Here is a 55,691-nt window from a genome sequence, read left to right on the forward strand (position 1 = left end):
AACGCGCTGATCTTCGCCCTCGTCGGCCAAGTCGCAGCCGAAGCCGGCGTGCTGCTGATCATCATGTCTGCGGGGCCGGGCTGAGCGCCGTCCCGAAAAATCGACTTCGGCAGCGGGCTGTTAAGGGTGCGGGCCAGACGCTCAAGCAGGGCACGCTCATCAAGTCGATCCGCCTGACCGGCGACCCGCAGGAGATCGACTGCAAGTTCCCGGGGATCAAGGGGCTGGTGCTGCGCGCCGAGTTCGTGCGCAAGCGCTAACCCGAACAGGGCACGGCCGCGGTGCGGAACGCTCCCGCGCCTGCATCGTTAAGACTGCGGGAGGGATAACCGGAGCAGTCCTGTGCCACAGACCCGAACCGTTATCGCCGTTGCCCTTGCCGGGACGATCGCCCTCGGAACACTGGCCGGGGCCACGATCCCCACCCGGATGACATCGAAGGATGCGGAGGCGGAGATCGCTCTTTCCGCTCCGCCGTCACTCGATGGGCGCGACTACTACGTCGAACCCACACCGCAGGACCTCTCGCCTCCTCAGGACATGTCGACGCCGCCGGGTGGCTATGCCTGGGACGTCTACCGCCCCGGCGCCGCTGCCTACGATGTGCAGATGTCCTCGCCGGTCGATCCCTATACTTATGCCTATGCCGACGAGAGCGCCGCGCTGGACGGCGAAGTAAGCGCCGCGAGCTACGAGCCCTCAGCCCAGACCCACGCGCCCGCGCAGGGCGCCAGTTCCGCCGAGGCCCAGGCCGCGCAGGCTGCCGAAGTAGCCGAGGAAGTGCGCGAGGCCGAGCAGGCGCCCTCCTCTTCCACGCTTTGATGGCGCGTGCGTTCTAGCGGGCCGTGCGCGGCTGCCGTTCGGTCCAGGCGCAACCCTTGCGCGTCTCCGATCCGATCTGCATCGTGGCGATGAACGGGTACCGGGCATCAGACATGCCGTCGGTGCATGCGCCGGGGCTCACCGCCAGCGTGAAGTCGCCCGCGGCAAGCCTGCCGCTGAACGACATGCCCCCGCGCCCCGCAAAGCGGCTCGCAGTTACCGTCTCTCCCGTCGCGTTCTCCGGCGTCGTGTAGGTTAGGCTGTCCGCCTGGACGTGACCGCCCCAGAACGGCTCCGTTCCAAGGAAGTGGACGGTCTCGTCAGCCGCGATGCCATCGAACGGGCGGCGGTTCGCAGCATCGCCCGGCACCTGCTCACTGGCGGAATGGCATGCTGCAACCGCGAGCACCGTCAAGGGAAGGGTCAGTCGAAGCAGGGTGGAGCGGTCCATGGCCTTGTCTAGCGCGGTTGCGCGCAATCGAACAAGCGAAGACGCACGCGAGCATCGCCGTTCTTCCCGACCGACTCGCGCAAAACACCGGCCGCGCGCCGGCATTTTACTCGGCACGTCGATTTTGTCGGAAATGGTCATCTCGGTATCTGCTCAAAAAAGCAGCAGAAATTTGCGGAGTTGCGAATTATGCAACAGCAGGTTCCCCAATTGGAATTGCGTTACTGTCGCTCGCACGCTTTTGCTGCGTCGCAACAAGACAGGGCGCTCAAGGCGAACTTCCTGTCGAACCAGACTAAGGGATTTTGCCATGTTCAAGACCGTTCTCGCCACTGCCGCTGTCGCTCTCCTTGCCGTTCCCGCCGTCGCTTCGGCCGACGAAGCGCGCGAATTCTCGCACGAGGGCGTGAACTACGCCTACACCACCGAGCAGAAGGGCAAGGTCACCGTGATCAACGGCGCGACTTCGGCCGGCGTGCCTTTCCGCCTCTACGTCAAGGGCGACCGCGTTTCGGGCACCTACAACAGCCGCAACGTCTCGTTCTCGACCGCCGAAGCTGCCAAGCTGAACCTCGGCCAGTAATCGGCAGACCAAACGCGCAGCTGCGCGTCCGGGCACTCTCCTCTCTCCCAACGCCCGGGCGAAGCAGCGCGGACAGGGCGCCGTCCCCCTCGAGCGGGACGGCGCCCTTCTTGCGTCCGCGCCGCACGGCGTTAAGCGAGGCGTCAGGCACTGGTCGCTAGCTGCGGTGGCAGGGGACGGTCACACACACTTCGGAGGTATCCATGGCTGCGGGCAAGCTCGTCCTGCTGCTGGTCGCAGGCGCTGTCGCCGGTGCGGCGTTCGCGGGCATGACGACAGGGACGATGCGCAGCTATGGCGGCAGCTCCCGTGACGGAGAGCACGCCGCCCGGGCGGAAGCGCCTCGCGCGGACGAGGGTGCCTCGTCTTACGCCGCTGCTCCGCCCGCGCGGCAAGGCTGGCTGGAGGAGGGCGTGTCCATGCTCGATTCGCCCGCGTGGCCCTTCGGGCATGGTTACGAGGAGAGCTACGAAGAGGCAGGGCCTCCCGCCTATGCCGCGCCACAAGGCTACGAGGCCTATCCGCCGCCCGGTTACGGCCCGCGCCCGCACTATGAGGACGAACCCGGCGACGTGGACCGGTACGCAGAGGATGGCCACAGCGCGCCTGCTGTCGCTCCAAGGATGCCGCCTGCCTATGGCACAGGGCGGCGGATGCAGGAACCGCTTGAGCAGCCCCCCGCCGCCCGGCGCGGCGATGCGGCATCCGCTGCGGCAGCTCGCGCTGCTGATGCGGCACAGGACGTGATGGTGGCAGAAGACGGCCTGTAAGCCGCTCCTGCACAACCGACGGGCAAGGCCCCTACCCGCCCGGAGATCAGCGCTCGTTGGCGGAGAGACGGTCGAAGTTGGCCTGCACCGCGCGGCGGTAATGCTTCAGCGTGCGGCTGAACACAGTGCTCGGATCATGGCCCAGCTGTCCCCAGGCGAGCGCGAAGCCAAGCTCCCAGCCGGCCCAGACCTTTTCCGCCACCATCCGCACCATTTCGTCGCCGGCGCCCGGATCGCCCTGTCCGATGCGGGCCGCGCGCAATGCGATCACCGAACCGGCTTCCACCCAGAGCGCGCCAGCCGCGTCGAGCAGCGCCGCAGGACCGGCGAAGATGGCGGCGTCCGCTGCGGCTGTGGCGGCGGCTGTTGCACTGTCAGTAATGGCGGCAGCTTCGGATTTCATCGATGCAAGGCTCCTCGCACCCGGCCCCTGCGCGGGGATCGCGCAAGGTGCTGCGGGCACCGACCGTCCGGGTCATCCTCTTGAAATGCTTCTCACGGCGCTGGCCGCGCCGGGTAGCGCGCGGCCCATAGCCCATCGCGCCGCAGTCCCCAAGCACTTACGTCTGCATCGCCATCATGCCAGCGTGGCGAATATCTCCGCCTCGATCACCCACTCCCCGCCCAGCTGCCGCCACTTTGCGACGTAAGTGCCCGAAGCGGAAGGACCGGCGGAAGTGCCCTGCCAGCGCCCGTGCTCCATCGCGATCGGCTCGACCGGGGAGACGGTCACGCTTTCCGGTGTGCGCACGTAGACCATGCGGTCGGCTTGCGCGAACTCGCGCCGCCACACCTTCACTTGCGCCATGCGACCCGAGATGACGGCCGAATCGCTGCCAGTCACCATGACGCAGTCGCGTGCGAGGATCGGGGCGATCGCCTCGGCATCTCCGGCGGCGATGGCGCGGTTGAAGGCCGCCCGCCGGGTGCGGACCGCAAGTTCCTGCGCCGCGCTCATGCCGGCACCGGAGAAGCCGCAGCCTCCCCGACCACGGTATTCCAGCGACGCACCGTCCAGCGCTCGACAAGGCCCTCGCGAACATAGGGGTCAGCGAGGGCGAAAGCCTCGGCAGCAGCCGGCCCATCGCCGGCGAACAACAGCATGGCGGTGTCGACGGGATCGTCCAGAGCGCCCCCAAGCAGGAGCTCGCCGCTGTCGACCGCCCGCCAGGCGAGCGCGAGATGCTCGGCTCGCCAGGCAGGCCGCCGCTCCAGATAGTCGGACGAGAGGTGATAGGTCAGGATGTAGTGGTTCATGCCCCTATCCTGCCCCGCACGCCCGCCTGGCGGAAGCCCTCAGGAACAGTTCTCGACATAGGCGAGCACCGGCATCTCGCCGACGTGGATCAGACCCACCTTGCCGTTGCCGTCGATCTCGAAGCGCAGCGCCGATTCGCCCGGCCGGGCATTCGGCGCCGTCAGGTACTTGGCCGGAGCAGCCTGATACTTGTGCCCTTCCTCGCGGAAGCCCGGGAACGCCTTCTTCACGTCGGCCTCGGAAGCGCCCACGCCGATTCCTTCCGCAAGCTTCACGTTCGAGCGCTGACCGATGGTGATGCGGCGCACCTTGCCGCCTTCGACGATGGCATGGACGCCGGGATGGTCGGGCGAGCTGACGACGCGACAGCTGTCGCTCTCCTGCGCACCGCGCTCTGCAAAGGAACTGCCGCGCGGCACCGGCTGCCCGATCTTCAATTCGCCCAGCCCTTCGAGACCGAGGACCGCCGGAGAGGCAGCGCCGCTTTCGCTGACGCCCGCGAGCGGAGCCTCGGTGACGGAGCCTGCGGAGGCAGGCCCCGCGTCGATTTCCGGCCCGATCGTCTCGGAAGCAGTAGGGGAAGGCTGCTCGCCCTGCGACGAACAGGCGGCAAGCGAGAGGAAGGCGATGGCGCCCAGCGATGCGATCTGTCTCATGCGCGTAAAAACACGCGGGCCGCCACGAAGGTTGCATTGCGGCATCGGTCGCCAGGGCGCACAGCCCCTACGCTTTCAGCCTCTCGATCGACGCCATGGCCGCTGCGGGCGCGCGTTCCTTGGCTCCGTTGATGAAGAAGGCGAAGACCTCCCGCCCATCCGCGGCCCAGCCTTCGAGGCGCCGGGCCCAGTCGTCCAGCTCCGCGTCGGGGTAGCCCTGCTCCAGTTCGGCGCGGGCATTCTGCAGGCGCGCATAGATGAAGGGAGCGCTCTCCACCGCATCGAGGACGGGGTACTTGGGGCTGTCGGCCAGCACCACCGCCACTTTCGCCTCGGCGCAAAGGGCGTAGAAGGCGGGGTCGTCGAAACTCGCGTGGCGCGCTTCGATGGCGTGGCGGATGGCCACACCTTCATGGGTGCCGGGCAGCAGGGCAAGGAAGGCGGCGATCTCGTCGGCGTCGAATTTCTTGGTGGCGGCGAGCTGCCAGTTGATGGGGCCCAGCCTGTCCCCCAGTTCCACCAGCCCCTGCGCCAGGAAGTTTTCCACCCCTTCCCCCGCCTCGGCAAGGTTCCTGCGGTTGGTGCAGTAGCGGCTGCCCTTGAGCGCGAAGACGAAGCCGTCCGGCACCGCTTCGCGCCACTTCGCGAAGCTGGCCGGGCTCTGGCGGCGGTAGAAGGTGGCGTTGATCTCGGTCGCGGTGAGGTGCTCGCCCACATAGGCAAGCTCACGCGCATGAGGCAGGCCCTTGGGATAGAAGGTCTCGCGCCAGGGCTCGTAAGTCCAGCCGCCGATCCCGATGCGGACCTTGCCTGTCACTTCGTCTTCTTCCGGGCGAGGCGACGCCGGTTGGCCGTGACCTTGCGCCGATAGTGGGAGACCGCCGCCTGCGGCGAGACCATGCCGCCCATCGCCATCTGCATGCCGAGGTCAGCCGCGGCCTTCACTTTCTCGGAGACCATCAGCGCATTCTCCCGCTCGCTGCCGCGCCCGGTCATCATGTCGGATGTACGCATGCCGATTACCATCATCGATTCGGCCCAGAGCCAGTAACTGTCGTGCGTAAGCTTGAGCCAGTCGGCAGCGTGGTTCTTCATGAGGTCTCCTCGCGATCGGGGCACGCTACCACCGTTCGTCGCCTCCGCGAAGGCGAAGCCCCATCCGGTGGCATGACGATAATGCGCCAGACCATCGGAAGGGTCCCGCACCTCGCGCAGGTGCGAGGCGAAAGCGGTCAGTCGTGCTCGCGGCCCCCCGCGCCCATGTAGAGTTCGCTGCCGGTGTCTTTGAACACGCGGCTCATTTCCCGCATTCCGGCCTCCGCTTCCTCGGCGGCGAGGAACCGGCTGCTCGGCTGGTTCTGCGTGGCGGCGAAGTCGCGCACTTCCTGGCTGATCTTCATCGAGCAGAACTTGGGGCCGCACATCGAGCAGAAGTGCGCCGACTTCGCGCCTTCGGCCGGAAGCGTCTGGTCGTGGTACTGCTCGGCCGTGTCGGGATCGAGGCTGAGGTTGAACTGGTCGCGCCAGCGGAACTCGAAGCGGGCCTTGCTCAGGGCATCGTCGCGGACCTGTGCGGCGGGGTGGCCCTTGGCGAGGTCGGCGGCGTGAGCGGCAAGCTTGTAGGTGACCACGCCCACCTTCACGTCGTCGCGGTCGGGCAGGCCGAGGTGCTCCTTGGGCGTCACGTAGCAGAGCATCGCGGTGCCGTACCAACCGATCTGGGCGGCGCCGATGCCGCTGGTGATGTGGTCGTAGCCGGGCGCGATGTCGGTGGTGAGCGGGCCCAAGGTATAGAACGGCGCTTCGCCGCATGCCTCGAGCTGCTTTTCCATGTTTTCCCTGATCTTGTGCATCGGCACGTGGCCGGGACCTTCGATCATGACCTGGACATCCTGCGCCCAGGCGCGCTTCGTCAGTTCGCCCAGCGTGTAGAGCTCGGCGAACTGCGCCTCGTCGTTGGCGTCGTAGATCGAGCCGGGGCGCAGGCCATCGCCCAGCGAATAGGCGACGTCGTAGGCCTTCATGATCTCGGTGATCTCGTCGAAACGCTCGTAGAGGAAGCTCTCCTTGTGATGGGCAAGGCACCACTTGGCCATGATCGATCCGCCCCGGCTGACGATGCCGGTCATGCGCTTCGCCGCCAGCGGCACGAAAGGCAGGCGCACGCCTGCGTGGATGGTGAAGTAGTCCACCCCCTGCTCGGCCTGCTCGATCAGGGTATCGGCAAAGATCTCCCAGGTCAGGTCCTCGGCGATGCCGCCGACCTTCTCCAGCGCCTGGTAGATGGGCACGGTGCCGATGGGCACAGGGCTGTTCCGGATGATCCATTCGCGGGTGTCGTGGATGTTGCGCCCGGTGGAAAGGTCCATGACGGTGTCCGCGCCCCAGCGGATCGCCCAGACCATCTTGTCAACCTCGCTCGCCACGTCCGAGGCGACGGCGGAGTTGCCGATGTTGGCGTTGACCTTGACGAGGAAGTTGCGCCCGATCGCCATCGGCTCGGCTTCGGGATGGTTGACATTGCTGGGGATGATCGCCCGCCCCCGCGCCACTTCGTCGCGCACGAATTCAGGCGTCACATAGTCCGGGATCGAGGCGCCGAAGCTCTCGCCAGAGCGGTTGTACGCGGCAAGGCGCGCACGGCCGAGGTTCTCGCGCTCGGCCACGTACTCCATCTCGGGCGTGACGATGCCCTGCCTCGCATAGTGCATCTGCGACAGGTTCATGCCGGGGCGCGCGCGCAGCGGTTTCCTCAGCGCAGTGGGGAAAGGCGGGACGCCGCCCGACCGGTCCGGTCCGAGCTGGCCGTTGTCCTCGGGCTTCACTTCGCGCGGCTCGTATTCCTCGACGTCGCCGCGCGCGAGCTGCCAGGGCCGGCGCAGCGCAGGAAGCCCCGCCGAAATGTCGATGCTGGCCTGCTCGTCGGTATAGGGGCCGGAAGTGTCGTAGACGCGCACCGGCGGCTCGCCGCTGGAGGGCTCCAGATGGATCTCGCGCATGGCCACGCGCAGGGCCGGGTTGCCTTGCGCGGGGACATGGATCTTCCTCGATCCGCGTATCGGGCCTGTCGTGACGCCGATCTCGAGCTTGGAACTGATGTCAGCCATGGATGCCTCTCTTCTTTCCATGGGACGGAAAAAGAGACGGATTGCGGGCCGGAAAAATCGCACTCAAGGCCGCGTCCACTCCCTCCGCCCGTATTAACGGGTTCAGGTTCGACGGGTCTTGTGGAGCATACCCACAACTCTCAGCCCAGGGTCCGGCGCTCTTTCAAGCAGGGACCCTGCTAGGCTCCCCGGGGTGGCGCGATGATAGACGCGCTCGCGGCGGCGGTCTAGGGGGCCACTGGCTATGCCGATGCTCTATCGCCTGGACGCGACCGCGCGCGACGTGGCCCTGGTCTTCGGGGCCGAGGCGCGCGAAGACCCATGGGCGGGGGGCCATGTGGCGCCGGGCGGCTTCGCGCCGGTGATCACCGCCGGGCGCGAGGCGATCGCCGGACCCAGGCCCGGCGGCCTGGCCCCTAGGCGCATGACGCCGCGCCTGTGGGGCGTGCCGCCGCCGCCCTCCGTTCCCCATTCCGGCATGAACGGTTCGCGCCACGGCATCCTGTCGGTCCGCAATCTCGACAGCCCGTTCTGGATCGGCAACCTTCGCAACAGCGAGTTCCGCTGCCTCGTCCCCGCGACCGCCTTCATGGAGTGGGGACGCCCTTCCCCGGTGGACGGCAAGCGCCGCCAGTCATGGTTCGCCTGCGCCGACCAGCCGATCTTCGCCATGGCGGCGGTGTGGAAGGACAGCGAAGTGCCGTCCTTCGCGCTTCTCGCCTGCGAGGCGAACGCGGCGCTGAAGGCGGTTGGCCGCGAGACGATGCCCGTCATCCTGCCGCCCCAGCCGAAGGCCTGGGCGCTGTGGCTGAACGGCGGATGGGACCGGGCGAAGGGACTGGTGGCGCCTTATTCCTCGTCGCTGATGACGCAGCGGGCCTGAGCGGCACGGGACTCGCGTTGAGGGCAGCGCGGCACCGGACGCACGCCGAGGGCAGGGGCATTTAAGGACTGCGGCCGGTCTTGTGGCGGGCGGGCGGCGACGCCATCTGGTCTCCATGCCCGCACCACTGGATACGCTGCTTTCCGAAATTCGTGCCTGCCGCCTGTGCGAGACCGCGCTGGGGTTCGAGCCGCGCCCGTTCGTCGCGGCCAGCCCCACGGCACGCATCCTGATCATCGGGCAAGCGCCGGGCAGCAAGGTTCACGCCAGCGGGATCGGCTGGGACGACGACAGCGGCGACCGCCTGCGTGACTGGCTGGGGCTGGACAAGGCCACGTTCTACGACACGGCGAAGATTGCGCAGATGCCTTCGGGCTTCTGCTATCCGGGAAAGGCGAGCGGGGGCGACAAGCCTCCCCGTCCGGAATGCGCGCCGCGCTGGCATGCGCCGCTGCTGGACCGGATGCCCGAACTTCGCCTCACGCTGCTGGTGGGGCAATACGCGCAGAAACGCTATCTGCCGCGCGGCTTCGCACCCAACCTGACGGAAGCGGTCAGGCTATGGCGCGAGACGCCCGAGGGTTTCTTTCCCCTGCCCCATCCCGCCTGGCGAAGCCGGCTGTGGATGGCGAGGAACCCGTGGTTCGAAGCGCAGGTCCTGCCCGACCTGCGCCGCCGCGTTCACGATGTCCTCGCCCTTGCCTGACGTCAGAAGGTGTAGGCGACGCCCGCGCCGAAGGCCCACTGGTCCGCATCGCCGCGGATCGAGGTGAAGGGCGTGTCCTTGCCGTCGTTCAGCATCTTCGAATAGTTCGCCACGCCGAACACCGCCCAGCCGCCGGAGCGCAGGTCGCCGGAAAGGTCGTAGCCGAGCAGCAGCGTGGCGCTGCCCGTGTCCCAGCCGCCCTCTGCGCCGTAAGTGGGCAGCCCGCTGCGCGCGCTCTGCTCGGGCGTGACGGAATAGTAGTAGCTGGCGTAATCGTCGTCGACATGGCGGGCGCTGACGGCCACCGTTGCCAGCAGCGCGGGGCTGAGCGGCGTGGTGTAGCTCACCACCGGAGTATAGGTCATGCCCGAGTATGCACCCGCCACGTCCCATTTCACGTCGGTGGTGATGCTGAGCGAATCGTAAGGGCTCAGCAGCCGGTAGAACGACACGCCCGCGCTGACGCCCACTTCGACCGCGGTGTCGAGCTTGCCGGCGGCGCGGACCACGTCGTCCTTGATCTGGTTGCGGCGGTTGAACGAAGCCGTGGCGACGGGGCCCAGCGTAAGGCCGACCCGGGCGTCCTTCGCATCGGGCACGAAGTCCAGCGCCACGCCGCCGAGACGCGGGTTGATGTCGACCCCCCAGACCGAACCACGCACGATCGGCACCGGGCTGACGACGTAGTCGTCCGAGCCGCGATAGCTTGGAACGTAGCCGGCGCCCACGCCCACGGTGATGTGGTCGCGATCGAAGACGTTGTCCTCGGGCGCTTCCTGCGCAAGCGAGGGAGCGGCGATGAAGGCTGCCGTGGCGGCAAGCAGCGTGGCGGTCGAACGAAAACGCATGGTATTCCCCTGAAACTCTTGTGCAGCGCGCAACGCGCATCTGTCCCTGCGGTTGCCGCGAGCGAGCGCGACGAAGATTTTGTTCCTGAAGCCTAAGCTATCCGGCGGTTCAGGGCGCCTCTTGCGGCAGGGTCTCGTTTCCTTCGCCCAGCTTGCGCTGCATCAGGAACACGTCGATCCACTGCCCGTGCTTCCATCCGGCCCCCGCCAGCGTACCGACGGGGAAGAACCCGGCGCGGGCGTGAAGGACCACCGAGGTCGGTTCGGAGGCGGCGATCACCGCGAAGGCCTGGCGGAAACCCCGGCTCTCGCACTCGAACAGAAGCGCGCTGAGCAATGCGCTGCCGATGCCCCGCCCCACGCTGTCCGGGCGGACGTAGATCGTCGTCTCCACGCTGTAGCGATAGCCGACGCGCGGGCCGTAGCGCTGGGCGAATCCGAAGGCGAGCACGCGCCCCTCGTCGTCGCGGGTGACGAGAAAAGGGTATCCGGCCTCGATCCTTTCGGCGAGGCGGCGGCGCGTTTCGTCAACGTCCGGCGGGACGGTCTCGAACGTCGCCGTGCTTTCCAGCACGTAATGCGCATAGATTTCGGTTATCGCACCTGCATCGTCGAGCGATGCGTCGCAAATGGTCAGGGCCCCTGTCATCGTGACCAACATGCTACAAAGCGGGCAAGCTGCCAAGTTGCAGCAATCGTTCGCAGCCCCTAAGCGAGGCAGGAGATGCTGCAAACTTCCGCCGAAAAGCCAAACGAGCCCCATACCGGCACGCTGTCCTGCGATCTCGCGGTGCTGGGCGGCGGGCTGGCTGGCGGCCTGATCGCGCTTGCGATGACCGCGCATCGGCCCGAACTATCGGTCATGGTGATCGAGCGCGGGGAGAAGCTGGGCGGCCATCACGTCTGGTCCTTCTTCGCCAGCGACATCGCCGCCGGCGGCGAGGCGCTGGTCGAACCCCTGATCGCGGCGCGCTGGGACGACTACCTCGTGCGCTTTCCGGGCGCGGCGGAGCGGCGGCTCGGCACCCCCTATCGCAGCGCCACGAGCGCAAGGCTGGATGCGGCCGTGCGCGCGGCGCTTCCGGCAGAGCGCATCCTCACCAGGGCCGAAGTGGTGGACGCGCAAGGCCGCAAGGTGGTCCTCGCCGATGGGCGGGTGATCCGCGCAGGCGGCGTGATCGATGCGCGCGGGGCACAGGGGCTGGCGCATATGGCGGGGGGCTGGCAGAAGTTTCTGGGCCACACGCTGACCCTTGCCGCGCCGCACGGCCTGAGCGCGCCGGTGGTGATGGACGCGACGGTGGACCAGGTCGACGGTTACCGCTTCGTCTACTGCCTGCCCTTCTCGCCGACCGAAGTCTTCGTGGAGGACACCTACTATTCCGACACCCCCGCACTCGACGTGCCGGTGCTTCGCGCCCGCATCCGCGACTACGCGTCGAGGGCGGGCTGGGAGGTAGAGCGCATCGCCTACGAGGAGACGGGCGTGCTTCCCGTGATCGCCACGGGGGACTTCGAGGCATTCTGGCGCTCGGGCGGCGAAATCGCCCGTGCCGGCACGCGCGCCGCGCTCTGCCATCCGCTGACATCCTACTCGATTCCCGATGCGGTAAGATTCGCGCTTTACCTGACCACCCTCGACAACCTCTCGGGCGAGAGACTAGGAACGATCAGTCATGAATGGGCCGCACAGCACTGGCGCGATGGGCGCTTCTACCGGATGTTGAGCCGCATGCTCTTCGGCGCCTCCGACGGGCCCGACCGCTGGCGCATGCTGGCGCGCTTCTACACCCTGCCCGAAGCGCTGATCGAGCGTTTCTATGCCGGTCGCTCCACCCCCTCCGACATGGTGCGCGTGCTGGCGGGCCGGCCGCCCGTCGCCGTGGGCGCGGCGCTTGCCAGCCTTGCGGGCCGCGGAAGACCGCTGGCCGACCTTGGCCGCGGCGAAGGAGCACGCGCATGAAGAAGGCCTGCGTCATCGGCGCCGGGTTCGGCGGCCTCTCGCTCGCGATCAGATTGCAGAGCGCGGGGATCGCCACCACTCTGGTTGAAGCGCGCGACAAGGTGGGCGGCCGCGCCTACCAGTGGGAGCGCGAGGGCTTCACCTTCGACGCTGGCCCCACCGTCGTCACCGACCCGGACTGCCTGCGCGAACTGTGGGCGCTGTCGGGAAGCGACATCGGCGACGATGTGACGCTGGTGCCGGTATCGCCCTTCTACCGCCTCAACTGGACCGACGGCGTCGTCTTCGACTACGGCAACGACGAGGCCGCGCTGCGCCGCGAGATCGCCCGCGTCAGCCCCGAGGATCTTGCCGGCTACGAGGATTTTCTGCGCTATTCCGCCGGAGTCTGGCAGGAAGGCTACGTCAAGCTGGGGCACGAGGCGTTCCTCGATTTCGCCAGCATGATCAAGGCCGCCCCGGCGCTCGCCCGCTACCAGGCCTGGCGCTCGGTCTACTCCATGGTCTCGCACTTCGTGAAGGACGAGCACCTGCGCCAGGCGCTTTCGTTCCACACCCTGCTGGTGGGCGGCAATCCCATGAGCACCAGCGCGATCTACGCCCTCATCCACAAGCTGGAGAAGGACGGCGGGGTGTGGTGGACCAAGGGGGGCACCAACAAGCTGGCGCAGGGAATGGCGAACCTGTTCCAGCGGCTTGGCGGAACCCTGCGCGTGGGCGACAAGGTGCGCGAGGTCCACACCATCGGTGACCGCGTGACCGAGGTCGAGAGCGAGAGCGGCTGGCGCGAGCGGTTCGACGCGGTCGCGTCCAACGGCGATCTCGTCCATACCTACGCCACCCTGCTTGCCAACACGCCGCGCGGGCGCGAGATGGCCAAGTCGCTCAGGAAGAAGCGCTTTTCCCCCAGCCTCTTCGTGGTGCACTTCGGGCTGGACGGCACATGGCCGGGCATCCCGCACCACACCATCCTGTTCGGCCCCCGCTACAAGGGCCTGCTCGACGACATCTTCGAGCATGGCGTGCTCCCGCGCGACTTCTCGATCTATCTCCACCACCCGACGGTGACCGACCCTTCCATGGCGCCTCCGGGCAAGAGCACGTTCTACGCCCTCGTGCCGGTGCCGCACATGGGCAAGCTGCCGATCGACTGGGCGGAAGTGGGCCCGATCCTGGAACAGCGCGTGATCGCCGAAGTGGGCCGCCGCCTGATTCCCGACATCGAGGACAGGATCGTCACCCGCTTCCACTATGCCCCGCCCGATTTCCGCACGGATCTTGGCGCCTACAACGGCAACGCCTTCAGCCTCGAGCCGCTGCTGACGCAAAGCGCCTACTTCCGCGGCCACAACCGCGACGACAAGCTGAGGAACCTCTATCTCGTGGGTGCGGGCACGCATCCGGGCGCCGGGATTCCCGGCGTGGTCGGCAGCGCCAAGGCCACCGCGAAGCTCATGATCGAGGATCTTCGGTGACACCGAGCCCCGCTGCCCTGCTCAACGCGCTGCGCAGCGCGTGGGGCTGGACCGGCGTGGAGTTCGCCGAAGTGATCGCGCACAGCCTGATGGGCCACATGCTCGTCACCGACCGGCATGGCGCGTTCCACTACCTCGATCCCGACGTCGGCGCCGTCATCGCGCTCGGCGACGAGGCCGCGGCGCGTGCGCACATGGCGCTCGAGGAAACGCAGGTGGTCTGGCAGGCCGACGCCCTCGTCAGCGCCGCCGCCGCGCGCCTTGGGCCCCCGGCCATGGGCGAGGTCTACAGCCTCCGGCCACAGGCGCTGATCGCCGGGGACTATTCGCCCGACATGCTCATCCGGATCGACCTCGTCGATCTCATCTACCTGTCGGGCGACATCGCCCGGCAGATCCGCGACCTGCCCGACGGCGCTCCCGTCCGGCTCCGCTCCTCCACTGAAGGTATCGACTGAAATGAAGCGCCTCGCCGTATACTGCGGCTCCGCCACGCCCGCCGACCCCCGCTACATGGACCTTGCCCGCGATGTCGGCACCGCGCTGGCCCGGCAGGGCATCGGCGTCGTCTATGGCGGAGGCCGCCTCGGCCTCATGGGAGCCATCGCCGGCGCCGCGCTCCAGGCGGGCGGCGAGGTGATCGGCGTCATTCCCGAGGCGCTGGTGGGCGGCAACGGGCGCGGCGGCGAAGTGGCGAACTACGAGTGCGAGCTCACGATCGTGGGCACCATGCACGAGCGCAAGGCCGAGTTCACGCGCCTGTCCGACGGCTTCCTCGTGCTGCCCGGCGGCGTCGGCACCATGGACGAGCTGTGGGAAGCGGTCAGCTGGTCGCAGCTGGGCTATCACAACAAGCCGGTGGGCGTGCTCAACGCCTTCGGCTTCTACGACGGCCTGCTGGCCTTTAACCGCCACATGGCCGAAGTCGGCTTCGTGCGACCGGCGCACCAGAACATCCTGCTGTCGGACGCCGAGCTGGACCCGCTGCTCGAGCGCATGCGCGCGCACGAGCCGATCGTGCCGATCGTGAACATGGACCCGACCACCCTGTGACTTCCTCCGGCGGCGCACTGCCGGTCCTCGCGCGCGTTCGATCGCCGGGCACAGGACGCCCGGGCAAGCACGGCTCCGGCGCGGGGGTGGCCCGTGACGTCTGAACGGGCAGCGCTCGTCGCCGCCGCGCACGAATCGATCAGGCGCGGCTCCAAAAGCTTCGCCGCGGCAAGCCGCCTGTTCGACCGCACCACGCGCGAGCGGGTCTGGCTTCTCTACGCCTGGTGCCGCGCGTGCGACGACATCGCCGACGAGCAGGACCACGGCCATGCGGCAAGGACTTCGCCGGCAAGCGCCGCAAGGCTCGATCCCGAGGCGCGCCTTGCCACCATCCGCGCGCTTACCGAACTTGCGATGGCGGGCGAGGAGACCGGCTCTCCCGCCTTCGACGCGCTGGCCCAGCTCATGCGCGAGACACCGGTGACGCGCGCCATGGTCGAGGACGTGCTGGCAGGTTTCGCCCTCGACGCGGCCGACTGGCGCCCCCGCTCCGAAGCGGACATGCTGCGTTACTGCTTCCACGTGGCGGGCGCGGTGGGCGTGATGATGGCCGCCGTCATGGGCGTTCCCGCCGATGACGAGGACACGCTCGACCGGGCATGCGACCTCGGTATCGCCTTCCAGCTCGCCAACATCGTGCGCGACGTGTGGGAGGACGATGCCAACGGCCGCTGCTACCTGCCCGTCGAGTGGCTGGCAGAGGCCGACATTCCGCCCGGCGAAGTCACCAAGCCGCATTACCGGCACGCGCTGGTGCCGCAGGTCGCGCGGGCCTGCGCGCTGGCCCGGCAGTACGAGGCTTCCGCCCGCGTGGGCGCGGCCCGCCTGGCGTTCCGGCAGCGCTGGGCAGTGCTTTCCGCCGCAAGGATCTATGGCGGCATCGCGCGGGAGGTGGAGCGCCTGGGCGCCCATGCCTGGGACCACCGCGTCGTCATCGGCAAGGGCCGCAAGCTCTCCATGGTGGCGACAGCTTTCGTGGAGGCACGCCGCACGCCGCGCGCCGTGTCCCGGCCCGCGCTCTCACGCCGCGAACTCGCGAGCATCGCCAAGCGGCGCTGATTCGCCGCTCAGCCCTCCTCCGGGGCGCGAGTTACGATCCGGAAACACGAGCGGGAGCCATGGTGGACCTCGCGCGTTGGGCCTGAAACCTCAGGAGAATCCCCAATGCTGTACACCATCGCCCTCATCCTCCTCGTCCTCTGGCTGCTGGGCCTCGTGGTCTTCAAGGTGTCGGGCGCGCTGATCCACCTGCTGCTGGTGATCGCGATCGTGGTCGGCCTGGTGCAGCTGTTCCGCGGACGCAGGCTCTAGGGTTTCCCGGCCGTCGGCAAAGGCTCTGGGCGAGGCGTCGCGTCGCTCAGGGCTCCACCGGCTGGTTGCGGTAGTAGCCGGGAGGATTGACGCGGCGGAACAATCGCCCCCGCTCTGAATAGAGCACCAGCACCAGCGCGCTCAGCCCGCATACCACCATGGCCGCCATCACCGGCCGCGCCGTGCCGTCATAGGCCTGGCCGATCAGCGATCCCAGAATTGCCCCGAAGACCATCCGCACGAAGGCCATGACCGAAGCCGCCGCGCCCGCGATCCGCGCGAAAGGCTGGAGGGAGATGGCCTGGAAGTTCGCGCCGATAAAGCTCATCATGCACATGCTCAGCGTCATCAGCGGCAGGAAGGTCCAAAGCCCCTCTCCGCGCATCGCCAGAACGAGATGCACGACCGCAAGGCCGATGTAGATCAGCAGCGCCGCATGCGAGACGCGCCGCGCGCCGAACCGCTCGACGATGCGGGCGTTGGCGAAGTTGGTGCAGGCCATGACCAGCGCCATCCCGCCGAACATCACCGGGAAGAGCGTGCCTGCCCCGAAATGCTCGCCCACCAGCTGCTGCGCGCTGTTGAGGTAGCCGAACAGCGCTCCCTGCACGAAGGCGGCGCCAAGGAAGTATCCCAGCGCGGCGCGCTCGCGAACGGCGAGCGCCATGTTCCCCGCGATCACGCCTAGCCGGATCGGCTGGCGGAATTCGGGATGCAGCGTCTCGGGCAGGCGCAGGTAGGCCCAGACGAAGACGCCGGCCGCAAGCCCACCCATGATCCCGAAGATCCAGCGCCAGTCCGCCACCAGCAGCACCGACTGTCCGACCATCGGCGCGATCATCGGCACCACCATGAACGTCATCGCGATCAGCGACTGGGTGCGGGCCATGCGGTCGCCGTCGAAGCGGTCGCGCAGGATGGTCATGGGCATGACCATCATCGCCGAGGTCACGAGGCCCATCAGGCCGCGAGCGGCAAGGAGCAGCTCGAAACTGTCCGCCACCGCGCAGAGCATCGAGAGCAGCACGTAGACCGCGATGGCGCAAAGCGCCACGGGGCGGCGTCCGAACCTGTCGGCAAGGGCGCCGGGGAACAGCGATCCCAGGCCAGAGCAGATCAGGAACACCCCGATGATCAGCTGGCGCTGGTTCGGGTCGGCCAGGTGCAGGTCCTTGCTGATCGCGCCGAGCGCGGGAAGCATGACATCGATCGCGAGTGCCTGCAGCGCCTGGAACGAGGCCATCATGGCAACGAATTCCAGCTCCCCCATGGGGAACCGGACGGGATTGGCATCGGGGGAATGCATGGCAAGCGCATGCCGCAGTTGCGGGCGCTATGCCAGCCAAAACACGAGAGGAATGGCGCTTTCCTGCCCTTCGCCCCTATATGACCGGTCATGCCTGCCCAGGACGATCATCATGGCGACGATCCCGACGCGGAAGCCGACGGCCTGCGCAAGATCATCCATGTCGACATGGACGCCTTCTACGCCAGCGTCGAGCAGCGCGACGATCCCTCGCTGCGAGGCCTTCCGGTGGCGGTGGGCGGCTCGTCCGGCCGGGGCGTGGTGGCAGCCGCCAGCTACGAGGCGCGGGCTTTCGGCGTGCGCTCGGCCATGCCCTCGGTCCGGGCCGTGCGCATGTGCCCGGACCTGATCTTTCGCAAGCCCCGCTTCGAGGTCTACCGCGAGGTCAGCCAGCAGATCCGCGCGATCTTCCTCGACTACACGCCCCATGTCGAGCCGCTCTCGCTCGACGAGGCCTACCTCGACGTCACCGCCGACCTCAAGGGCATCGGCTCGGCCACCCGCATCGCGCAGGAAATCCGCCGCCGCATCAAGGCCGAAACCCAGCTGACGGCAAGCGCGGGCGTTTCGTACAACAAGTTCATCGCCAAGCTCGCCAGCGACCAGAACAAGCCTGACGGGCTGTGCGTCATCCGCCCGGGCGAAGGGGCCGCCTTCGTCGCCGCCCTGCCGGTCCGCCGCTTCCACGGCGTGGGGCCGCGCGGGGCGGAGAAGATGGCGCGCCTCGGCATTGAGACGGGCGCGGACCTGGCCGGCAAGGACCTGACGTTCCTGCGCGCCAACTTCGGCAGCTTCGCCGAGTACCTCTACCGCGCGGCGCGGGGCGTGGACCTGCGGCAGGTGCGCGCGAACCGGCCGCGCAAGTCGGTCGGCGGCGAGCGCACCTTCTTCGAGAACATCGAGGACCCGGCCGCCCTGCGCGAGACGATGGACCATATCGTCGACGTGGTGTGGGAGCGGATCGAGCGCGCCGGCTCGCGCGGACGAACCGTGACGTTGAAGCTGCGCTATGCCGATTTCCAGACGCTCACGCGCGCGCGCTCGCTCCCCCACTTCGTGGCGGACAAGGCCGAGTTCGCCCGCATCGGCCATGCATTGCTGGAAGAACAGATGCCGCTGCCCCAACCGATCCGGCTCATGGGGCTGACGCTTTCCGCGCTCGAACGCCACGAAGGCGAGGCACGTAAGGGCCCTGCCGACGGACAGCTGTCGCTGCTCTAGCAGCGCGCGCCGGGCACGCAAAATGGCCGCTGGCGAGCGCGGGCCTTACGCCGGGGAGGAAACGCGGGCAAAGGATACCGCAGGGTATCGGGCCGACGTCGGGGACGCCCTGGATTAGGGAGCCGAAGCTCTGCCGCTCCTTGCGAACGGCCGGAAAGCGACATGGCAGTCCGGCTCGACCCTCAGCGGAAGCGGCTCGGAACGCGGTGCGCGGGCTCGCGACAAGGCACCGGTTCCAGGGTCCTTGCGGGAAGCTCCCCCTTCGTGGGGGGCGAGCCGTTTGCGCCGGGACCCCGCCGCCTCTTCCCTTTCGGGAGGACGGCCTGGATGAACCCTTCCGGTCTGGCACAGGTAGGGTTTCATGCCCCCAGCGCCGACCCGATGCCGCTTCGAACCGTGTACCTCGGTGGAAGCGGATGCCGGAGCGTATAACCATTTTGGTTAGTGGTGTCAAGGCTATTGAACCTCCGCGTCCCCGCAGATGCCGTCCCGGTCATCGCTCGAACCGTTATCGGCCCTCGCTGAACGGGGCGGCCGACGCATAGGCGAGGAGCCATGAAGGCAGGCGCTCGCGCTGGCTGCGCGGCAGGTCGGGCGGAAGTTCGCCGGGTGCGAAGAAGCGTGCAGCGTGGATCTCCCGTCCGTCCGGCTGCGGAACCCCGGTGCAGCGCCCGGCGACCACGCGCACGATGTTGACCGCGCCGTGCAGCGTCTCGCTGCGGACCTCAAGCAGCCGCGCGGCCGACAGGCGGCACCCGGTTTCCTCGGCGAGTTCGCGCCCGGCGGCGAGGATCGGGTCCTCGCCCGGCCGCAGCCCGCCGCCCGGTGCCATCCATCTTGGCGTGCCGTAGGAATGGCGCACCAGCAGCACCCTGCCCGTACTGTCGATCGCCAGCACCCGCACGCCGTCGAGCCGGGGCCTGAACAGCCGCCACACCCTTACACGAATGCCGTGCGCCAGTCGGTAGAAGCCGCGGTGCAGCCGCGCGGGAAGGCGGCTCAGCAGAAACAGGTGACCTTGTGCCGCGCGGCGCGAAGGAGGCGCGCCACCGGCAGGTCGTGCTCTGCGCGAAGCGCCGCCTCGAAGATCGCCCGCTTGTCGTCCCCGCGAATGACGAAGACGATCTCGTCGCTGTCGACGAGCGCGGGAATGGTGAGGCTCAGCCTGTCGAACGGCGCCTCGGGGGGCAGCGGGTCGGGGGTCAGGCGGCGAACCGGCAGCGGATCGTCGGCGCGCGGATCGGTGTTGGGGAAAAGCGAGGCCACGTGCCCATCTGCCCCCATGCCGAGCCAGGCGAGAGCGAAGTGCGGCGGCGCGGCGTCTTGCGTCAGCGGGACGATGCGCGCGCCCGCAGGCTCAAGCCGCGCGCGGATCTTGCCGACGTTGCTCGCCGGGTGGTCTTCGGCGACGATCCTGTCGTCCCCCGGCCAGACCGAGACGCGCTGCCATGGCAGGTCTTCCCGGGCAAGCCGGTCGAAGATGGGGAACGGGGTGGAACCGCCGGGAACGGTGACGGCGATACGGTCGCAGACGCCGAGCGCGGCACGCAGCCGCTCGGCGAACCAGGCGGCGATCGCGCCGTCGTCGGCGCCTTCGATCAGTTCGGTGGTAGGCATGGGGAGAGCCTTAGCACTCCCCGGTCCCGCGCGGAACTCCTACCGCCCCACTTCGCCCGCTCCACCTCGCCGGTCGGCCTGCTCAGGCGATGATTTCGCGCAGGAACCACGCCCGCTGCTCGGCCTGGTCGGTCCAGTCGTCGATGACGCCGTCAGTGGCATTGTCACCCGCTTCGCCGGCCAGTTCCTTGGTCGCCTTCAGCGTCTGCACGTAGGCGGTGTTGTCCTCGAAGAGCTGCTTGACCATGGCCGCCGCATCGAGGCTGGTGTCGTCCTGGTCCTGGATCGTTGCCTTGGCGCCGATCGCGCCGATCGAGGTGAGTGTGGTGCCGCCCAGCTTGCGCACGCGCTCGGCGATGAGGTCGGTCAGGCCGAAGATCTCGGTCGCCTGCGCATCGAAGAGCAGGTGCAGGTCGTGGAACTGGGGACCGCGCACGTGCCAGTGGAAGTTCTTGGTCTTCACATAGAGCGCGAAGGTGTCTGCCAGCAGCCCGTTCAGGCTGTCGATCAGCGCGGCCTTCGAATTGTCCTTGGAAGTCATGTCGGATCCCTCTTTCTGCGATGGCTCAAAAATGGTGGGGGTCAAGGTTGGTTGTATGCACTGGTAACGCGGATGAAAAGCTCCGGTTCGATCGCAATTCGCGATCACACTAGCCCGGTTTTCGTCAGGAACAGCATCAGGGCCGCCAGCATGAGCAGAAGCCCCGAGGCCTTGCGGATCCACCGGGCGGCAGGCAGCGCCAGAAGGTCCGGGCGGGCCCACGCGAGGGTGACGAGCACGCCTCCGCCCAGCGCGCCCGCAGCGCCCGCAGGCCACGGCGCTCCCAGTCCGATGCCAAGGCCGAAGACCACGAAGCGCGCCGCATCGATCGCCTGATGGGCCACGAGTACCAGCGCCAGCGCCCCCAGCGAATTGGTCGGTTCGCGTGGGCGGCGGGGGGCAGACAGGACGAGCGACTCCGCCCCCGCCAGCCCCAGCGCGATGGCTGCGAAGATCGCGCGGGCAGGCGGCGGCAGCAGGCTCAGCATGACGTGTGCGGCCCATGCCGCCGCCAGCGCGGTCAGCGCGGCCGACAACACCGCGACGATGAGCACCGCTGGCCGCTGTCCCTGCCGGGCGGCAAGGCCCGCAACGGTCGCCTGATCGCGCGCGCCAAGCCCGGCGAGCAGCACCGCAAGAAGCGTGAGATAGAAGGCGGGCACGCGGCGCGATGCTCAGCGCGCGTGACGGCAGGCGGACCGGCCCGCGGGAGGTGCCGTTCGCGGCGATGGCGCCGCTGAGGGGCCGCGCCGCCGGCCGCACCTGCCCCCGGAGCCGCCGGCTTCCCGCTTGCGCGAGGACGCGGCCGGACCTTCGCCGTTCACCCTTTCTGGCAGGCGATGATGGCGGTGATGACGTTCGCCGTGTCGGCCGGGTCGCGCACGCACACGGTGTCAAGGCCCATGGCCTTGGCCGGGTAGTCGTTGCCGCCCGGGAAGATCGCATCGCCGATGAACAGCATGTCGGCTTCCGCGACGCCGCTGTGCTCGGCCAGGCGGCGCAGGCCCCATGCCTTGTCCACGCCCGGCTGCGTCACATCCACCGAGGTCGCCCCGCCGAGATTGATCGAGACGCCCGGAAGGCGCTTGACGAGGTCCGCCTGGATCACCTTGCGCTTGGCGAAATCGGGATCCCAGTGCTCCTTCGCTTCGAGCGGGGCCTGCTGGCCGAGCGCCGAGAAGGTGATCTGGCTGCCCCGGTCCTCGATCCGCTCGCCCCAGGTTTCCTCCGGCGTGAAGCCGGTGGCGGCAAGCGATGCGTCGAAGGCGTCCAGGATTTCCTTCTTCTGGTCCTCGGTGAAGAGTTCGGCGTAGATGGCGTTCCAGCCGCCGTTGCCATGGCGGTAGAGCTTGGCGCCGCTGGTGGGCATCATCCACAGGCGCGAAACGTCGGCATGGGCCGGCAGGCGGCTGGCCACCTGCTTGTCGAACTGCGGCCAGTCCCCGCCCGAGATCACCGCCACTTGCGCGACGGTGAGCAGCTGCGAAAGAAGCTCGGCCATCTCGTCGGTCAGGGGCTGCTTGCTGAGCGCCAGGGTTCCGTCGAGATCGAACGCCACGATTTTCTTCATTCCATGCCTTTCGCAGTTGTTCCGGCCTGGCAGCCCGCGAGCGCCGACGCGCCGTCCCCGGACGCGCGCGTGCATCCAAAGCCGGTGAGGAGCGATCAGGCAAGTGCCTGAACGACAGAATGCCCCATGATGGGCGCAGTTTCGTTCGCAAGTGCAAACTTGCACCGGAAAGGCGCCTGGACCTTCCGTCGACGCCTCGTGCTGCATTGCCGCATCATGGAAGGGGAACATCGGCCCGCCTTGGCCGTTGGGACCTTTCAGGGCGGGCGGTCTTCGCGCGCCCCGGACCCGGGTTTGCCGGGTCTGCATGCCAGCACTGCCGGGGGCGAGCCGCAAACACGATGACCGATGCCCAAGCCATGCTCTCGCCGACCAAGGCCGCGCTGGATCAAGGCGCGTCTGGGCCGGACGCGGCCACGCCCGGCGACCTGCCGCCGCCGGCGCCGCTGACGTCTGAGGACTGCGCGGTCTTCCTCGACTTCGACGGCACTCTCGTCGAGATTGCTGAGCGTCCCGACGCGGTGGAAGTGGCGCCCGGGCTGGCCGAACTGGTCACCGCTCTCTCCACCCGGCTGGAAGGGCGGCTCGCCATCGTGACTGGCCGCTCCATCGCGGCGCTCCAGGATCTGCTGGGACCGGTGGAGATCGCTCTCGCCGGCTCGCACGGAGGCGAGTTCCGCCCCGGAGCGGGCTGCGCCGTGGAGCCGCTGGCCGAGCCGATCCCGGCCGAGATCATCTCCACTCTCGAGCGGTTTGCAGCGGCCAACGGAGGGCTGCTCGTCGAGCCCAAGCCCTACAGCGTCGCCGTCCACTATCGCCACCATCCCGAGGCGCTGGAAGCGCTGCTCACTTGCGCGCAGGGGCTCGCCTCGGCGCATTCGCTGGCGCTCAAGCACGGCAAGCAGGTGATCGAGCTGGCCATGCCGGGCTCCGACAAGGGTACAGCGGTCGCCCGCTTCATGTCGCTTCCCGCCTTCGCCGGCAGGACACCGCTGTTCCTGGGCGACGATGTGACGGACGAGGACGCGTTTCGTGCCGTGCGCGGTCTGGGCGGTATCGGCGTGCTGGTGGGTGCCATGCGCCCCACTGCCGCCGCCGCCCGCCTCCCCGATGTGACGGCGGTGCACGCATGGCTGAAGGCCGGGCTCAACCCGGAGTTCCAAGGAAAGACGCAATCATGAACGCACCCGATGCCGGCACGCTCGACAACCCCGCCGCCGCCCCGGTGAGCACGCTCGAGCTCTGGCCGATCGGCAACTGTCAGGTCAGCGGCCTCATCGACGAGGCGGGCGCGATCGTGTGGGGCTGCGTGCCGCGCGTCGATGGCGATCCCACCTTCTGCGCCCTCCTGCGCGGCAGCAAGGGACAGGACGCGGGCACCTGGCGCTTCGAACTGGAGCATCAGGTCTCGGCGACGCAGCGCTACTTGCGCAACACCCCGATCCTGGTCACCCGGCTGGAGGATGCGAACGGCGGCGCAGTCGACATCTTCGACTTCGCGCCCCGCTTCGAACGTGGGGGGCGCATGTATCGCCCGGTCGCCTTCGCACGTCTGGTGCGGCCCGTGTCGGGCGCGCCGCGCCTGCGCACCATCCTCACGCCCATGAGCGGCTACGGCGCCAAGCTCGCGCCCATCACGCAGGGCTCCAACCACATCCGCTACCTGGTTGAGCGCAACGCCATGCGCCTGACCACCGACGCTCCGGTCGGCTATGTCCTGGACGAGCGCTGGTTCCGGCTGGAGAAACCGCTGCACTTTTTCCTCGGCCCCGACGAACCCTTTGCCGGCGAGATCGCGCACGATGTGGAGGCCATGTTCCAGAAGACCCGCGACTACTGGCGCACATGGGTTCGCGGGCTCGCCACCCCGCTCGACTGGCAGGACGCGGTGATCCGCGCCGCCATCACGCTCAAGCTGTGCCAGCACGAGGAGACCGGCGCGATCGTCGCGGCGCTCACCACCTCGATACCCGAGGCGCCGGGATCGATGCGAAACTGGGACTATCGGTACTGCTGGATCCGCGACGCCTACTACACGGTGCAGGCGCTCAATCACCTGGGCGCGCTCGACGTGCTGGAGAAGTACCTTGCGTACTTGCGCAACATCGTCGCCGATGCGCCCGAGGGCGTGATCCAACCGCTCTACGCGGTGAGCGGCGCAAAGGAGATCATCGAGTGGGAGGCGCCCGATCTATCGGGCTACCGCGATACCGGGCCCGTCCGCGTCGGCAACGCCGCCTACTACCAGGTGCAGAACGATTGCTACGGCCAGATCGTGCTCCCCTCTATCCAGGCGTTCTGGGACCAGCGCCTGCTGCGCATCGCCACCGAGGATGATTTCCGGGAACTCGAGCAGGTGGGCGAGATGGCGTGGAAGACGCACGACCAGCCCGACGCGGGCCTGTGGGAACTGCGCACCCGAACGGCGGTGCACACGTATTCCAGCGTGATGAGCTGGGCAGCGTGCGACCGCCTTGCCAACGCGGCCGAACACCTCGGCCTTGGCGATCGCGCGGCGCTCTGGCGCGAGCGTGCCGACACGGTGCGCGCCAACATCGACGCCGGGGCCTGGCATGCGGTCGAAGGGCACGACGCGGGCGGGCACTATGCCGCGAGCTTCGGCGGCAGCCAGCTCGACGCCAGCCTGCTCCAGATGGTGGAGCTGCGCTACCTCCCGGCAGACGATCCCCGCTTCAAGGCCACGCTTAAGGCCGTCCAGAAGGCGCTGCGCCGCGGCGAGCACATGCTCCGCTACGACAGCGAGGACGATTTCGGTCTGCCCGAGACGGCTTTCAACATCTGCACCTTCTGGCTGATCGAGGCGCTGCACCGCAGCGGCGAGGACGAGGAGGCGCGCCGCATCTTCGAGGCGATGCTGGCCCATCGCACCAAGTCTGGCCTCCTGTCCGAGGACATGGATTTCGAGACCGGCGAGCTGTGGGGCAATTTCCCGCAGACCTATTCGCTGGTCGGCATCATCAACTGCGCCGGGCAATTGTCCCGGTCCTGGCGGGACTGGCGGTGAACGCGCCGCACCCCGCTCCCCCGGTCGCCGCACACGGCGCCTGAACGGAACGCGCCCCGCAGGCGCGAAAAAGGAAGTGTCATGAGTCGTCTGATCGTCATCTCCAACCGGGTCAGCGTGCCCAAGGCGGCCGGTGCCGCAGGCGCACAGGGCGGACTTGCGGTGGCGCTCAATTCCGCGCTTCGCGAGCATCGCGGCATCTGGTTCGGCTGGTCCGGGCAGGAGACCGCCGAGTTCACCGGCCACCTCGACATGCAGCGCAACGACGACGTCACCACCGCGACGATCGACTTGGAACCGCAGGACATCGACGAATACTACAACGGCTATGCCAACCGCACGCTCTGGCCGCTGTTCCACTACCGCATCGACCTCACCGAATACGACCGCAACTTCGGCGAGGGCTACGAGCGCGTGAACGAGCGCTTCGCCGATTCGGTGCTGCCGCTGATCGAGCCCGAGGACCTCGTCTGGGTGCACGACTATCACCTCCTTCCGCTCGGCTCGATCCTGCGGGGCAAGGGCGTGAAGAACCGCATGGGCCTGTTCCTGCACACGCCGTGGCCGCCCACTCGCCTGCTCGCCTCGCTCCCGTTCCACGAGCGGCTGGTCGCCTCGATGCTGGAGTACGACGTGATCGGCTTCCAGACGACCGAGTGGCTGGAAAGCTTCATGCACTACGTGCAGAAGGAGATGGGGCTGAAGGTCAATCTCGACAATTCGATCGACTACAAGGGCCGCCGCGTCGTGGCGCGCGCCTTCCCGATCGGGATCGACTATGCCGAGTTCACCCAGGCCGCTGCCAGCGACGAAGCAGGCGCCGCCTACAAGGCGCTCAAGTCCAGCGTGCGCGGGCGCAAGATCCTGATCGGCGTAGACCGGCTGGACTACTCCAAGGGGCTGGGCGAGCGCTTCGAGGGCTTCGCGCGGTTCCTGTCCGATCACCCCGATCAGGCGGGCGATGCCGTGCTCCTGCAGATCGCGCCGCCAAGCCGGGGCGATGTCGCCAGCTACCAGCAAATTCGCGAGGACCTCGAGCGCAAGACCGGGCACATCAACGGCGCACATGCCGACGTGAACTTCGTGCCGATCCGATACGTCAACCGCGGCTATCCGCGCGCGCAGCTTGCGGGGTATTACCGCGCCGCCGACATCGGCCTCGTCACTCCGCTGCGCGACGGCATGAACCTCGTTGCGAAGGAATACGTCGCCGCGCAGGACCCCGAGGATCCGGGCGTCCTGATCCTCTCGCAGTTCGCGGGCGCCGCGCTGCAGCTCAAGGATGCGCTGCTGGTGAACCCGCACTCGTCCGAGCATCTCGCCGAGACGATCAAGCGCGCGCTCGACATGCCGTTGGAGGAGCGCAAGCGGCGGCATTCGAAACTTCTTGCCTCCGTGCGCGAGGAAGACGTGATCCACTGGCGCGAGCAGTTCGTGCGCGCGCTGGCGGGGAAGGACCGCAACCGTGACGCCGGCAAGGAAGGCGCAGCCGGCGACTTGTCGCACGATGAGGCCGCCTGAACGCAAGGCGAGGCGCTATCCCTGCGGAAAGTGCAGGTCCTACAAAACTCATCATGTTTCGGACACTCGCCTGCAACCAATCTGACCACTAATACGATTATCGGTTTGGGAGCGGGGCGGCAGCCTCGCCGGCTGCGCGGGAATACTGTCCCGACGCGGCCGACCGAAGACAAGGACAAAGGACGCCGGGCAACCGGACGGCTGAGGCACGCATGACGGCAATTCTCTTCGGCGAGTGCGTGAGCGCCCGCGACACGACGAAAGTTCGCATCCGTGCTCTCGGTAACGAGGGCTGCGACCTCGAGATCGATGCGCCCGCGTGCATGGTCGATGACACCGACGTGACGCTATGGATCGGCGCGGTCGGCCCCTTCCCGGCGACGGTGACGCAGAGCCTTCCCGAACGAAGCGCCAGCCGCCTGGCGGTGCGCTTCAAGGAACCGCTCGACGGGCGTATCCTGCAGCACTTCAGCGCCTGACCGGGTCGGGCGCGCAGCTTCGAAAAGGGTTGCATCCAACTCGGACGCACTGGCCGAAATTGACTTTGACGCACTGCGGCGTTCCCAATATGCCCCTGCCGTGAGCCACCATCGCGGCGATGCCGCATCCGCACGAGGTGACATGACCGTCAAGCAACCCGTCCTCGTCACCGGCGGCGCCGGCTACATCGGCAGCCACGCGGTGCTCGCGCTTAGGGACGCGGGCTGGCCGGTCGCCGTGATCGACAATCTCGTCACAGGGTTTCGCTTCGCGGTTCCCGAAGGCGTTCCCTTCTACGAAGGCGACATCGGTGACGAAGCGCTGCTGGCCCGTATCTTTGCAGAGCAGGGCATGGGCCTGGCTGGCGGCACGGGCGAGGCGCGCGGCGCGATCATGCACTTCGCCGGTTCGGTGGTGGTTCCCGAATCGGTGGAGAACCCGCTGAAGTACTACCGCAACAACACCGCGACGAGCCGCTCGCTGATCGAAGCGGCGGTGACGGCTGGCGTTCCGCACTTCATCTTCAGTTCGACGGCGGCGACTTACGGCATCCCCGAAAGCTCGCCCGTCACCGAAGACAGCCCCAAGTCGCCGATCAACCCTTACGGCATGTCCAAGCTGATGACCGAGACGATGCTGGCCGACGTCGCCCGGGCCCATCCGCTGAACTACTGCGCGCTGCGCTATTTCAACGTCGCGGGTGCCGACCCCAAGGGGCGCACCGGGCAATCGACGGCAGGCGCCACCCACCTCATCAAGGTCGCGGTGGAAGCGGCGCTTGGCAAGCGCGGCCACGTGGGCGTGTTCGGAACCGATTTCGCGACGCCCGACGGCACCGGCGTGCGCGACTATATCCATGTCTCGGACCTGGCGGATGCGCATGTCCTGGCGCTGGAAGCCCTGATCGAGCAGCCGCGCCGGTCGCTGACGATGAACTGCGGCTATGGCCGGGGTTTCTCCGTGCTTGAGGTGCTGGATGCGGTCGACAGGATCACCAACCAGCGGATCGAACGCAGGATGGAAGGCCGCCGCGCGGGCGACCCGGATGCGCTGATCTCGGACAACAGCCGGATCAAGGCCACGCTTCCCTGGGTGCCGCGCTATGCGGACCTGCCCACCATCGTCGAACATGCGCTCGCCTGGGAGCGCAAGCTCGACGATATACGCGCTCGCTGATGGCCACCCGGCCCTCTCGACTTCTGGCGTTTTCGCGCCTCAGAACGCCACGCTGAGCGAGGCACGCACCGAAGTGTCGGTGCTGGTGCTTGTGCGTTCCATCCGCGTCGCGATCTTCCACGTGAAGTCGTAGCCGCCGGCAAGCACGCTGGCCTCGCCTACCCATGCTCCCTTCAGGCTGTCTCCGGCGATGGAAAAGGCCTCGCCCGCATCGTAGGTATCGCCGCCGTTGAACCAGGCGGTCGTGCTGCCGAGCTTGCCGGCAAGCACTTCGCGGCGGCCGCCTTCGAACGAGAAGGTCAGCGGGCGCCAGTCGGGAGAGATGGTGCCGAGCGAATAGGATGCGGTGACCGTCGGCGTCGCGGTGAGCGCCTTGCTGGTACGGCTAGCCACCGATAGCGCGGTCGCGTCGCTGTCTGCCGTCTCGTCGTAGCCATCCTCCCTCAGCCACATCTGCTCCAGCTCGAGCCGGGGCTTGAGGCTGAAGCGGCGCGACATGTCGAGGCGGTACGATGCCCCGGCAAGTCCGGAGAACAGCCAGCCCTTCCAGCTCCCATCGGCGTCATAGGTGAAGTCGGTGTCGCTGATGGTGCCCGTGTAGGTACGCACCGAGTCGATGGACACCCGCGATCCTCCAATGCGCGCCCACGCCGTGAACGGCCCCTGTCCCGTGCGCCAGAACAGGCCGAGGTCATGCTGGCCGATGTCCAGGTCGCCGCTGCCCCCGTTATCCTTCACGCTGCCCTTGAGCCACGCGTACGAGACGCCGAAGTAGCCAAGGTCTGTCCGCTTCTCGAGCCCGCCGGAAAGGCCCCAGCCGCTTGCCTTGTAGGAGGCGGTGCCGGTAGCTTCCTTGCTGGCGCGCCAGTAGATGGGTTCAAGCCATCCGCCCACGTCCGATATGTCGAACATCGAGGTTTCGTCGCTGATGTGCCGCGCGGCCAGGCGATCGGCCATCGTCACGGCCTTGAACACGCCGCCCGCGTGGTCGGGCAGGAGCGAGCCCACCTGTTCGCGCAAGGTGGCCGTATCCTCTACCTCCAGCAGGCTGGCGGTCATGTAGTCGTCGTTCTGCGACGTCGCGTAGACGGCGTCCCATGCCGCGGCCTGTGCCTTAGTGAGGCCGAGTTCGCCTGTCGTCTTGCGCGCGAGGGTCAGGTAGATGTTGCGCTCGTCGCTGCTGACCGAGCCGTTGTAGATGAACGGCGTGTCCACCGACGGGGTGAGCGAGCCCGCAATCTCCAGGTTGTCCGAAGTGAGGACGGTATAGGTGCCTTCGGCCGTGGCCAGGCTGTTGACCGTTGCGCTGACGCTGGAGCCGTCCTCCAGCGTGGCGCTGTCCACCAGGAAGGTCGAACTCTCGTCACCATCCACGTAGACGCCGATGGTCCCGGCGGACGCGACATGCAGGCTGCCGAAGCTGACAGTGGTCGCCTCGTCCGGGATCAGGGTGCCGCCGTTGACGGAGACCGCCACGTTTGCCGCGTCGGTGAACTGGCCCGAGTAGACGGCGCTGTCGTTCAGCGTGACGGTTCCCCCCGCCCCTCCGAAGTCCATCGTGCCCGAGAACACCGATTCGCCGGACAGGCTTGCCGTCGCAAGGCCGGTGCCGAACTGGATGTCGCCGACGTAAGTCGCATCGTCCGTGAGCGTCAGGGTGTCGTCGCCCGCGCCGAACACGGTATCGCCCGTGATCGAGCCGGTGGACGAGGTGATCGTATCGTTGCCCGATCCCAGCAGGATGTCGCCGGTGATGCTGGCGTAGATTGTGGGATCATCCTCGTCGTTGTCTTCCTCGTAGTCGGCGCGGGTCTCGGCGTCGTCGTCGTTGAGGTACTGGACGATGCTCACTCCGGAAGTGTTGGCCGACAGGTCGAACGCGGTGCGGCTGTCGGTGCTCGAACCGCCTGCGGTGATGTAGCCGGTGTTCACGAGCGAGGTCAGCGTACCCGAGAGATCCTGGACGCCCACCGTCACGCCCTCGCCGGGGGAGGTCAGCGATGCAGTGATCGCGCCCGAGTTGTAGAGGCTGGCGACCGTACTGCCCTCGCCGATCAGCAGCGCCGTCGCGGCAGTGTCGTAGGACGTGGCCGAGAGATTGCCATAGATGCCGATCCCCTGCGTCAAGGTCACGTTCCCGCCCTGCCCGCCGACGACCACTCCGTAGGCGGCAGTGTTGCTGTAGTAGGAGTTGGCGGTGACGGTGCCGTCGATCGCAAGCGAGTAGGTACCTACATTGCCTGTGACCGCCCCGACGGTGATGTCGCTTGCGCCGCCGACCTGTATGGCGGGACCGTTGCCATAAGTCGTGATGACGCCCGTGCCCTCGTCGGCGTCGTTTACGCCATCGCCGTCGATGTCATCGGAATCCGAACCGTCGTCGGCGGGCGGCGCGGCGACGTATATCCCACCCGCGACATTTCCGGTGATCGACACTGCCGCCGTCCCGGTGCGCAGTGCCGCGCGGGAGAGAAGCACCGTGTCGCCGTCGTCGGTGGCATAGGAATAGCCCTTGGTCACGGCGCCCTGGATCGTAACGCCGCCGGTCACGTCGCCTGCGATGTCGACCGCGCTGGCGCCCGAGCCAACCACCGAGACCGATCCCTCGAGCGTCACGTCCCCATCCACGTCCTGCGTCGAGATCCCCCGGGCATTGTCGCCGATCACGCGGATCGTGCCCGTGCTGGTGACGGAACCCGTCCACGCGCCGTCCAGCAGGATGCCGGCCGAGTCCTGACCTTCGACGGTGATCGCACCTTCGTTGAGGATCGTGCCCGAGGCAGCGCCCGTGACGTGGATGCCCGCCCGACCGGTGGCGGAGGCGATGCCGTCGGTGACGATGCCGTCGCTGTCGTCATCGTCGACGACATAGTCCTCGAGCACGGTGATCGTCGCATCCTCGCCGACGCCGATGGCCGTATCGGTGCCCGCTGCCACGCTGATCGCCGAAGCCCCGGCCGCCCCGCTCATCTCGATCGTGCCGTTCATGGCGAGGTCGGCGTCGCTGTCCAGCGTCACGGCGCTGCCGCCTGGAAGCGTGATGGTCCCGTCGGTCCTGACCGTGATGTCCCCTGCGCTCGAAGTGACGAGCGGCGTTGTCGTGTCGGTGGAGACGGTGGTATCGGCAAGCGCCGGGCTGGCGGCAAGGGCAAGGACCAGCGCCCCCAGGCTGGAGGTGGTTTGCAGCGATGGCATGATTGTGCGTCCCGAAGATATGTTGGCTTTGGCGGGCGTTGCGGCCGCGCTCAGGTGGCGATGCCGATGAGCGCTGAGCCCGAGTACCCGGCCGAGACGCTGCCGGTGAGCGTCGGCGTCATCTGCGCAAGTTGTGCAGAGCTGTTGTCGCCGAAGACGTTGTCCGAGGAGAGCGAGATCGCATTGTAGTTGGCGATGCTTGCGGTGTAGGTGGCATCGCCGGTAAATACGGCCGCGTTGGTGGCGGCAGGCATGGCCAGCTGCGAGATGAGGCTCGCCGTCCGTCCGGTGCTGGCGGCGCTGAGGCCGCCGGTGAACACCTCGAAATGGATGTGCGGCCAACGGCCCGAATAGCAGGCCGGATAGATGGTCGTGAAGGAGACGAGGCCGTTGGCGTCCGTCACCTGCACGCCGCGAAGGTAGCTCTCGGTCGTGACCCCGCTGGAGTAGAGCGAATAGCGGCCGTAGGCATCGCACTGCCAGATATAGATCGCGGCGCCCGTGATCGGCGCGCAGCCGTTGCTCACGTCAACCAGTTGAAGCTCCAAGGCCAGCGGAACGCCCACTGCGGTCGTGGTCGATCCGATGAAGCTGGAGCGGATGTCGGAACGCACGATGCCGCTCTGCGTCAGCACGTTGGAGGTGGCGCCGCTGGCGGTGTTGGTCCCGTCCGCCGGATAGGGACCGTTGGTCTCGCTCGGGTCGGCCACGCATGTCTCCGCAGCCGTCCCCCCGGAAGACGACGAGGACGAAGACGATGTGCTGGTCGAGGACGTGGTGGAGGTCAACCCAGTGTCGGTTCCCGATCCTGCCGCGTTTGCCGTTCCGCCATCATCGCCGCCGCAGGCCGCGAGCGCCGCCGTGGTACCGGCCGTGGCCAGGAAGGCCAGCGCGCGGCGGCGGGCGAAAAGCCGGCTGCCGATCGCGCCGAGGTCCTCGGCGAGGCCATGACCGTGCGTGCGGCCGTCCTGGTATTCGCGGGAGCGGTCGGTGCCGCCGCCGTGCTCGGGCTTGTCCATCTCGTCCTCCGTGCGACCGGACAGATTCGCCGGTCGTGCTTCGCGAGGAGGACTGTGCGCCGGGCTTTGCCGGTGGATTTCAGCCGGATTGCGGCTGCTTTGCCTGGATTACGTTACCTGTCGGTCACGGCGGGAACGAAGAGATAGCCCTCGTTGCGCACGGTACGGATGATGTCGCCGCCGCCCTGCCCTTCGGCCAGCTTGCGGCGCAGGCGCGAAAGCTGGACATCGATGGCGCGGTCGTAGTGCTCCGAATCCTCGCCGCGCGACCAGTCGAGAAGCTGGTCCCGGGTGAGCACGCGGCGCGGGTGTTGGGCGAAAGCCCGCAGGAGCCGGAACTCACCGTCCGACAGCGAGATCAGCGCGCTGGTGGGATCGAACAGGAGCCGCAGGCCAAGGTCCATGCGCCAGCCGGCGAAGTGAAGGCACGCGCCCGAATTGGGCGCGGGATCGCATGCCGTGGACGGCTCGGCCGCCGGCGTCACGGCTGCGCGGCGGCGCAGGACCGTGCGGATCCGGGCCAGCAGTTCGCGCGGATTGCACGGCTTTGCGAGGTAGTCGTCCGCGCCCATTTCCAGGCCCACGATCCGGTCGACATCGCTGCCGACGGCGGAGAGCATGATCACGGGCGGGGCATCTGCGCCCATCTGGCGCATCGCCGTCAATCCGTCCTCGCGCGGCATCATCACGTCGAGCACGATCAGGTCGAACGCCTCGCGCGCGAGCAGGGCGCGCATCTCCAGCGGATCGGCGGCGGTCACCGTCTCGTAGCCGTGCTTGGCGAGGAACTCTCCGATGAGCGATCGGATGCCCTCGTCATCGTCGACGATGAGAATGCGGGTCTGAAGGTCCATGGCCGGTGGTTCTAGGGTCATCGGCCCGTCATGGATAGGGCTTGTTCCCACCGGATTTCACGACGCGCGCCGGTCGTCCAGCCGCTGAAATTTCCATGCAAAACGGTGAAATCCGGCGGCAACCTCGGCCCCGCAGAACCGGAGGCATGGACAGTCGAGCCAGCCACGACACGTATCGGGCAGCCCGCTTCCCGAGCCCTTACGCGCCCCCCGCGCCGGGTCTCGCGACGCAGGCCCCGGTCGTGGCGCCGACCACCGCTCCCGGTGCCGCCGCCCTGGCGCCAAGCGGTGCCGGGGCCGTCGTCCGGGCAGGTACTGTAGTCGCACCCGTCCCGCCCGGCGACGGTTCCGGAACCGTTCACCATCCCCGCGATACCACTGCTGCGAGTCCACAAACTGACACAGGTCTGCGCTACCTGCCGCGCAACCGGTCGGCGATGCCATGCATTGTCGCCGGTGGCCTGAAAGTTTCCATCCGGGCTGTCGCGCCGATGCGGTGCGTGCCCCGGCCGGTCCGATGTGACCGTTCCCTCCACGGGCCGCCTCGGCCAGGGGCGGGAACGCGGAGCGGGGACAGGAGGGACGTGTCCCTCTCTCCTGTCCCTGCTTCGCATAGTTCGCCCGCAACAAACGACAAAGGCCTAGGCGCGAGCTCCCCATCCGGCGGCATCTCAGCTCGAATTCGCCGCCTTTGCATGGCACAGCCGCATCCATGAACCTACCCAGCTTTCCCCGCCGGCTTGGCATGCCGCTGGCGATGCAGATGGTTGCCATTCTCGTGTGCGTGCTTGTCGCCGCACAGGTGGTGACGCTGGCGCTTACCGTGCTTCTGCCTCCGCAGCCTGCCGCGCGCTGGAACATGGACGAAGTGGCCGCGGCCCTGCTTCCGGGCGGCGCCACACCGGGGCGGCTGGAGCGCAGGAGGATGAGCGGGCCACCCGACGTGCGGGGACAGGGCTGGCTCGTCTCCGAATCGTCGCGTGCTGCTCTGGCGCAGCGCCTCGGGCGCGAGCCGCGCGACGTGGTGCTCGCATTCTATACGCAGCTTCCGGTCGGAGGCGTCGCCGTTCCCGTGGCGGCGAACTCTCCCCTCGCTGGCCGAGCAAAACAGGCGCTGCGGACGGGAGGGAGCGTTGCCGCGCTGCTGGTTGGCGAGGCGCAGGCCCAGGCGATCCCCGGCGGTCCTCCGGCGGGCGGTAGCCCGGGTCCGGGGGGAATGCCCGGCGGCGGCTTTCCCGGAGGGCGGATGCCCGGCGGCGGAATGCCCGGAGGCAGCGGCTTTCCCGGGCGAGGCGGCTTCCCGGGGAGCGGCGGGCCGCGCTCCTCGACGCCGCCTGTCTCGGCCATGCCGCGCACGGGATCGCCGCAAGGAGCCACGCAGGGCAACGCGCCGCGTCCCGCACAGGCGCGCCCTGCCGCCCCGGCCGGGCAGCCGGGAGCGGGCACTCCCCAGCCAAAGCCGCCGGGCTCGCCACCCGCTGGCGCCGCGCCTTCGTCAAGCCGATCGCCGGACGGCCCAGGTCGTCCCGGTGGCTCCGGCAGCATCGGCGCCGCGCCCCCTGGGGCCGGAGGCGCCCTGCGCGCCGGCGTGGCTCCCGTCCTTCCGATCGTGCCGCCTTCCGTTCCGCGCGGGATAGATCCGGAAGCTGTCCCGGCGCGCATGGAGAACCCGTCTTCGGCGGCATCGCCCACCCCCGCGTCAGACGCGCCCGCACCGGCCCCGTCCCCTCTCGCCAGCACTCCCGCTGCCGTGGAGACGACCGCGCCCGTGCTGCCGCCCGTGGCAAGTGACACGCAGATGCTGCCAGGCGAGGAGGCCGAGCGCCTGCAGCCCCTCCCTTTCCGCAGGGCGAGCCGTTCGATCTTCCAGGCGGCTTCTCCGCCCTTCATCGAAGGGGACTTCGTGGCCGCTGCCCGGCAGTCCGACGGCAGCTGGCTCGCCGTCGCGCCGCGAGCGGAGCCTTTTCCCAACGCCTGGCAGAAGCGTGTGATGCTCTGGTTCGCGCTCTCGCTCGCGATCGTCAGCCCACTTGCGTGGATCTTCGTTCGCCGCATCGTTGTTCCGCTGCGCGACTTCGCCCGCGCCGCAGAGCAGCTTGGCCGCGATCCTTCGGCGACGATCCTGCCGCTGTCGGGACCGGCCGAGATCGGGCGGGCCGCCAACGCCTTCAACCAGATGCGCAACCGCCTGCGCGCTTTCGTGGACGACCGCACGGCAATGGTGGGCGCGATCAGCCACGACCTGCGCACGCCGCTGACCCGCCTGCGCTTCCGGATCGAGGACGTGCCGGATGCGCAGCGTGAAGGGCTCCTGAAGGAAGTCACCGAGATGGAAGCCATGATCAGCCAGGTCATCGGCTTCATCCGCGACGCATCGACGCCCGGTCCCCGGGAGAGAGTGGATTTCGCCGAACTCGTGGCCGGCAGCGTGGCCGACGCGCAGTTCGTGGGCGGCCGGGTCGAGATCGAGCGCAGCGTCCACATTCCGGTCGACGTCGATCCGGTCGGGATACGGCGCCTCCTCGGCAACCTTCTGGAAAACGCGGTGAAATACGGCGAAAGTGCGCGTGTGCGGGTGACGCTGACCGGCGGCGAGGCCGTGGCCGAGATCGTCGACGCAGGCCCGGGCCTTCCCGAGGACGAGTTCGACCGCGCTTTCGAACCTTTCTACCGCAGCGACGCCGCACGCCGGTCGGGACGGGCGGGAAGCGGCCTCGGCCTTGCCGTCTGCCGCTCCATCGCCAGAGCCCATGGCGGCGACGTGTCGTTCGCGCGCGGGCAGGACGGCTTCGTCGCGCGCGTCGCGGTTCCGGCGGCGTTCGATCCGGCCCTCCGCCCCTTCGTGAGCAAGGCGGCCTGAGGCAGATGCACCGCCGCGCCGCTGCCCACCTCGGCCTGCCTGTGCTGCTTCTTGTGCAGTTGCCCTTTGCCATGGCGCCTTCCCCTGCAGCGGCGCAGGATGCCGGAACGCAAGCGAATGCAGATGCCAGCGCCGATCCAACTTCGGCGAGCGGCGCGTATCTTTCGGCGGCGGCGCTGCAGTGGGATCTCTCCGCTTCGGCCGGCATCAGCGTGCGCGACGATGGCCCCGATGGCAGCTGGCAATCGCTGAGCCTGTCGCGCCGGATCGGCCGGGGATATGCCCGCGCCACGCTGATGCGCTACCACGGCACTCTCCTGCAGGCGGACGTGGCTCTGCCTTCCGACTACGTGGTGGGCACGCTGGGAGCCGGCGGGAACTTCGACAACTGGGTGGTCGACGGGTGGGTCAGCTACGGCCGGCAGCACTACGGACGGATCAGCACTGCCACAACCGGCGGAAGCGGCGGCGGCAGCCGCTCCAGCACGGGCGCGAAAGGCAGCGACTACTACGCGATCGGAGGCGACTTCGGTCGCGTCCTGCCGCTGGGCGATGCCTTCTACCTGACGCCCACGATCGCCGGTTCGTTCGCAAAGGGACGCCTCCTCCGCCCGGCACCGACCGGCTCGGGCCTCATCGATCTTGAAACCGACGAGCCGACATGGACGGCCAGCGCGGCTGTGCGGATCGATCGTGCCTTCGGCCCGGCAGGCACGCATTACGCCGGGCTTTCGCTTTCGCGCAACTGGACCAGCAACGGCGTCTCGGCCTTGCGCCTGCGGCCCGGCACGGGCGGGCCATCGCTCGACAGCAGGCATTACGCGGATGGCTGGTCGGAACTGGGCGCCAACGCCAGCATGGCGCTGGGCGCGCGGCTGCACCTCGACCTATTCGCGACGCGCAGCATCGGCATGGAGGCAGGCAATGTCTCGGCCGCGGGTGCGGCTCTGCGCGCCTCGTTCTGAGCCGCGCGCGCTGACCGCTCCTCAGTCCGGCGATCCTGCGAAAATCACGGGAACGTCGCCGGGCGACCAGGGAGCCAAGCGCACCATGATCCCCGTGAACAGGTCCGAGGCGAGGTGGCCCTCCAGCCAGGCCTTCAGGCGAGCGAGCGGCTGAGCCTCGAACCATTCGGGATCGACGGCGGCGAACTGGCGGACGAATGGCACGATGGCAGCATCGGCAAGGCCGCGCCGGGGACCGCAGAGCTGGCCGTGGGCGCGCAGGCGCTCGTCCAGATCGCGCAGGAACCCGAGCCCCGCCTCGCGGTGGGCGATTGGATCGGCAGCGTGTCGCTCGGGGTACTTGTACCGGTCGAGGTCATGCTTGAACCCCCGGTCGTTGGCATCGATCAGGAACGGATCGTCGCGCTCCAGCCAGCCTTCGGGATCGCGGCGCTGCAAAGCCCAGCGCATGATGTCGATGCTCTCGTCCACCACCGTGCCATCGGGCAGCACCAGCACGGGCACCGTGCCCTTGGGCGATGCGTCCAGCATCGCCGCGGGCTTGGCCGAAAGCCTGACCTCGCGCAGTTCGCACGCGGTCCCGCTCACCAGCAGCGCCAGCCGCGCGCGCATGGCGTAAGGGCAGCGACGGAAACTGTAGAGGACAGCAGTGCCGCTCACGAAGGGCCGCCCTGCCCGTCCTTGCTCTCGCGCACGGCGCCGACATGGGCGCGCCCCCTGGCGGCGGCGATCTCCTCCTGCCGCTGACGCTCGCGATAGGATGCGCGCTGCTCGTCCGTCCTCTCGGAGTGGCAGGCCGGGCAGCTGACGCCGACTTCGAACAACGGCGAGGTCTGCTCTTCCGGGCCGACCGGGCGGCGGCAGGCGTGGCACAGCGCGTGCGTTCCCTCGACCAGGCCATGGCCGATGGTCACGCGCTGGTCGAACACGAAGCACTCGCCGCGCCAGAGGCTCTCCGTTTCCGGCACCTCCTCCAGATAGCGCAGGATGCCGCCCTTGAGATGATAGACTTCGTCCACGCCTTCCTGCTTGAGGAACGCGGTCGATTTCTCGCAGCGGATACCGCCGGTGCAGAACATCGCGACCTTGGGCGGCTTTCCCTCTCCCAACAGGCGGGTGCGCTCTGCGCGGAACCACTCGGGGAAGTCGCGGAAAGTCCGGGTGCGCGGATCGACAGCCCCCTCGAACGTGCCCACGGCGACTTCGTAATCGTTGCGCGTATCGATCACGATGGTGTCGGGGTCCGAGATCAGCGCGTTCCAGTCCTGCGGCTCGACATACGTGCCGACGCTTGCCAGCGGGTCGATATCGGGCTCGCCCATGGTCACGATCTCCCGCTTGAGCCGCACCTTCATGCGGTGGAACGGCATCGTCGTGGCGGTGGACAGCTTGACGTCCAGGTCCGCGCAGCCGGGCAGGGTACGGATATGCGTAAGCACCTCGGCGATGCCTTGTTCGCTGCCCGCTATGGTGCCGTTGATGCCTTCGTGGGCCAGCAGCAGCGTACCGCGGATGGCATGCTCGCGGCAGATCGCCTCTAGCGGCGCGCGCAGGGCTGCGAAGTCATCGAAGCGCGTGAAGCAGTAGAGCGCAGCCACCCGGACGGCGGCAGGGGATGGTGTCTGGGGCATGTCCATGATGCGCCCATAGCGCGGACCGCCCGATCTGCCAAAGACCTCGCCTCAGCCTCCCGTGCGCCTGACCGTCACCTTGCCCAGCGCGATGTCCACGTCGGACTCGGACAGGACCTCCAGCGCGAGCATCTGCGAAGGACATCCCGCCGGGACCGAGAAGCGCGCCGCGCCAGCCCTATCCTCGCCGCCGCCGATCTCCAGGCGTCCGAGCTGCCGGCGCCGGTCTACGTTGCCGGGGTCAGCGCATTCGATCCGCCAGCGCACCCGACCCTCCGCTCCGCCTTCGATGGCGCCGGATGCATGCAGTTCCCAGGAGCCTGCCGGAAGCAGAAGGCGCTGCGAAAGCACATCGCCGCCGCCCGTGCGCCCGACCCGCAACAGCCTGCCCTCGCCGCTTGTCTGCGCATCGTCGAAATAAGCGCCTTCATCGCCGATCCGCCACCCAAACGGGCCCCAGAGCGGACGATTGGCGGCAACGCGGCCGAAGTCGGCGTCTACCACGCCCTTGGCAGGGTCCAGCGGGACCGAGGGGTTGGCTATCCGCGCAAGGTCCGCCACCGGTGCGCCCTCGCCGCGAGCGAAAGCCCGATCGAACAGGACGCGCAGCCTTGCGTCTTCAGGGCGATAGCCGCGCTTCATCGCCTCTTGCACGAAGGCGAGCATTTCGGGTGTGCGCTCCGGCCCGGCCTTGGCGAGCATCGACATGAGCGTCGCCGACCAGGGCGGATTGTCCTCGGCGACCCGTTCGGCAAGCAGCACGCGCGCGTCCGGGTTCGCCGCCAAGGCCAGGAAGGCGGCGCGCGTCTCGGGCACGAAGCGCGCACGGCGCAGCAGCGCGTCGCCCGAATTGAGCGCCGCATCCAGGCTGCCTTCCTGCAGCGACTGGCGCAGCTTCCACCACTGGACATCGGTGTTGCGCCAGGTCACGCGCGCAGACAGGTTCAGCAGTTCGACCGCGCGTGCGGCCTCGCCCTGTGCCAGCGCCACTTCGCCCAGTATCTGGAGCGCGCGGGAGTTGTAGGCTGCCGCTTTCAGCGCGGCGCGCGACTGGTGCTGCGCTTCGGCAAGATCACCTGTGGCAAGCGCGGCTTCGGCAAGCTGCCCGTGCGCATCGGATGTGACGGGAGGCCCGAGCGGGCGGACCGCGCCCTCCTGTCCGACCCCGATGGAACTGAGGGCGAGCCGTACGGCCTGGACGCCGCCAGCCACCATCAGGAGCGCGGCCGCGATCTGCACTGCCCTCGGCAGCGGGCCTGCCTGCTGCGGCGACATTTCGGAAGCCCGTCCCGGCAGCCGGGTCAGCACGCCGGCCATCGCTGCTGCGATCGCGCCGATCAGGAACGTGCGCGCGGGATAGTCCGCCAGGCTGTGCACCATGACCAGCACGATAGTGGTCAGCGCCGCCACCGAAACAAGCGTGTGCTCCCCTGTGGCGGGAAGGCGCAGCACTCGCAGGAAGGCGATTAACACGCCCCACAGCGCCGCGGCTATCGCAACGATCCCCAGCACTCCGGCCTCGGCGACGAGTTCCAGATAGTCGCAGTGAGCGTGGTTCAGATAAGTGCCGGAAACGGTCGAGAGGCTTTCGACCGGAAGAAAGGCGCGCGCGAAAGTGCCGAGGCCGGTCCCGAACGGGAAGTGGTACGTGACCATGAACCACACGTCGTCGAAACTCATGAAGCGCTCGTCGCCCCCCGCCTGCATCATCCGCGAAAGGATGCCCTGCCCGCTGCCCGAAAGCAGGAGCCAGGCGGCGCCGAGCCCGATGAGCACAAGACCGCCCAGCGCCATCGCGCGCGTCGCGGTCCGGCGAAGCATGATCGCTGCAGGAAGAACGCCCAGCGCCAGCAGCACCGCGCCTGCCCGCGACTGCGTCAGCAGAGCCACTGCGATCACCAGCAGGGCGATGGGCAAGTGCACCCAGGCCAGCACGCCGAGCTGCCCGGTCGAAACGCGGCGGACCGCCAGAAGCAGCGTGACCGCCAGCGTCAGCGCCATCATCATCGCCTGGTGGTTGCGATTGGCGAACAGACCGACGGGGAAGTTGTTGTGGGCGGAAACGTACAAGTGCAGTTGCCCGGTCGCCAGTTGAACGAGCCCTAGAACGGCGCTGGCACAGCCGACAGCAACAACGGCCCAGAGGAGGTACTCGCCCTCGTCATCACGCAGCCCTCGCGCCAGCAGGAACGCTGCGACCGGCACGGAAAGCCCGATCAGCCACTGCTGGGTGGCGGGGCCGTCGAAAGTCACGGGTCGCCAGTCGCCCGGCAGGACGGCGTTCGCAATTTCGATCACGAGCGACCGCCCCGGCAGGGATTGCCACGTTCCGGGCGGAAGAGGGATGATCTGCAGGACCGGCACGAGGACCAGGCAGGCAAGCAGCACCACGGTCCACCGCTGCGGCCCATGGCCCGCCTCTCTGCGCAGAAACGCCGCCGACGCCAGCAGCCCCAGTGCGAGAAGCTCCATCGCAAGGTCTCGCAAGGGGTTGGTCGCCGCGCTCCCGCCCAGCACGGCAGCGGCAGCGATCAGGCACGCCAGCAATCTCGAATGCATGGACCAGCTGCCGGGTCCATGGCGACGGGACCTTCCGGCGGTGATTGCCATCATGCAGATATTCCCTTGTGTTGCCGGCTGTGTTGTCGGCCGGTCGCCTGGAGTCCGGCCCCGGTCTGGCGCCGGAACGCAGTCCCGCAAGGCATTGCCGACAGGCACCAGCCTTACGCATTCTCACTTGCCAACTTTCCCGCATTGCAGCAAGTCTCGCCCTCAAGACCTGTCTGTGGGCCCATCCCGCCCAGCGCGCTTCTCAACTCAGCCGGGCCGTTTGGCCTCCTTCAAAGCCTTTCGCGATTCATCGATCCCTGCGAGTTCAGCCAATGCGCCTCACGTATGTCCACAACTCCGAGATCCCAAGTCGCGGTGCCAGCACGGTGCAGGTGATGAGGATGTGCGCGGCCTTCGCGCGCCTTGGCTGCGACGTGGAGCTGATCGTGCCCCACCACGGCGATGCGGAGCCGATGTCAGAGGCTGATGCCCTCTCCTACTATGGCTGCAGCGATGGCTTCGCACTGCACCGGCTGCCGCTTGGCCGGGCGGGCTGGTTCGGTTTCGCTCACGCTGCTTCAGGGCGCGCGAAGGAGCGGATGAGCGACCTCGTCTTCGGCCGCTGCATCCGCTCGTGCACGGCTGCCGCATGGCGGGGCATGCCAGTGATGCATGAGGCGCACGGACCCATGGAGGCTTACTCGAAGAGCGGAAGGCTGGCGTTCCGCGCGCTTGCCCGGTCGCCGAACTTGCGCAGGCTGGTCGTCATCAATCAGGCGCTGGCGGGGTATTATGCCGGCACCCTTCCCTCTCTCACCAACGCTCCTCTCGTCGCGGCGAGCGGAACCGACCCCGTGGAAGGTGCCGCTCCCAAAACCGTACCGCCGGAAGATTCCGGCACCAGGCTGCGCATCGGGTATGTGGGCTCGCTGTTCCCGGGCAAGGGAATGGAGCTGATCTCCGAAATCGCCCGGCTTTCGGATCACGACTTCGTGATCGTGGGCGGGGACGACGAACTGATCGCCCGGTGGAAAGCCGAGACAAGTTCCAATGTCACGTTCCGCGGCTTCATGCCCAACCGCGAAGTGGCCGCCGAGATCGCCGCGCTCGATATCGCGCTCGCCCCCTACGGCTCGCGTGTAAGCGGCGCTGGGACCAGCTTCGACCTCGCACGCTGGATGTCGCCGCTCAAGCTGTTCGAATACATGGCACACGCCCGCGCGATCATCGCCTCGGATTTACCCGCAATCCGGGAGGTCGTGACCCCGGGCCAGGATGTGATGCTGTGCAGCCCCGAAGATCCCGCAGCCTGGGTGGCGGCGATCGATACGCTTGCCCGAGACAAGGCGCTTCGCGCCAGCCTGGGGCAGGCCGCGCTGCAGACCTTCCTGCGGGAATATACGTGGGAGCAGCGGGCCCGAAAAATCCTCGAGGCGGCGTGATCGACCAGCCCGGTGCACGTACTCGGGGCTGAAGCTCAAGAAGCCTGGATCCGCTCGGAACCTTTTGAGACACCATGAGTTATGGGCAGCCATTTCGCTCATGCAGCAAGAATATCGGCTCTGTTCCCGATAGTTGCACGAACGGCAGCGACAGTCGCGGCTTCAAGCCATCCGGGAATTTAGCGGCAGGAAGAAAATAGCTGCAGGGTCTATTCGACCTGGGTAAGAGCCCCTATAGGATGGCGCCGTACGCAATTGCAGCATGGCGTGCGGATGCTGTTCGGGCGCGTCGATCGCTCAATCCGGCGGCTCGGCGATTGGTGGCTCGAGCGGATTGGTAGTTGCGAGCGTCAGCTGATATGGGGATCGAATAGATGAAGATTGCCGTTTTCGGGCTTGGTTATGTAGGCCTTTCCAACGCGGTGCTGCTTGCGCAGCATAACGAGGTCTATGCGGTCGATGTCGATGCCAGCCGCGTCGAGATGCTCAATGCGCGCAAGTCGCCCATCATCGATGCCGAGCTGGAAGACTTCCTGGCAAACGGCGAGCTGAACCTGACCGCGACGCTCGATGCCGCAGAGGCACTGGACGGAGCCGAATACGCGATCGTTGCGACGCCCACCAACTATGATGTCGACAGCGACAAGTTCGATACGTCTTCGGTGGAAAGCGTCATCGAGGTGGTGAAATCGCTCAATCCGGACGCCACGATCGTAATCAAGTCGACCATACCGGTGGGCTTCGTCGCCGATGTCCGGAAGCGTCTGGGAACGTCGCAGGTGATCTTCAGCCCCGAGTTCCTGCGGGAAGGGCGTGCGCTGCACGACAATCTCCACCCCTCGCGCATCATCGTCGGCGAGCGTTCCGAGCGTGGCAAGATCTTTGCGGACCTGCTGGAGCAGGGAGCGGTGAAGACCGACATCGAGGTGCTGTTCACTGACCCGCACGAGGCAGAAGCCATCAAGCTTTTCGCCAACACCTATCTTGCCATGCGCGTCGCCTTCTTCAACGAACTGGACAGCTATGCCATCGCACATGGCATGGACTCGCGGCAGATCATCGTCGGCGTCGGCCTCGACCCTCGCATCGGGCAGCACTACAACAACCCAAGCTTCGGCTATGGCGGCTACTGCCTGCCCAAGGACACCAAGCAGTTGCTGGCCAATTACTCGGAAGTCCCGCAGAACCTCATCCGCGCGATCGTGGATGCGAACCGGACCCGCAAGGACTTTCTGGCTGACCAGATCATATCTCGCAAGCCCACGAAAGTCGGCGTGTTCCGGCTGGTGATGAAGGCGGGCTCGGACAACTTCCGCCAATCCTCAATCCAGGGCATCATGAAGCGGATCAAGGCGAAGGGCATCGAAGTCATCATCTTCGAACCCGCGATGCAGGAAGAGAGCTTCTTCGGATCCCGGATCGTGCGCGACCTCGACACCTTCAAGGCCGAGGCTGACATCATCATCGCCAACCGCGCCAGCATCGAACTCGACGACGTGGCCGACAAGATCTTCACTCGCGACCTGTTCGGATCGGACTGAGCCTGATGCGCACGGCACTTGTAACCGGCTCGGCCGGATTCATTGGATCGTTCGTCTGCGAACGCCTGCTTCGCGACGGCTTCAAGGTCATCGGCCTCGATGCCATGACCAACTACTATGAAGTTACCCTCAAGCAGCGTCGCCAGGCCCGGCTGCTGCAGTCAGAGCAGTTCCAGGCGATCGAGGACTACGTCGAGACGCCCGGGCTTCTCATGGAACTGTTCGAGCGCGAAAAGCCTGATGTGGTGATCCACCTCGCGGCTCAGGCGGGCGTGCGCTACTCGATCGAGAACCCGCGCTCGTACCTTGAAAGCAACATCGTGGGCACATTCGAGCTTCTCGAAGCCGCACGTGCGCATCCGCCCCAGCACATGCTGCTGGCTTCCACTTCGTCCGCATTCGGCGCCAACACCGAGATGCCTTACCGGGAGACGGACAAGGCGGACCACCAGATGTCGTTCTACGCCGCCACCAAGAAGGCGACGGAGAACATGGCCCACAGCTATGCCCATCTTTTCGGGCTGCCCATCACCATGTTCCGCTTCTTCACGGTGTACGGCCCGTGGGGACGGCCGGACATGGCGCTGTTCAAGTTCACCAAGGCCATTCTCGCGGGGAGGCCGATCGACGTCTACAACTTCGGCGACATGAAGCGTGACTTCACCTACATCGAGGATCTGGTGGAGGCCATCCGCCTGCTCATCGACGTGGCGCCGATGCGGCCAGCTGCGGGCGAGGACGTTTCCGCAGGAGACAGCCTGTCTCCCGTAGCGCCCTGGCGCGTGGTCAACATCGGCAATTCCGACGCGGTTCAGCTGACCGATTTCATCGAAGCGATCGAAGACGCCACCGGTCTCAAGGCCGAGCGCAACCTGATGCCGATGCAGGCGGGCGATGTGCCTGCCACCTGGGCGGATGCGCAGCTCCTCAAGACGCTCACCGGGTACAGCCCGAAGACCGGCGTGAAGGACGGGGTGGCCCGGTTCGTCGAATGGTATCGGGACTACTACGAGGCCTGACCGGCTCCGAGCCGGTCGCCATGGGCTGATGTATCCAGGCCGGGCGGTCTCATCCGCCCGGCCTTTGCATTTCCGCCGTCAGGGCCGCAGGCGGCGCGAGGATATGAACAGCCTGCCCGGAGGCAGGTCGACGGCACCGCCTGCAGGGTTGGGATCGCGCACGAAAGCTTTGACGGTGTCGCGCGCGGTACAGTAGCCACCAAACTGCAGGCGGGTGTTGTTCTGTTCGTGCGTGACGGTGACTGCATCGCCCGGCTCCGCGCCGACATGAGTGAAGTTCACCGCGAACTCGGAATAGCCACCCGCGCCGATCGCCGGCGGGTCGATGCTGGCTGTTTCGGTCACGTGATCGCTGTCGATCGCGGCAAAGCCTTGCGCCTGCGTAACCGGATTGTACCCGGAAGCGCCCTTGCGCACGCCCCGCATGCGCAGGAGACCGATAGCTCCCGCGGTCGTTACGCCCGCCACGACTGCAGAGCTCTGTGCGACGGTTCCGCGGATGACGGGTGGCGGGATGTTGTCGACCTCGAGGCTTGCAAAACGCTGCGACACGCCGATCAGCGAAGTCGAAGGCGGATCGATGCCGAAATGAGTGATCTTGAAGTCCGACGCATAAGCGCGAGCCTGGATCGGCGCCTCGGACGTCGTGCTGAAAGCAGCGACGCGCCCCAACCGGCTGCGGCCGAACGTCTTGATGTTCGACACCTCGGCAAAGCCGTCCGAGTAGCTCGCGATGCCCGCGGCGTACTGTGCATTGATGAAAGTGACATCCTTGATGATCTGGCGCCCGCCCGCCCCGGTGGCAGTGTCGATGCCGTTGAAGCTGCCGCCGATGCGCGTCGCCCGCCAGGTCGAGCCCTCGCGCGTCAGCTGGTAGATGAAGAATGCGCGCAGATACCCGGCCGCCATTTCCGCGCCCGATGAAGTGAGAAGCGGCTCGCCGTTAAGGGTGGCAGGGCCTGCATTGTCACGCGGCGACATGACGAACAGAGCATCGGCGTATTCGTTCGGGTAAGGATGGCGGAAAGTGAATGCATCGCCGCTTCCGGCGAGTTCCGGCACAAAGCGGCCAACTCCGGGATATGGCTGCCCACCAGGTGCTATCACCACTACCGCCGCGTCGGCAGCGCTGTAGTAGAACCCCTTGATGAACCCGTTGCTCACGAGTCCGTTGCTGGTTAGCGGCGTCAGACCTGCCTCCCCGCGAACCATGATCGGGAACGTCTGACCTCCCAGCGTAAGAGTAGCACCTGCCAACATCGTTCGCATGGGAATGGCCCAGTACGCCTTCCCGTCGACAGGCGCGTCCGGCAAGGCGATGTTGTTGTTGTTGCCATCGACGATTGGCACGTTGGCAGTCCAGATCGCGGCGCGGATGAGAATCCTGTCGGTCGCGGGCTGGTACACCGCCTTGTAGACCACGTCGGTGCGCAACTGGCCGGGGTAGACCGGCCCCCCCCCGTGCTCTGCATCATGACCTTGGCCCCGAATGGGCCGATCTTCAGCGTAGGCGCGGAGGTGGTGTTGACCGCGTGCGGCACGAAGTAATGCTCGACCGTGTCGGTCAGCATCGTGTCGAGCCGCATGTAGTTGACCGCATAGGCGTCCACCGTGCCTCCATCCGGCGTGGAGGCGACCAGCGGCTCGTAGATCCACTCGATGGTTATCCCCTTCGTCAGGTCGGCGTCGGAACCGTCTATGCGGATCGCCGCACTCATGCGTGGATGCAGGTGCGTGCGATAGCGGATCGGGCCGTGCTGTACGGTTTTGGAGGATTTGATCGCGATGCCGCCCTGGGCGTTGCCTGCGCTCTCCACGTGAATGTTGCCGAGCGAGACCCGGTCTCCGACGGTGTAGACGGGTTCGACGTTCGAGGATGCGCCGTCGACGCAATCCACCCGCCGCACGAAGATGTCGTCCATGTACACGTCGGAACCGAACGCCTGGACCCCGTTGGACTGGCCGTTCGATACGACGCCATCCACGTGGACCGCTTCCATGTGGATATGGCGGTTGAGCACGAGATCGTGGGGATAGCCGCCTACCCGCACGCCCTGGTAGCTGCAGTTCCTCACGAAAATGTTGCGCAAGTATGCTCGGCGAAATCCATTGGCCTGGTAGCGGATGCCCTGCCCCCGTCCGGTGCCGTTGGCGTTCAACAGCCCTTCAAGGGTCACACCCTCGATGATGAGATCGCGGATGCGCGAGGACTCCAGGGTATTGAGGACCAGCCCCTGCCCGCAGTTGAGATGATTGATATACCGCAGAACGAGATCGTGATCGGAAAGGTCGATCCCGTTGGTGTCGCAGGTGATCAACGCTGCGAAGTTATCGAAGCTCACGCCCTCGATCGAGATCGGCGCACGCAGCGCCAGGAAATTCTTGGCCCCGATGCCGTTGGTGGCGACGAACTTGCCGCCATCGCCTCGCACTTTCAGCGTTTGGGTGACCGCTAGAGCACCGCCCCACTGCGTGCCCATCCGGAAGACATCGGTGCCCAGATCCACCGTTTTTCCGCTCGCCATCGCCTCGCTCAGCGCCGCGCGGATTGCCGTGCCGTTATCCAGAACGGGATTGGCGACATCGACGTTCGCCGCGCGCGAAAGGGCGATCACCTTGCCGTTAACGGCGGGTGCGATCCCATCCATGTAGGCTTTGGAGGGGAACGCGCCCAACTGCACGGCGGCGCCTGCCTCGTTACGGTAGTCGATAGCGTAAGTGCTCCCGCTACCCCGCACCCTGAACACGCCTCCCGGGGCCGTAGCCGCCAATCCCGCAGCCACGGTCTCATGCAGAGGCTGCGCCAGGATGGCCTGCGTTGCCGCCAGTTCGGAGCGCAGCGCCTGCTGGTTGGAATACTCCGCCGCGGCCGACGACAGGGCTGTCTGCGTCTCACCATTGGCAAGTGCGATAGCCGCGCCGGCTTCTGCTCGCGAAGCCTGATGGGCGGCCTGCTCGACGCAAGCGCGTGCGATCGCCGCCTGCTCCTCGCCGTCCACTCGGGCCTGGCGCGCCCACAGCCTTGCGCTGCGGCTTGCCGGATCGGTGGGGTCGGGAGTTTCCTCGCCATCGGCCCACGTGCGGGCGCGTGCAATGGCTGCATCGGCCTGATCGGTGAGCAGTGCGAGCGCCTTGTCGCGGCCGGAGGCCAGGGCCTCGTCGACACCGCCCGCGATACGAGCGGCACGATCTGCTTGCCGCCTGGCTTCAAGCGAATCCGCGCCGCCGTAGATGAATGTGCGACCGTCCCTGAGATGATACAGCGTCGGCATCAGTCGGGTGCTCCCTGCTTGATCGTGAGACTTCCGAAGCATTCCGCGCGCTTGGGACTACCGGGCTGCGTGACGTAGAGCGTGTGGTAGAGAACGACGTCGTCGGTTTCGCCGGGGGCGATCGGAAGCGCCTTGAGGGTGCTCGCGTCGATCTGCGCGATGAGATAGCTGCCGCCGACGGTCTTGCCGGTCACCGGATCGACCATGTCCGCTTCGTATCTTGCATGGACGCCCTGGGCCCCCGGCTCCGCGTTCTCCAGCCGGATCCGGACCTCACCGCCCGGTGCCGTCGCGAAGGACCAGGCGAATTGGGCTTGCGACAGGTCCTCGCTGACGCAGACAAGGTAGTCGAGGCTGTCCTCCCCGCCCCACGTCGCATGACGGAAGGCGTCGAAATTGCATTCAAAGGCCATGTATCGTTCCTCGGATGTCAGGCCCGCGCGTCATCGCCGCTCGCAGCGGTGCACGAGCTGCAAGGCGATAGCGGGGGCGCGGGGAAAGGCTCCATGTTCCTGGGGAACATGAGGTGGCGGGTGCAGCAGCGCGCGTGCAGCCGACAGCGCGAGCGAAGGGTTGTCAGGTGTGGCGCATGCGCTCGACGGAAGGGCAACAAGTCCCGATCCATTCGATGCGGCACAGTACCTCGGGTGAACCGCTGTAGGAAAGCGGTTAAACGCTGCGATCACTCTGCCGAGATCGCGGAGCGGCTTTTTATGGCTACGCTACTGGATGGCGCAGGCTTTCTGCGGGTTAATACTTGCCGCAGCCACTGCACGCTGTACACGGGCTTGGTGCGCCGCAGCAAGGCAACGTGCGTGAGTACCTTCGTGCAGCAAGGATGCCTTTCTGAGACCGCCATTCCAAACGGCGCAGGGGCAACATCTCGCCCCGCCGCTCCCGCAATGCTGAAGGAAGAGCCCGAACCTTGCGCATCATGCTGACGAACACGCTTTTCCCGCCGATCGTGAAAGGCGGCGCGGAAGTTTCGACCTTCAACCTGGGGAAGGCGCTGGCGGAACGCGGACATGACGTACACGTGACAACCGTGGCCGCCGAGGAAGAAAGCGTTTCGACCGAGCACGGGATGACTGTTCACCGGGTGACCCCGAGGCTGGTGGATTACCCCTTCGACAAGCCGGAACGCGGTCAGATCCGCAAGCTGGGCTACCATGTGGTCGAGAACTACAATCCTCTTATGAGGGCTCGCCTTGCAACGATCATGAAGTCCGTCCGGCCCGAAATCGTGCACACCAACATCATGCAGCTTCTCACCTGCGGTGTGTGGGATGCAGCGCGCGACTCCGGCGCCAAAGTGGTGCACAACCTGCGCGACTACTGGCTGCTGTGCTCGCGCTCGGGCTTCTTCCGCAACGACGAGCCATGTTCACGCAAGTGTCTGGACTGCTCGATCGTGACGGCACCACGCAAACGGCTGACATCAAAGGTCGATGGCGTGGTCGCCGTAGGACAGTACGTCCTCGACACCCACCTGTCGGCGGGGCTCTTTCCGAACGTCAAGGTTGCCCGCGCGATCCTGAGCGCCACCGCTTCCGTGAACGGTTTCACGCCGCGTGATCGCAGCGACGGAACCGTCGTGATCGGCTTCATTGGCCGCATCAAGGAATCGAAGGGCTTGCGGATCCTGCTCGAGGCAATGGCGCGGGTCCCGCGCGACAAGCCGATTCGCCTCGTCGTGGCAGGAGACGGAGAGGCCGGCTACATGAACGAAATGCGGGCGCTTGCCGACGAACGCACAACGTTCCTCGGCTGGTGCAAAGCACCGGACCTTTATTCGCAAGTCGATCTCGTGGTGGTGCCCTCGCTCTATCCGGAGCCGCTGCCCCGCAGCATTCTCGAGGCCTACAGGTTCGGCCTGCCCGTCATCGCCGCACGATCAGGAGGGATTCCCGAAGTTGTCGAATCAGGGCGAAGCGGCTGGTTGTACGAAGGTCCCGACGTGGCCGGTCTTTCGAAGCTGATCGAGGCCTTGCCGGGACCTGACGGACTTGCCGCTCTTGACCCTGGCGCACGCGAAACGATCGTCCGGCGCACAGATCCCGATCATGTCGTGAATACCTATGAAAGCGTATATCGGCAGGTTCTTGCCTGACGGACAGTGCTCTTCCCGAACTTTCCCGGCGTTGCGAGCCTTATCAGCAATTAACTTTATACTGCGCCGCAACATATTCGCGGCCTGTTTGTTCATGGCGGCCGCACGGTCGAGCAATTCTCAGGCGGCAAAGCGCCCGTCGCTACTACGAGGCACCCGGGCCGGTCGCCATGCTGCAAGTGAGAAAAGAACTGGTAAAGGTACCTATGCTCTGATACCCCCTGTACCCGTCAGCAATCTTGACAGGAGAATTGCGAATGAAGGTATTTGCTAAGCTTACCGCGGGAGTGGCACTCGCCTCTCTCGTGATCGCGCAGCCGGCGCTCGCCGCGTCGCCCCGCGCAATGAACTCGCAGGCCACCAGCTCGGCCGCCGGCAAGGTCACGGGCGTTCGCGCCTCGACCGACGTCGCTCGCGAGAACAACGCTGCTTCGGGCGGCATCCTCATCGGTCTCGTGGCGCTTGCCGCTGCCGGTGCCGGCCTCTACTTCGCGCTCGACGACAACGACGACGAGCCCGCAAGCCCCTGATCGTTCTGTCCGCGAGGCCGTTCTGGCACGCGGATCATTACGTGAATACGCAGGTCGAGCTGCGGCGCCTCAGGCGCCGAAGCTCGACCTGTCGCATCGCTCCTAATTCATGATTCTGCACAGGCATCGGAGCATGGCCTCGCAGCCGGCCGATCCGTGGTATAGTTTTTTGCGGTTGCTCGTGTTGCGCGTACTGGACGCGCCGGGATGTGGGGTTTGAGAGTGCAGAAGAAAATCGGTTGTCTCGCTGGTGTGATGCTCCTTGCTGGCTGCTCCACCTCAAGCAAGGTTCCGAATGATCTCGCCGCTCAATCAGCGATTGTTCCGGCCAATGTCGAAACCCGTTACCTGCTTGGCCCCGGAGATCGAATCTCGGTCAATGTCTATGGCCAGCAGGATATGTCGCTTTCGGACGTGATCATCGATCCCCAGGGCCGGATCAACATGCCGTTCGTCGGTTTCATCGAGGTTGACGGCATCGCCGCGCCAGATGTTGCCGCCAAAGTGACGGACGCGCTCAAGCCGGCGTACCTGCGCAACCCGCACGTTACCGTCAACGTGATCGAATTCGCATCCCGCCAGGTGGTGGTCGATGGCCAGGTTCGCACGCCCAGCGTGGTAAAGCTTTTCGGCAGTTCGACTTTGACCGAAACGCTGGTCAGGGCCGGCGGCCCGGACCCGCTTGCGAAGCTTGATGAGATCGTCATCATCCGCAATGTCAACGGCGAGCGCATGGCTGCCCGCTTCGACCTTCGCGCGATCCAGAACGGCACGATGGAAGATCCCAAGATCTACGACGGCGACCGCGTCTTCGTCGGCTACAACAGCCTCAAGGGCCTCTATCAGGATGCCATTCGCGTGCTGCCGTTCGTTGCCGTTTTCCAGCGGTTCTGACGCCGTCCGCTCTTCCGCGCAGGCCGGCTAGAACGGTAACCCGCGCGAAAGGGCGTCCGGATCTCTCCGAGCAGGAAATTCAGTACATGACATCCGGGCCCGCTTCGACCTCCATCCTGCCATCCGTGGAAGCGAGCGATTCCGGGAATGCCGGACAGGCAAGCGACGCTCCGCGCGCGCAAGGCTGCATCGTCCACATCATTACCCGCTTCATTCGCGGCGGAGCGGACGAGAACACGCTGTTCACCTGCAATGGCCAGGTAGGCGAAGGCGCGGAAGTCCACCTTGTCACGGGCGAATACCATCCGGCGATGGTCGCCAAGCTCCACCCCGGCGTCACCTGGCACCACCTTCCTTCCCTGGTACGGGATCCTTCGCCGAGCGACGTACGCTGCGTCGTTGACCTCGTGCGCCTGCTTCGCCGACTGCAGCCGGCGGTCGTCCACACGCACGAGAGCAAGGCCGGGATCCTCGGACGCATCGCGGCTCGTCTGGTGCGGGTACCGATTATCGTTCATGGCGTCCACATTCTCCCGTTCGTCAACGTGTCGCCGGTGAAGCGAGCATTGTACCTTGGCATGGAGAAGGCTGTCGCTCCGTTCACGGACAGCTATGTCAGCGTGAGCGAGGAAATGCAGCGCCTGTGCATCGTGAATGGCCTGGGGCGACGGGAAGATCATTCCTGGGTGCCAAGCGGAATGCCCATCGATTCGTACCGCCACGCCGAGAAACTGGACTTTGACGCTGTTCTTCCAGCAACGCTCAAGGGGCAAGGGCGCACCGTAGGGCTGATCGCCGGCCATCTCGAAAAGCGCAAGCAGATCGGCGAACTCGTCGATGCGCTCGCAGGATACCGTGAGCGGGCGGACTGGGTGTTGCTGATCGCGGGTGAAGGCCCCGAGCATTCCGCCCTGCAGGCCAAGATCGAACGGCACGGTCTTGCGGGCCACGTTGTCCTGCTTGGCTATCGCAGCGATTTGCCGAGCCTGCTGGCGAGCGCCGATGTCGTGATACATGCCGCAGGCAACGAAGGCCTGCCGCGCGTCGTGGTTCAGGCAACGCTTGCCGGAAGGCCCGTCGTCACTCCCGCACTTCCCGGCATCGACAGAGTGGTGGCGCATGAACGCAACGCCCTGATCAGCCCCATCGACGATTTCGACAGGCTCGCCGCGAACTTCATCGCCCTTGTCGACGATGCGGAGATGCGCACGCGAATGTCCGCCGAGGCGCGCAAGGTGGACCTTTCGCCCTGGAGCATCGAAACCATGGTGACACGCATCGCCGACGCCTATCGCCGCGCTGCGGTGCGCAAGTTCGGGACTTCGGCAGCCCTCGCGTCCTCGCATTCTCCCGAGGACCATTCCACGGGTTCGGCCGAACCCGCGGCCGGCTAGTTCCTGCAGCGATCCCGTGCCGCGTAGCATCATGAAGCGCACCGTGCGGGCCGGGATGGCGCTCCTAGCCTTTGTCGTCACCGGTGTGGCTTTCACCCCGGGTCGAACCGCGAGCCCGAGCATAGATCCGGCCCAATCTGCCGCGCGGCCCTGGCCGGTTGTGGTTCATGCGCAGATGGCAAGGCTTGGATCGATCGAGTTCGCCTTGCGCCGTGCGGCCGGAGATAGCTGCGAGGAGCGCAGCGCCGCAATCGGCGTCCGCATCGATTCGCTTCAGGCCTATCCCCCAGGCGATCGCGGAGCGGTGCGTCAGCTCACCGGTCTCGGCGATCTGCCGCAGGTCGTTGCGGTCGCTCCCGGCAGCCCCGCCGCGCGCGCCGGAGTGCAGGCAGGGGACGAGATCGCCGCCGTGAACGGAGAGTCCGTCTCGGCGATCGAGGCACGCATCGACGAGCCTTCCCTGATCGCCGACGCGCTGGAAGAGGCGATTGCCGACACTCGGTCCGACGCGCCCCTGGTGCTCGAACTCCGGCGCGCGGGGAAACCGTGGCAAGCTCAGCCCGAACCCATGCATTTGTGCGCCGCACGCTTCATCCTCAAGACCGGCGAAGGCCTCGTCGCCTACTCGGGAGGCACGGACGTGGCGATCAGCGACAAGCTGGTCGAGTTCGCGCGGAACGACGACGAACTCGCTGTCTTCGCCGCGCACGAGCTTGCACATGTCCTGGCCAAGGACGGCAAGACACGCAGCCTTCGGGAACGCCGCGCCATGGAAGATCGGGCAGATATCCTCGGCGTCGAGCTGATGCGCTGCGCCGGATACGATCCGGTGCGCGGCATGGACATCTGGCGGCGCTACAATGCGCGCGATCTGCTTCGCTGGTTTCGCGACGGCACACACCGGAATGTACCCGATCGCATCGCCCGGATGACAGCGCATCTCGGCTCGTCTCCCGGTTCCTGCCCGCCGCCAGTCCCGCAGCTTCCCGCAAGCATCTGACGCTGGAAAGGAGTTCCCGCCGCCTCCTGTATTCGCTGAACGGACTGCTTCGCACTGCCAATTTCGTTGCTCTGCAGCAAGGATGCCGCTAGCTGCATTTACTTAGGTCTGGCTTGTTGAAGCCGGGGTTTCCCGGTACTGCAGAACAGCACCCAACGCGCGATGGCGCCTGACGTGTAACTTGGAGTTGATGTGGCCGACACCATAACGGATTTCTCGAACCCGCTTCGCAGGTCGGTCCTTCAGGATCCCACGGCGGGCCAGGCAGACGCGAATGACGCGTTCTCGCTGGATCTCACGGCGTTCTGGCTGCTGATCAAGCGTAACATCAAGGTTCTGATCGCTGCGGTTCTGGTCGCATTGCTGCTGGCGATCGTCGCCACGCTGCTGACCACCCGGGTGTACGAGGCCACCAGCACGATCCGTTTCGAACCCAATGAAGCGCAGACAATCCAGATCGGCACTCAAGGAGCTTCGATCGGAGCAGGCAGCAGCTTCGACCGGCAGGCGCAGACGCAGAACGATCTGGTCGAAAGCCGTTCTATGGCAAAGCTGGTCTACGACCATGCGCGGCTGAACCGGAACCCGGCGTTCCTGGAAGCGATCGGCTTCGGCAACTCGGCTCTCGATGGAGGGGAGCGGCCCTCGCCCCAGATGATCGAAGCGCGCGCGATCGACTTCCTCGGCAGCCACATCACGGCTGAATCCGAGACCGGCACCGAACTCACCAAGATCAGGTTCAAGTCGAGCAGCCCGCAGCTGGCCGCCGTCCTGGCCAATGCCTATGCCGATGCTGCGGTGCAACAGGACCTCCAGCACAAGTTCGACAGCTCCAGCTACGCCCGCGTCTTCCTGACCAAGCAGCTGAAGCTTGCCCGCGATCGCCTCGAGCAGTCCGAAATGGCGCTCAATGCCTATATCGCCCAGCACGGGCTGATCGCGGTGCAGACCAGCGCCGAAGGTCAGGGAGGAGCCACCACGGTGATCTCCAACCTCGCCAATTCCGCAACTACCGCCAACGAGGCGACCAATCAGCGGATCGCCGCCCAGCAGGCCTGGGAAGCGGCGCAGA

Annotated in this window: 54 protein-coding genes (1 of these 54 running past the window's edge); 29 read left to right on the forward strand and 25 right to left on the reverse strand. The window is 66.9% G+C overall.

Annotated elements, in window-relative coordinates; all coding sequences use genetic code 11:
- Both GR702_RS22430 and GR702_RS18485 read left to right on the forward strand, forming a co-directional pair.
- On the forward strand, positions 1–260 hold a 260-nt coding region (locus GR702_RS22430), incomplete at its 5' end, for a PhnA domain-containing protein (protein ID WP_237449803.1).
- Positions 261–342: 82 nt separating this feature from the next.
- Entirely contained in the window at positions 343–822 is a 480-nt protein-coding gene (locus tag GR702_RS18485; protein ID WP_160987187.1) for a hypothetical protein, read from the forward strand.
- A 13-nt stretch (positions 823–835) separates the two neighbouring features.
- On the opposite strand, the gene GR702_RS18490 is transcribed toward GR702_RS18485, so the two are convergent.
- Complete coding sequence (locus tag GR702_RS18490) at positions 836–1,273, reverse strand: COG3650 family protein (RefSeq protein ID WP_160987188.1); 438 nt, start codon at positions 1,271–1,273, stop codon at positions 836–838.
- Between the two features lie 310 nt (positions 1,274–1,583).
- On the opposite strand from GR702_RS18490, the gene GR702_RS18495 reads away from it, so the two are divergent.
- Entirely contained in the window at positions 1,584–1,856 is a 273-nt protein-coding gene (locus tag GR702_RS18495) for a hypothetical protein (RefSeq protein ID WP_160987189.1), read from the forward strand.
- Positions 1,857–2,059: 203 nt separating this feature from the next.
- The gene (locus GR702_RS18500) at positions 2,060–2,626 is read left to right on the forward strand and encodes a hypothetical protein (protein ID WP_160987190.1); all 567 of its coding nucleotides are present in this window, start codon (positions 2,060–2,062) and stop codon (positions 2,624–2,626) included.
- Between the two features lie 46 nt (positions 2,627–2,672).
- Here GR702_RS18500 and GR702_RS18505 read toward each other — a convergent pair whose 3' ends face one another.
- The 7 genes from GR702_RS18505 to thiC form a co-directional block, all read right to left on the reverse strand.
- Positions 2,673–3,029: a hypothetical protein gene (locus GR702_RS18505; RefSeq protein WP_237449804.1), complete on the reverse strand. Its 357-nt coding sequence runs from the start codon at positions 3,027–3,029 to the stop codon at positions 2,673–2,675.
- A gap of 174 nt (positions 3,030–3,203) precedes the next feature.
- Complete coding sequence (locus GR702_RS18510) at positions 3,204–3,584, reverse strand: YybH family protein (protein WP_160987191.1); 381 nt, start codon at positions 3,582–3,584, stop codon at positions 3,204–3,206.
- Positions 3,581–3,883, reverse strand: coding sequence for a YciI-like protein (locus GR702_RS18515; protein WP_160987192.1), 303 nt, complete (start codon positions 3,881–3,883; stop codon positions 3,581–3,583). Before GR702_RS18515 ends, GR702_RS18510 begins: the two co-directional genes overlap by 4 nt.
- Before the next feature lie 39 nt (positions 3,884–3,922).
- Positions 3,923–4,540, reverse strand: a complete 618-nt coding sequence (locus GR702_RS18520; RefSeq protein WP_160987193.1) for a hypothetical protein — start codon at positions 4,538–4,540, stop codon at positions 3,923–3,925.
- Positions 4,541–4,607: 67 nt separating this feature from the next.
- Positions 4,608–5,357 (reverse strand): DUF72 domain-containing protein, encoded by a 750-nt coding sequence (locus GR702_RS18525; RefSeq protein WP_160987194.1) that lies wholly within the window; start codon positions 5,355–5,357, stop codon positions 4,608–4,610.
- Complete coding sequence (locus tag GR702_RS18530; RefSeq protein WP_160987195.1) at positions 5,354–5,635, reverse strand: hypothetical protein; 282 nt, start codon at positions 5,633–5,635, stop codon at positions 5,354–5,356. Before GR702_RS18530 ends, GR702_RS18525 begins: the two co-directional genes overlap by 4 nt.
- 137 nt (positions 5,636–5,772) lie before the next feature.
- Entirely contained in the window at positions 5,773–7,647 is a 1,875-nt protein-coding gene (thiC, locus tag GR702_RS18535) for a phosphomethylpyrimidine synthase ThiC (RefSeq protein WP_160987196.1), read from the reverse strand.
- A 244-nt stretch (positions 7,648–7,891) separates the two neighbouring features.
- On the opposite strand from thiC, the gene GR702_RS18540 reads away from it, so the two are divergent.
- Both GR702_RS18540 and GR702_RS18545 read left to right on the forward strand, forming a co-directional pair.
- Positions 7,892–8,530: an SOS response-associated peptidase family protein gene (locus GR702_RS18540; protein ID WP_237449805.1), complete on the forward strand. Its 639-nt coding sequence runs from the start codon at positions 7,892–7,894 to the stop codon at positions 8,528–8,530.
- Between the two features lie 115 nt (positions 8,531–8,645).
- Positions 8,646–9,236, forward strand: a complete 591-nt coding sequence (locus GR702_RS18545) for a uracil-DNA glycosylase family protein (RefSeq protein ID WP_160987197.1) — start codon at positions 8,646–8,648, stop codon at positions 9,234–9,236.
- 2 nt (positions 9,237–9,238) lie between these two features.
- Here the strand turns inward: GR702_RS18545 and GR702_RS18550 are convergent, their stop codons facing one another.
- Together GR702_RS18550 and GR702_RS18555 are read right to left on the reverse strand one after the other, a co-directional pair.
- Complete coding sequence (locus GR702_RS18550) at positions 9,239–10,084, reverse strand: MipA/OmpV family protein (RefSeq protein WP_160987198.1); 846 nt, start codon at positions 10,082–10,084, stop codon at positions 9,239–9,241.
- A 109-nt stretch (positions 10,085–10,193) separates the two neighbouring features.
- A complete protein-coding gene (locus tag GR702_RS18555; RefSeq protein WP_160987199.1) occupies positions 10,194–10,733 on the reverse strand; it encodes a GNAT family N-acetyltransferase in 540 nt (179 codons plus the stop codon).
- 75 nt (positions 10,734–10,808) lie between these two features.
- Here GR702_RS18555 and crtY point away from each other — a divergent pair, with 75 nt between their 5' ends.
- From crtY to GR702_RS18585, 6 genes are all read left to right on the forward strand, one after another.
- Positions 10,809–12,047, forward strand: a complete 1,239-nt coding sequence (crtY, locus tag GR702_RS18560; RefSeq protein ID WP_160987200.1) for a lycopene beta-cyclase CrtY — start codon at positions 10,809–10,811, stop codon at positions 12,045–12,047.
- Positions 12,044–13,522 carry a phytoene desaturase gene (locus tag GR702_RS18565; RefSeq protein ID WP_160987201.1) on the forward strand — a complete coding sequence of 493 codons (1,479 nt, stop codon included), beginning with the start codon at positions 12,044–12,046 and terminating at the stop codon, positions 13,520–13,522. Before crtY ends, GR702_RS18565 begins: the two co-directional genes overlap by 4 nt.
- Complete coding sequence (locus GR702_RS18570; protein WP_160987202.1) at positions 13,519–13,980, forward strand: hypothetical protein; 462 nt, start codon at positions 13,519–13,521, stop codon at positions 13,978–13,980. The genes GR702_RS18565 and GR702_RS18570 overlap by 4 nt, the downstream gene beginning before the upstream one ends.
- A gap of 1 nt (position 13,981) precedes the next feature.
- Positions 13,982–14,575: an LOG family protein gene (locus GR702_RS18575; RefSeq protein WP_160987203.1), complete on the forward strand. Its 594-nt coding sequence runs from the start codon at positions 13,982–13,984 to the stop codon at positions 14,573–14,575.
- Between the two features lie 93 nt (positions 14,576–14,668).
- Complete coding sequence (locus GR702_RS18580) at positions 14,669–15,634, forward strand: squalene/phytoene synthase family protein (RefSeq protein WP_160987204.1); 966 nt, start codon at positions 14,669–14,671, stop codon at positions 15,632–15,634.
- Positions 15,635–15,739: 105 nt separating this feature from the next.
- Positions 15,740–15,886: a lmo0937 family membrane protein gene (locus tag GR702_RS18585; protein WP_160987205.1), complete on the forward strand. Its 147-nt coding sequence runs from the start codon at positions 15,740–15,742 to the stop codon at positions 15,884–15,886.
- Positions 15,887–15,932: 46 nt separating this feature from the next.
- Here GR702_RS18585 and GR702_RS18590 read toward each other — a convergent pair whose 3' ends face one another.
- Positions 15,933–17,192: a multidrug effflux MFS transporter gene (locus tag GR702_RS18590; RefSeq protein ID WP_160987206.1), complete on the reverse strand. Its 1,260-nt coding sequence runs from the start codon at positions 17,190–17,192 to the stop codon at positions 15,933–15,935.
- Positions 17,193–17,282: 90 nt separating this feature from the next.
- On the opposite strand from GR702_RS18590, the gene dinB reads away from it, so the two are divergent.
- Entirely contained in the window at positions 17,283–18,413 is a 1,131-nt protein-coding gene (dinB, locus tag GR702_RS18595; protein ID WP_160987207.1) for a DNA polymerase IV, read from the forward strand.
- A 508-nt stretch (positions 18,414–18,921) separates the two neighbouring features.
- Here dinB and GR702_RS18600 read toward each other — a convergent pair.
- The 5 genes from GR702_RS18600 to GR702_RS18620 all read right to left on the reverse strand — a co-directional run bounded on the left by GR702_RS18600 (position 18,922) and on the right by GR702_RS18620 (position 22,141).
- Positions 18,922–19,350 carry an NUDIX domain-containing protein gene (locus GR702_RS18600; protein ID WP_337192647.1) on the reverse strand — a complete coding sequence of 143 codons (429 nt, stop codon included), beginning with the start codon at positions 19,348–19,350 and terminating at the stop codon, positions 18,922–18,924.
- Between the two features lie 62 nt (positions 19,351–19,412).
- The gene (locus GR702_RS18605) at positions 19,413–20,030 is read right to left on the reverse strand and encodes a 6-phosphogluconolactonase (RefSeq protein ID WP_160987208.1); all 618 of its coding nucleotides are present in this window, start codon (positions 20,028–20,030) and stop codon (positions 19,413–19,415) included.
- Between the two features lie 82 nt (positions 20,031–20,112).
- A complete protein-coding gene (locus tag GR702_RS18610; protein ID WP_160987209.1) occupies positions 20,113–20,571 on the reverse strand; it encodes a Dps family protein in 459 nt (152 codons plus the stop codon).
- A 104-nt stretch (positions 20,572–20,675) separates the two neighbouring features.
- The gene (locus GR702_RS18615) at positions 20,676–21,233 is read right to left on the reverse strand and encodes a hypothetical protein (protein ID WP_160987210.1); all 558 of its coding nucleotides are present in this window, start codon (positions 21,231–21,233) and stop codon (positions 20,676–20,678) included.
- A 158-nt stretch (positions 21,234–21,391) separates the two neighbouring features.
- Positions 21,392–22,141, reverse strand: coding sequence for an HAD-IIB family hydrolase (locus GR702_RS18620; RefSeq protein WP_160987211.1), 750 nt, complete (start codon positions 22,139–22,141; stop codon positions 21,392–21,394).
- 341 nt (positions 22,142–22,482) lie between these two features.
- Between GR702_RS18620 and otsB the strand changes: the two genes are divergently transcribed.
- The 5 genes from otsB (at position 22,483) to galE (ending at position 28,343) form a co-directional block, all read left to right on the forward strand.
- Complete coding sequence (gene otsB / locus GR702_RS18625; protein ID WP_237449806.1) at positions 22,483–23,322, forward strand: trehalose-phosphatase; 840 nt, start codon at positions 22,483–22,485, stop codon at positions 23,320–23,322.
- The gene (locus GR702_RS18630; protein ID WP_202408371.1) at positions 23,319–25,166 is read left to right on the forward strand and encodes a glycoside hydrolase family 15 protein; all 1,848 of its coding nucleotides are present in this window, start codon (positions 23,319–23,321) and stop codon (positions 25,164–25,166) included. The genes otsB and GR702_RS18630 overlap by 4 nt, the downstream gene beginning before the upstream one ends.
- 81 nt (positions 25,167–25,247) lie before the next feature.
- Positions 25,248–26,687: an alpha,alpha-trehalose-phosphate synthase (UDP-forming) gene (gene otsA / locus GR702_RS18635; protein WP_160987212.1), complete on the forward strand. Its 1,440-nt coding sequence runs from the start codon at positions 25,248–25,250 to the stop codon at positions 26,685–26,687.
- A 212-nt stretch (positions 26,688–26,899) separates the two neighbouring features.
- Positions 26,900–27,166, forward strand: coding sequence for a hypothetical protein (locus GR702_RS18640; RefSeq protein WP_160987213.1), 267 nt, complete (start codon positions 26,900–26,902; stop codon positions 27,164–27,166).
- A gap of 142 nt (positions 27,167–27,308) precedes the next feature.
- On the forward strand, positions 27,309–28,343 hold the full coding sequence (gene galE, locus GR702_RS18645) for a UDP-glucose 4-epimerase GalE (RefSeq protein WP_160987214.1): 1,035 nt from the start codon (positions 27,309–27,311) through the stop codon (positions 28,341–28,343).
- Between the two features lie 39 nt (positions 28,344–28,382).
- Here the strand turns inward: galE and GR702_RS18650 are convergent, their stop codons facing one another.
- From GR702_RS18650 to GR702_RS18660, 3 genes are all read right to left on the reverse strand, one after another.
- The gene (locus tag GR702_RS18650; protein WP_160987215.1) at positions 28,383–31,538 is read right to left on the reverse strand and encodes an autotransporter outer membrane beta-barrel domain-containing protein; all 3,156 of its coding nucleotides are present in this window, start codon (positions 31,536–31,538) and stop codon (positions 28,383–28,385) included.
- A gap of 50 nt (positions 31,539–31,588) precedes the next feature.
- A complete protein-coding gene (locus GR702_RS18655; RefSeq protein ID WP_160987216.1) occupies positions 31,589–32,557 on the reverse strand; it encodes an intradiol ring-cleavage dioxygenase in 969 nt (322 codons plus the stop codon).
- 113 nt (positions 32,558–32,670) lie between these two features.
- On the reverse strand, positions 32,671–33,432 hold the full coding sequence (locus GR702_RS18660; protein ID WP_237449807.1) for a response regulator: 762 nt from the start codon (positions 33,430–33,432) through the stop codon (positions 32,671–32,673).
- A gap of 691 nt (positions 33,433–34,123) precedes the next feature.
- On the opposite strand from GR702_RS18660, the gene GR702_RS22595 reads away from it, so the two are divergent.
- Positions 34,124–36,271 carry an ATP-binding protein gene (locus tag GR702_RS22595; RefSeq protein WP_160987217.1) on the forward strand — a complete coding sequence of 716 codons (2,148 nt, stop codon included), beginning with the start codon at positions 34,124–34,126 and terminating at the stop codon, positions 36,269–36,271.
- 5 nt (positions 36,272–36,276) lie between these two features.
- Positions 36,277–37,236, forward strand: coding sequence for an autotransporter outer membrane beta-barrel domain-containing protein (locus tag GR702_RS18670; RefSeq protein WP_237449808.1), 960 nt, complete (start codon positions 36,277–36,279; stop codon positions 37,234–37,236).
- Positions 37,237–37,257: 21 nt separating this feature from the next.
- On the opposite strand, the gene GR702_RS18675 is transcribed toward GR702_RS18670, so the two are convergent.
- The 3 genes from GR702_RS18675 to GR702_RS18685 are packed head-to-tail and all read right to left on the reverse strand — an operon-like array spanning position 37,258 to position 41,480.
- A complete protein-coding gene (locus tag GR702_RS18675) occupies positions 37,258–37,896 on the reverse strand; it encodes a glutathione S-transferase N-terminal domain-containing protein (protein WP_160987218.1) in 639 nt (212 codons plus the stop codon).
- The gene (gene trhO / locus GR702_RS18680) at positions 37,893–38,873 is read right to left on the reverse strand and encodes an oxygen-dependent tRNA uridine(34) hydroxylase TrhO (protein WP_160987219.1); all 981 of its coding nucleotides are present in this window, start codon (positions 38,871–38,873) and stop codon (positions 37,893–37,895) included. The genes GR702_RS18675 and trhO overlap by 4 nt, the downstream gene beginning before the upstream one ends.
- A gap of 45 nt (positions 38,874–38,918) precedes the next feature.
- Positions 38,919–41,480: an O-antigen ligase family protein gene (locus GR702_RS18685; RefSeq protein WP_160987220.1), complete on the reverse strand. Its 2,562-nt coding sequence runs from the start codon at positions 41,478–41,480 to the stop codon at positions 38,919–38,921.
- A gap of 269 nt (positions 41,481–41,749) precedes the next feature.
- Between GR702_RS18685 and GR702_RS18690 the strand changes: the two genes are divergently transcribed.
- From GR702_RS18690 to GR702_RS18700, 3 genes are all read left to right on the forward strand, one after another.
- The gene (locus GR702_RS18690; protein ID WP_160987221.1) at positions 41,750–42,859 is read left to right on the forward strand and encodes a glycosyltransferase family 4 protein; all 1,110 of its coding nucleotides are present in this window, start codon (positions 41,750–41,752) and stop codon (positions 42,857–42,859) included.
- 374 nt (positions 42,860–43,233) lie between these two features.
- The gene (locus GR702_RS18695; RefSeq protein WP_160987222.1) at positions 43,234–44,400 is read left to right on the forward strand and encodes a nucleotide sugar dehydrogenase; all 1,167 of its coding nucleotides are present in this window, start codon (positions 43,234–43,236) and stop codon (positions 44,398–44,400) included.
- Positions 44,401–44,405: 5 nt separating this feature from the next.
- Entirely contained in the window at positions 44,406–45,419 is a 1,014-nt protein-coding gene (locus GR702_RS18700; RefSeq protein WP_160987223.1) for an NAD-dependent epimerase/dehydratase family protein, read from the forward strand.
- 78 nt (positions 45,420–45,497) lie between these two features.
- Here the strand turns inward: GR702_RS18700 and GR702_RS18705 are convergent, their stop codons facing one another.
- The 3 genes from GR702_RS18705 to GR702_RS18715 are packed head-to-tail and all read right to left on the reverse strand — an operon-like array spanning position 45,498 to position 49,104.
- Positions 45,498–46,583 carry a hypothetical protein gene (locus tag GR702_RS18705; protein WP_160987224.1) on the reverse strand — a complete coding sequence of 362 codons (1,086 nt, stop codon included), beginning with the start codon at positions 46,581–46,583 and terminating at the stop codon, positions 45,498–45,500.
- A 23-nt stretch (positions 46,584–46,606) separates the two neighbouring features.
- The gene (locus tag GR702_RS18710; RefSeq protein WP_160987225.1) at positions 46,607–48,691 is read right to left on the reverse strand and encodes a hypothetical protein; all 2,085 of its coding nucleotides are present in this window, start codon (positions 48,689–48,691) and stop codon (positions 46,607–46,609) included.
- Complete coding sequence (locus GR702_RS18715; RefSeq protein ID WP_160987226.1) at positions 48,691–49,104, reverse strand: hypothetical protein; 414 nt, start codon at positions 49,102–49,104, stop codon at positions 48,691–48,693. Before GR702_RS18715 ends, GR702_RS18710 begins: the two co-directional genes overlap by 1 nt.
- A 521-nt stretch (positions 49,105–49,625) precedes the next feature.
- Between GR702_RS18715 and GR702_RS18720 the strand changes: the two genes are divergently transcribed.
- From GR702_RS18720 to GR702_RS18745, 6 genes are all read left to right on the forward strand, one after another.
- Positions 49,626–50,801 (forward strand): glycosyltransferase family 4 protein, encoded by a 1,176-nt coding sequence (locus GR702_RS18720; RefSeq protein ID WP_237449812.1) that lies wholly within the window; start codon positions 49,626–49,628, stop codon positions 50,799–50,801.
- Positions 50,802–51,058: 257 nt separating this feature from the next.
- Entirely contained in the window at positions 51,059–51,331 is a 273-nt protein-coding gene (locus GR702_RS18725) for a hypothetical protein (RefSeq protein WP_160987228.1), read from the forward strand.
- A gap of 222 nt (positions 51,332–51,553) precedes the next feature.
- Positions 51,554–52,225, forward strand: a complete 672-nt coding sequence (locus GR702_RS18730) for a polysaccharide biosynthesis/export family protein (RefSeq protein ID WP_160987229.1) — start codon at positions 51,554–51,556, stop codon at positions 52,223–52,225.
- An 86-nt stretch (positions 52,226–52,311) separates the two neighbouring features.
- Entirely contained in the window at positions 52,312–53,619 is a 1,308-nt protein-coding gene (locus GR702_RS18735) for a glycosyltransferase (protein ID WP_160987230.1), read from the forward strand.
- Positions 53,620–53,635: 16 nt separating this feature from the next.
- The gene (locus GR702_RS18740) at positions 53,636–54,619 is read left to right on the forward strand and encodes a PDZ domain-containing protein (protein ID WP_160987231.1); all 984 of its coding nucleotides are present in this window, start codon (positions 53,636–53,638) and stop codon (positions 54,617–54,619) included.
- Positions 54,620–54,811: 192 nt separating this feature from the next.
- On the forward strand, positions 54,812–55,691 hold the 5' end (the start) of the coding sequence (locus tag GR702_RS18745) for a polysaccharide biosynthesis tyrosine autokinase (RefSeq protein WP_160987232.1). Its footprint extends 1,316 nt past the window's final position; 880 of the gene's 2,196 nt are visible here — the first part of the coding sequence; its start codon is at positions 54,812–54,814; its stop codon lies off the right edge, out of view.

The sequence above is a fragment of the Novosphingobium silvae genome (genome assembly GCF_009856825.1).
Classification (GTDB): domain Bacteria; phylum Pseudomonadota; class Alphaproteobacteria; order Sphingomonadales; family Sphingomonadaceae; genus Novosphingobium; species Novosphingobium silvae.

What these genes read in the sequence shown, in the direction of transcription:
- GR702_RS18490 (WP_160987188.1), bottom strand. Translation starts at nt 1,273, where the DNA reads ATGGACCGCTCCACCCTGCTTCGACTGACCCTTCCCTTGACGGTGCTC.
- GR702_RS18495 (WP_160987189.1), top strand. Translation starts at nt 1,584, where the DNA reads ATGTTCAAGACCGTTCTCGCCACTGCCGCTGTCGCTCTCCTTGCCGTT.
- GR702_RS18500 (WP_160987190.1), top strand. Translation starts at nt 2,060, where the DNA reads ATGGCTGCGGGCAAGCTCGTCCTGCTGCTGGTCGCAGGCGCTGTCGCC.
- GR702_RS18505 (WP_237449804.1), bottom strand. Translation starts at nt 3,029, where the DNA reads ATGAAATCCGAAGCTGCCGCCATTACTGACAGTGCAACAGCCGCCGCC.
- GR702_RS18510 (WP_160987191.1), bottom strand. Translation starts at nt 3,584, where the DNA reads ATGAGCGCGGCGCAGGAACTTGCGGTCCGCACCCGGCGGGCGGCCTTC.
- GR702_RS18515 (WP_160987192.1), bottom strand. Translation starts at nt 3,883, where the DNA reads ATGAACCACTACATCCTGACCTATCACCTCTCGTCCGACTATCTGGAG.
- GR702_RS18520 (WP_160987193.1), bottom strand. Translation starts at nt 4,540, where the DNA reads ATGAGACAGATCGCATCGCTGGGCGCCATCGCCTTCCTCTCGCTTGCC.
- GR702_RS18530 (WP_160987195.1), bottom strand. Translation starts at nt 5,635, where the DNA reads ATGAAGAACCACGCTGCCGACTGGCTCAAGCTTACGCACGACAGTTAC.
- thiC (WP_160987196.1), bottom strand. Translation starts at nt 7,647, where the DNA reads ATGGCTGACATCAGTTCCAAGCTCGAGATCGGCGTCACGACAGGCCCG.
- GR702_RS18540 (WP_237449805.1), top strand. Translation starts at nt 7,892, where the DNA reads ATGCCGATGCTCTATCGCCTGGACGCGACCGCGCGCGACGTGGCCCTG.
- GR702_RS18545 (WP_160987197.1), top strand. Translation starts at nt 8,646, where the DNA reads ATGCCCGCACCACTGGATACGCTGCTTTCCGAAATTCGTGCCTGCCGC.
- GR702_RS18550 (WP_160987198.1), bottom strand. Translation starts at nt 10,084, where the DNA reads ATGCGTTTTCGTTCGACCGCCACGCTGCTTGCCGCCACGGCAGCCTTC.
- GR702_RS18555 (WP_160987199.1), bottom strand. Translation starts at nt 10,733, where the DNA reads ATGACAGGGGCCCTGACCATTTGCGACGCATCGCTCGACGATGCAGGT.
- crtY (WP_160987200.1), top strand. Translation starts at nt 10,809, where the DNA reads ATGCTGCAAACTTCCGCCGAAAAGCCAAACGAGCCCCATACCGGCACG.
- GR702_RS18565 (WP_160987201.1), top strand. Translation starts at nt 12,044, where the DNA reads ATGAAGAAGGCCTGCGTCATCGGCGCCGGGTTCGGCGGCCTCTCGCTC.
- GR702_RS18575 (WP_160987203.1), top strand. Translation starts at nt 13,982, where the DNA reads ATGAAGCGCCTCGCCGTATACTGCGGCTCCGCCACGCCCGCCGACCCC.
- GR702_RS18585 (WP_160987205.1), top strand. Translation starts at nt 15,740, where the DNA reads ATGCTGTACACCATCGCCCTCATCCTCCTCGTCCTCTGGCTGCTGGGC.
- GR702_RS18590 (WP_160987206.1), bottom strand. Translation starts at nt 17,192, where the DNA reads ATGCATTCCCCCGATGCCAATCCCGTCCGGTTCCCCATGGGGGAGCTG.
- dinB (WP_160987207.1), top strand. Translation starts at nt 17,283, where the DNA reads ATGCCTGCCCAGGACGATCATCATGGCGACGATCCCGACGCGGAAGCC.
- GR702_RS18605 (WP_160987208.1), bottom strand. Translation starts at nt 20,030, where the DNA reads ATGCCTACCACCGAACTGATCGAAGGCGCCGACGACGGCGCGATCGCC.
- GR702_RS18610 (WP_160987209.1), bottom strand. Translation starts at nt 20,571, where the DNA reads ATGACTTCCAAGGACAATTCGAAGGCCGCGCTGATCGACAGCCTGAAC.
- GR702_RS18620 (WP_160987211.1), bottom strand. Translation starts at nt 22,141, where the DNA reads ATGAAGAAAATCGTGGCGTTCGATCTCGACGGAACCCTGGCGCTCAGC.
- otsB (WP_237449806.1), top strand. Translation starts at nt 22,483, where the DNA reads ATGACCGATGCCCAAGCCATGCTCTCGCCGACCAAGGCCGCGCTGGAT.
- GR702_RS18630 (WP_202408371.1), top strand. Translation starts at nt 23,319, where the DNA reads ATGAACGCACCCGATGCCGGCACGCTCGACAACCCCGCCGCCGCCCCG.
- otsA (WP_160987212.1), top strand. Translation starts at nt 25,248, where the DNA reads ATGAGTCGTCTGATCGTCATCTCCAACCGGGTCAGCGTGCCCAAGGCG.
- GR702_RS18640 (WP_160987213.1), top strand. Translation starts at nt 26,900, where the DNA reads ATGACGGCAATTCTCTTCGGCGAGTGCGTGAGCGCCCGCGACACGACG.
- galE (WP_160987214.1), top strand. Translation starts at nt 27,309, where the DNA reads ATGACCGTCAAGCAACCCGTCCTCGTCACCGGCGGCGCCGGCTACATC.
- GR702_RS18650 (WP_160987215.1), bottom strand. Translation starts at nt 31,538, where the DNA reads ATGCCATCGCTGCAAACCACCTCCAGCCTGGGGGCGCTGGTCCTTGCC.
- GR702_RS18655 (WP_160987216.1), bottom strand. Translation starts at nt 32,557, where the DNA reads ATGGACAAGCCCGAGCACGGCGGCGGCACCGACCGCTCCCGCGAATAC.
- GR702_RS18660 (WP_237449807.1), bottom strand. Translation starts at nt 33,432, where the DNA reads ATGACCCTAGAACCACCGGCCATGGACCTTCAGACCCGCATTCTCATC.
- GR702_RS22595 (WP_160987217.1), top strand. Translation starts at nt 34,124, where the DNA reads ATGAACCTACCCAGCTTTCCCCGCCGGCTTGGCATGCCGCTGGCGATG.
- GR702_RS18670 (WP_237449808.1), top strand. Translation starts at nt 36,277, where the DNA reads ATGCACCGCCGCGCCGCTGCCCACCTCGGCCTGCCTGTGCTGCTTCTT.
- trhO (WP_160987219.1), bottom strand. Translation starts at nt 38,873, where the DNA reads ATGGACATGCCCCAGACACCATCCCCTGCCGCCGTCCGGGTGGCTGCG.
- GR702_RS18685 (WP_160987220.1), bottom strand. Translation starts at nt 41,480, where the DNA reads ATGATGGCAATCACCGCCGGAAGGTCCCGTCGCCATGGACCCGGCAGC.
- GR702_RS18690 (WP_160987221.1), top strand. Translation starts at nt 41,750, where the DNA reads ATGCGCCTCACGTATGTCCACAACTCCGAGATCCCAAGTCGCGGTGCC.
- GR702_RS18695 (WP_160987222.1), top strand. Translation starts at nt 43,234, where the DNA reads ATGAAGATTGCCGTTTTCGGGCTTGGTTATGTAGGCCTTTCCAACGCG.
- GR702_RS18700 (WP_160987223.1), top strand. Translation starts at nt 44,406, where the DNA reads ATGCGCACGGCACTTGTAACCGGCTCGGCCGGATTCATTGGATCGTTC.
- GR702_RS18710 (WP_160987225.1), bottom strand. Translation starts at nt 48,691, where the DNA reads ATGCCGACGCTGTATCATCTCAGGGACGGTCGCACATTCATCTACGGC.
- GR702_RS18715 (WP_160987226.1), bottom strand. Translation starts at nt 49,104, where the DNA reads ATGGCCTTTGAATGCAATTTCGACGCCTTCCGTCATGCGACGTGGGGC.
- GR702_RS18720 (WP_237449812.1), top strand. Translation starts at nt 49,626, where the DNA reads ATGCTGACGAACACGCTTTTCCCGCCGATCGTGAAAGGCGGCGCGGAA.
- GR702_RS18725 (WP_160987228.1), top strand. Translation starts at nt 51,059, where the DNA reads ATGAAGGTATTTGCTAAGCTTACCGCGGGAGTGGCACTCGCCTCTCTC.
- GR702_RS18735 (WP_160987230.1), top strand. Translation starts at nt 52,312, where the DNA reads ATGACATCCGGGCCCGCTTCGACCTCCATCCTGCCATCCGTGGAAGCG.